This window comes from Sphingopyxis granuli NBRC 100800 (assembly GCF_001591045.1).
GTDB lineage: Bacteria > Pseudomonadota > Alphaproteobacteria > Sphingomonadales > Sphingomonadaceae > Sphingopyxis > Sphingopyxis granuli.
Genome location: NZ_BCUA01000017.1, coordinates 1 through 57,671, shown reverse-complemented (window position 1 = coordinate 57,671; position 57,671 = coordinate 1). Strand labels below are relative to the sequence as shown.

Here is a 57,671-nt window from a genome sequence, read left to right as displayed (position 1 = left end):
GCGCTCGCCTGGGGGATCGGTTCGACCGAAGCAGAGCATGCGCTGGCGACCAACACGCTGCGCGTCGGCAAGCCGAAGACGATGCGGGTCACCGTCACCGGCCGGCTGGGCGCGGGAGTCACTGCCAAGGACCTGGCGTTGCACCTGCTCGACCGGTTCGGCTCCTCCGGCGCGAAGGGTCATGTCGTCGAATATGCCGGTGAAGCCGTCCGCGCGCTCGATATCGAGGCGCGGCTGACCTTGTGCAACATGGCAACCGAATTCTCGGCATTCAGTGCCTTTATCGCCCCCGACGAGGTGACGTTCGACTATCTGAGGGGCCGCGCCTATGCCCCGGAGGGCGCGGAATGGGATCGCGCCGTCGAGAATTGGCGCGGGCTTGTCACCGATGCGGGCGCGATGTTCGACGCAGAGCTGACGGTCGATGCCGCCGATGTCGCTCCGATGGTGAGCTGGGGCACCAGCCCGCAACAGGCGGTGCCGCTGGGTCGGCCGGTGCCGGATCACGACGCGATCGCGGGGCGCGACACACGCGAGGCTTATGACCGCGCACTCGCCTATATGGGGCTGAAGGCTGGCCAGGCGATCGAGGGGCTGGCGATCGATGCGGCGTTTATCGGATCCTGCACCAACAGTCGCCTGTCCGACCTGCGCCGCGCCGCAGCGATCCTGAAGGGCCGCCGTGTCGCCGATGGCGTCAGAGCGATCTGCGTGCCAGGATCGACCATGGTCAAGGCCGCGGCCGAGGCGGAGGGGCTCGACCGCGTCTTCCGCAACGCGGGGTTCGAATGGCGCGAGTCGGGCTGTTCGATGTGTTTCTTCGCGGGCGGCGAGAGCTTTGGGGTGCAGGAGCGCGTGATCAGTTCGACCAACCGCAATTTCGAGAGCCGCCAGGGCCCCGGCACGCGCACCCATCTCGCCTCGCCCGAAACCGTCGCTGCTTCGGCCGTTGCAGGCCGTATCGCCGATCCGCGCCCGATCGGCGCATGACCCCGTTCACCATCCTCACCGCGATCGCCGCGCCGCTGATCCGCGATAATATCGATACCGACGCGATCATCCCCTCGCGCGAGATGAAGTCGATCGGAAAGACCGGACTCGCCGACGGGCTGTTCGCCGGATGGCGCTACACCGCGATCGGATCGCGCGAGCCCGACCCGTCGTTCATACTAAACGATCCACGCTATGCCGGGGCGCAGATTCTGCTCGCCGGGGCCAATGTCGGCTGCGGGTCGAGCCGCGAACATGCCGTCTGGGCGCTCGCCGAATATGGCTTTCGGGCGATCGTCGCGGCGTCATTCAATCCGATCTTTCGCGGCAATTGCGTACGCAACGGCATCGTCCCGGTGGAGATCGACGCGATGCTGATCGACGCCGACGGGCCGATCACGATCGACCTGCCGCGGCAGACGCTGACGAGCGCATCGGGGCGGGACATCGCCTTCGCGATCGACGCGGAGGCCAAGGCGATGCTGATCGGCGGACTCGACGCGATCGACATGACCCTAACCCGCGCCGCCGAGATCGCGCGCTTTCGGGAAGCCGACCGCAACCGGCGTCCCTGGGCCTATCTCTAAAAGAAGACGGGCCGCCGAAGCGACCCGAAGTTTCGCGGCAGGCGATGACGGCCCTTGCGAGCCTAGTCGTGCGGCTCGTATCGCGGCACGTCATAATCATATTGGCGCCACTCGCCGTTGATATATTCGATGCCGGTCTTGTAGCTGCAATCGGTGACATAGGTCGCCCAGAGCCGCGTGCCGGTACGCACCAGCGTCCAGCCCCAACTGGGTTCGCCATTGCCCTTTTTGAGGTTCCCGTCACCGTCCCGTTCGCCCGGAGGCGCCTGGGCGACGGTGCCGTGCGCCACGCCGGCGGCGCGCCAGAAATAGCCACGCGTCCCGCGTTTGTAGGTGGAAATGCCCTGCTCGACGCATTCCCCGCCATAGACGGCGCGGGTGGGACCGCGTTCGTCACTGGTGGCAACGCGGGTGCCCTCGGGGATGTAATATTCCTCGAAACTGGGGTGCACCTCGGCGCCGCCGCCGAAATTGCCGGGCTTCGAACTCGGCGGGGCGGGAATGCTGGACACGAAGGTCATCCAGGTCATCTCGCCGGTGTCCGGATCCTTGCGCATCAGATTGTGCAGATAGCCGGGGAAATTGCCGCCGGTGCGATAGGCCGGGAACGGCTCGTCGATATACCAGGTCTCCTTGTAACGGTTCCAGTCGCGGACACGCGCGTGGGTGCGCGCGCCGACCTTGCCCTTGGCCGCGGCGACAAACTTCGGCGGCCCCTTGAACCATTGCAGCAGCACCGCGCCCTGACGCGACTTGACCTGGCCGCGAAACACGCCGGCCGGGATATAGCTGTAGGAATATTTGGTCAGCTTCTCGTCGCCGATGCTCAGGTCGCCATCGAGGACGACGATCTCGTTATCGACCTCGTCATAGCCGGGGGGAAGGCTCCAGCCTGCGGGAACATAGGTGATCTGCGCCACCGCATCCATGCTGGGCGACTCGCTCAGCAGGCGACGATACAGGCCCGGGGAGAAGCCCGGCGCGTCGAAGGGTTTCCAATCCACGAACTCGATGTTGGGGATGTTGTGCATCAGCCCCGGACGCCCTTCGACTTCATAGCCCTTGTCGGGCACCGGAAAGGGCGGCGCCTGGCTGACCGTTGGCGGGCCATAGGACTGGGCGAGCGCGGGAGCCGCCACGGCGGCGAGACCGGCCGATAAAGCCAAGGTCAGATGCGTTTTGCGCGACATGGTATCCTCCCCCTCACTTCGCCTGGGCCGAAGGCTCGGCGCACGAATTGCCATAGGTTTTCCATGAGCCGGGCCCCCTGCGGTAGAGCCACACGGAATAGCTGTCGGAAAACTGGCTCAAGCCGCCATGCGCGATGCCGGCGGGGCGGAAGAAATAGCCGTTCGGGGCATAGGTCCCGGCCACCTGCCCCTCGGGCAGGCATTCGGCGATCGTCATGTCGCCGGCGAGCATATAGCCCTCTTCCCAACTCTTGCTGGTCGCCCAAAGCGGCAGGTCACCTTCGCCGCTCATGACCGGATAACCGCCGGGCGAGGTTGCGATCCAGGTCACCTCGCCGGTAGCCGGATCGGACCGGAGCAGTTTCACATGCACCGGCGAATTCTTCATGATCGGTTCGTCGCGGAACTTGGGCAGGACGCTCGGCGTGGCGGTGGGCACGTCGTGATAGGCAAGCCCGTCGATCGCACCCGGCTTGGCCCCGGGGCGCGACGTCGCGCTCGCGATGTAATCCGGCGCTCCGTTCCAGAAGAACAGGACGGTCGCGCCTTCCTTGGTGCCGAAGCTGTGCGCGGTGCCGGCCGGGTAATAGGCATAGGCATAGCGGCCCATCGGCTTGTCGCCGATGCTGATCCCGCCTTCGACCACGAACATCTCCAGATCGGCGCCATGATAGCCGGAGGGCTGTTTCCAGCCGGCCGGCAGCGTGACGAGCAGCGTCCGCGCGCCGGTCTTTTCATCGAAGCTCAGCTGTTTGAATTCGACCGGCGGCAGGCCCGCGAAAATCAGCGGGCGCAGGTGCAGGTTGCGCGGCGCGACGAAGCCGACAAATTCGCTCGATCGATCGCGCGACTGGGGAATGCGGATGTCCTGAGCCAGTGCTCCGGTCCCGAGCAGCAACGCGCCGCACAGTGACAGGCCCGTTCGCAGTCTTTTGCTTGTCGGCATTGTTAGCTCCCCTGGTTTCGATGTCGTCAGACGGTGGGCGTCATGGGCGCCGCGCTACGGCTTCGGCCGGTATCGCGGCACATTGTAATCGTATTTTTTCCAGCCTTTTCGGGTGTATTCGAGCCCGGTTTCATAGGTGCAGTCGGTGACATAGGTGGCCCAGAGCGACGTCCCCGTCCGCACCAACGATACCGTGTAGCCGGGCGTGCCGGGCGACGTGCCATGCGAACCGCCATGCGCGACGCCGCCGGGGCGCCACCAATAGGTGCCGTTGCCATAGGTGACCGGTGTTTCGCCCTGTTCGAGGCACTCGCCGATGACGGTGTCGTGAGTCTTTTCGAGGAAATAATATTCCTCGAAGCTGGGATGCACTTCGTAGCCCCCGCCGAAATTGCCCGGCTTTCCGCTGGGCGCCGCCGGGATGCTCGCGCCGAAGGTCATCCATGTCATCTCGCCGGAATCGGGATCCTGACGCAGCAGCTTATGGAGCGCGCCGGGAAAGTTTCCGCCGGTGCGATAATCCGGAAAGGGCTTGTCGATATACCAGGCGGCCGAGAAATGATTCCAGTCGCGAACACGGGCATTTTCGCGGGCGCCCTTCCTGCTCCTGGTCGCGGCGACGAATTTGGGCGCCCCCTTGAACCATTGCAGCAGCACCGCGCCCTGCCGTGACCGCACCGGCCCGCGCACCACGCCCGCGGGGACGTAGCTGTAGGAATATTTGCCCAGCTTTTCGTCGCCGATGGACAGATCGCCGTCGAGCACCAGGATTTCGTTGTCGACCTCGTCATATCCGATCGGCTGGCTCCAGCCCGCGGGCACATAGGTGATCTGCGCCACGGCGCCCATGCTGGGCGACTCGCTCAACGGACGGCGCTGCAGCCCCTCGGGAATGCCCGGTGCGACAAAGGGCTGCCACGCCACCTTGGTCGTGTCGTAATGAAGGACGAACCCGGAGCCCGGCGGCCCCGGGCGGCCCTCGACCGCATAGCCGTCGTCGGGCACCGCGAAGGGCGGCGCCTGATCGGTGGAAGGCGGCCCCTCCGTCCGGGCCGCGGCGGGCAACAAGGCCATAGCGGCGCAACAGGCCGGCAGGATCGTCCGCAGCGCGACACCACGCGATGCCGCGCCGCGGGTCGCTCCCGCTCGGCCCGCCGCCCGCATCAGAAGGAGAATCCGACGCGAAACAAGACCTGGCGCGGCTCTCCGGGATAGCCGGTCACCGCAGGCCGCGTCGCATTGGCGCTCAGCAACCCCGCCACCAGATAGCGCTTATTGGCGAGGTTGCGCCCCTCAATCGAAAAACTCCAGGTGCGATCGTCGCTGCGCCATCCGATCGAGCCGTTGAACAGATCCAGCGGTGCGGTCTGAACCAGGTCGGTCTGGTTGGAAATAGTATTGTACACCTTGGACGTGTGGTCCCAGTTGCCGCCGATCGTCAGCGAGCCCCAGCCATCGGCCAGCGTCGGTGAGTAGCGGAAGCCAAGGCCGATCTTCGCCTTGGGCAGCCCCTTGATCTCGTTGGCGGTACAATCGACCCAGACGCCGAACTGGTTCGCGCAGGAGAAGCTCTTGGTATATTTGCCGTCGTTGAACGCCATGTTGCCATAGAGTTCGAGATCGTCGGTCACCTTCCAGTTCGGTTCCAGTTCGAGACCCCAGACGCGCGCCGCGCCGGCGTTGAGCGTCACGATGAACGCGGCACCGGGAATGATCGTGCTCAGCTGCAGATCGCTGTAATCCGCCACATATCCGGTCGCGTTGAGCCTGAACCCGATGCTCGGGAAGTTCATCTTGGCGCCCAGCTCATAGCTGTCGACGAACTCCGCACCGAACGGAGTCGGCACGAGCTGCGCGGTGATCGGATCGCGCGAGTTGAAGCCGCCGCTGCGCGTCCCCTTCGTCCACGAGATATAGGTGAACAGATTCTCGTTGACCTCCCAGTTCAGGCCCAGCTTGGGCGTAAGCGAGGAGAAGGTGGAGTGGCCCACCTGCGAGCCGGCCGCCGACCCGATCGTCAGCGCATAATAGTCCGTCGTCTCGCGGGTGTAGCGCAGGCCGCCCAGCACGCTGACCCCGCCGCCGATCGTGTAGGTCGCCTGGGCGAAGATTGCGGGCGCCTCGACCTTGTTGGAGGCATCGTCGGTCTGCGCGGTTCCCGCTGCGCCCTGCTGGGTACCCTTTTCGGTGAAATAATAGACGCCGGCGACAGCCTTCAACCTGTCGCTCGTGTAGATGAGGTTGACTTCCTGGGTCCACCATTCGCTGTCGAACTGCACGCGGTTGGGGTTGGCGACGACCAGTCGCCCGCCATTGGCGGCGATACGCGCCGGCGACAGAAAGCTGTCATTGCCGAGGCTCTCCTGGTTCAGCCGGCCATAGCCGGTGATCGAGCCGATCTCGAGATTGTCCGTGATCGCATAGGTCGCGTTGAGGCTGAAGCCGCGCTGATAGATCCGCTGATAGAGGTTGGCGTACACTTCGTTGACCGACAGGTCGCGGTCCGGAACCGCATAAGGATCGGTCACGCCGAGCGGCGCGATCAGCGGAATGGGGATGTTGGAGTCCGAACGGTCCTGCATCGCATAGCCCGAAAGCTCGAAGGTCAGGTCGGGGGTCGGCTCGAACAGGAGCTTGATGCGCTGGGCGGAACGGTCGAGATCGCCGATCCGCTCGCCATGCTCGATGCCATAGACGAAGCCGTCACGCTTGCGGTAGATGCCGCTCACCGCGAACGACAGCACGTCGTCGATGATCGGCCCGCTGAGATAGCCCTTGGCTTCGAACGCCTCATAGTTGCCGATCCCCAGCTGCCCCGCGCCGGTCCAGTCATAGGAGGGCCGCTTGGTCACCAGCTTGATCGCACCGCCCGAGGTGTTGCGCCCATAGAGCGTTCCTTGCGGACCGCGCAGGAATTCGACGCGCTCGACATCGAAGAAATCGAAGAAGGCGCCGTTGGGCCGGGGCTGGATGACGTTGTCGATATAGACGCCGACGGTGCCGTTCGCGCGGATACCGCCCGTCTCCGTACCGGCGCCGCGCACGACGATCTTCATCTGGGACGAACCCGCCGTCGCCTGCGACAGCGTGATGCCGGGGACCTGGTTGGCGATGTCGCGAACGTCGCGAACCTGCCGCTCTTCCAGCGCGCCCTCGCCCAGTGCCGTCACCGAGATGGGAGTGGTCCGCACCGTGCCGCCATAGCGCTCGGCGGTGACGACGATCTCTCCGCTACCGGCATTTCGCGATTCGTCGGCGGTCGTGGCTTCGGTCGCCTGACCGTCCGATGCTTCCTGAGCCCAGGCGGGCCCGGCCATCGCGGCGGAACCCAGAAGTGCAGCAAGCAGGATTGCGCGTGCTGTAGGCTTGGACAGATGCGTCATGGTGACCCCCCCTCATTATCCCTGTGGCCCAATCGGCCAATTGTTCCCCGACGCTGCGCGCGGAGCGTCTTTTATGCTTCGAGGTCAGGCCGCGACTCGCGGGTGCTGCCCGATCTCATTTGTTATGCATTCATATCAAATCATGAGTTGGCCGGATCGGCAAGTGATTTGTTATAGATTTATGATGATTGAGTGGTTGAAAGCGTCATTTCGGTGACTTGGGTGGCAAGATTCGAACGCGACGGGGCGCGAAATCAGGCCAAATCGGCCCGCCCACGAACAAGCGCGGCAAGCATGCCCGACAGTGCGAGCGGGATGGCGAAGCACAGGAAGACGATCCACAGCGGCAAGTGCTGTCCGAGCAGGAAACCGCCGAGCAGCGGCCCGATCACCGATCCGCCGCGACCGATGCCGATCGCCCAGCCAATGCCCGAACTGCGGACTTCGGTCGGGTAGATCTGCGCCGCCAGCGAATAGAAGCCGCTGAAGCCGCCCTGCACCGCGAGCCCCATGCCGACCGCGACCCCCAGCACCGCCACCAGCGGCATCGGCTGGCTGAACACCACCAGCAGCACCGCGCCGACCAGCATATAGCCGCGGATCAGCCAGCCGATGTCGCGTTTGGTCGCCAGCCAGCCGATGCTGGTCGTGCCGATAATCCCGCCGACATTGAAGACCGAGCCGGCCCAGAGCGAATTGGCGGCACTCAATCCCGCTTCCGACGCCAGGCGCGGAATCCAGCTCGTCACGAAATAGAGCACCAGATAACCAAGGAAGATCGACAGCCACAGAATGAGCGTCGATTTCCACAGTCCGCCTGCGAACAGGTGCCCCAGCTTGGGAACGGCACCGCGGCTGCGCGGCGGCGGCAGGTTGTCGAGCTGCGGCAGGTCGAGGCGGAGGCGCAGCGCATTGATCTTCGCCAGCGCGCCAGCGGGCTGGCGGTTCTGGAGGAAATCCAGCGACTCGGGCAGGAGCACGAAGGCGAACGGCAGCACCACCGCGCTGACCACCGCGGTGCCCAGCAACGTCGCTTGCCAGCCAAATTGCGGGATCGACCAGATCGATACCAGGCCGGTCAGCACCGCGCCGATCGGATAGCCTGCCTGGAACCAACCGATCGCGATGCTGCGCTTGCCCGGCGGTGCGTATTCGCTCGCCAACGCGGCAACGCTGGCGAGCAAGGTGCCGATGCCGAGGCCGGTCAGAAAGCGGAACCCCACAAAGGCGGGAATCGTCTGGGCCAGACCGGTACCGAACGCGCCGGCCGTTATCACCACCAGCGCGCCGAGCACGACCGGACGCCTCCCGATTCCGTCGGCCAGCGGCGCGATTACGATCGAACCGAGCATCATGCCGACCAGTCCCGCGCTGAAGATCACCCCCAGCACCTCGAAACTGACTCCCCAGTCCTTGGCCATTGCCGGAGCGATGTAGGAGATTATGAGCACGTCCATGCCATCGAGCATGTTGATCACCGCGCAGATTGCGACCACTGTGACCTGAATCGGGGTCCAACCGGCGGTGCCGGGCGCCGCTGCGTGAAGATCGCCTGTCGTGCCGCCCGTCGCCATCTTCGTCTCCCCTCGTGCCGGATGGGATATACGCCGGGATGACGGGGCGGCAAGTTATTTGTTATAGACTTATAACTTTATAGCAAATTTCACATTCGGCCCGGTAAACGGCTTTCCACGCGCCGAACTGCCAAGTTATAGGAATAGCCGCGATGCCCGACGGGCACCCGGCCATATATGCGCCTTCAGTCGCGCGGAGAGGGATTGGATGATTAGCGGCAAGCAGGAACTATCCAGCGTCGATCGCAAGACCGCCGTTCCGCTGTATCATCAGATTTTCGTGCAGTTGCGCGACGAAATAGTTTCAGGCAGCCGACCGCACGGCTCGCTCGTGCCGACGGAACAGGAGTTATCGGACACCTTCGGGGTATCGCGGATCACCGCGCGCCGCGCGCTGGACGAGTTGGCGCTGCAGCATTTCGTCGAGCGCAAGCGCCGCGTCGGTACCCGCGTCATTTATGACCTGCCGGTGCGGCCCATCGAGGCCGATATCGGCAAAGCCGTCGATTCGCTGGTGACCTTCGGCCGCAAGACCAAGGTGACCGTGCTCGAACTGACGCGCGAGGAGGCACAGGATCCGGTCGCGTCGCTGCTGGGGGTCCCGCCGGGAACGCGTGTCATGCGCGCGGTACGCCTGCGCTGGCTCGACGGCGAGCCGCTGGGGGTGACGATTGCCCATGTGCCGGAACCGCTCAGTTTCATGATCACCGAAAAGAGCCTGAGGCGGACCCCGATCCTCAACCTCGTCCAGCAATCGGGCCGCGAGTTTGGCGGCGCGGCGCAGACGATCGCGGCGGTTTCGGCGGATCCGGCGATGGCGGCCGCGCTCAAGATCGACTCGATGGCGCCGTTGCTGCGGATCACCCGCGCGTTTCGCGACAAGGGGGGCGAGCCGATGCTGCTGACCCAGGCCTATTATCGCGCTGACCGGTATCAGATGCGCTTCGACCTCCAGTCGCACACGCTCCACGCCGAAATCTGAGCAGCGCGCAAAAAATTGAACGGACACCCTTGCCATTCCATGCGCTTCGGCTATTTGTTATAAGTGTAGTACAAATATAGGGCGTCAGCCGTGGCCGATCCGATGGGCGATATCGACATATTGGTAAGCGAGGTCGGTCCGCGCGACGGGCTTCAGAGCATCGCCACCGTCATGTCGCTGGAGGCCAAGAAAGCGTGGATCGACGCCGAGGCCGCCGCCGGCGTCCGCGAGATCGAGGTGGGCAGCTTCGTCCCCGCCAAGCTGCTCCCGCAGCTCGCCGACACAGCCGAGCTGGTCGAACATGCCCGCACCATTCCGGGCCTCAGCGTCGCGGTATTGGTGCCCAACGCCAAAGGCGCGGAGGCGGCGATTCGCGCCGGCGCGCACAAGATCACCCTGCCGCTTTCCGTCTCCGAAACGCACAGCCTCGCCAACCTGCGCCGCTCGCACGAACAGGTGATCGACGAGGCGATCGCCATCGCCACTCTGATCCGTGCACTGCCCGCAGCTGATCGGCCGCATTTCGAGGGCAGCCTGTCGACCGCGTTCGGCTGCACGCTGGAGGGCGCGATCCCCGACGCCCAGATCGCCCGGCTCGCCGCCGCGCTGATGGATGCGGGCTGCGACGAGGTCGGGCTGTCGGATACGACGGGCTATGCCGATCCGCGCGCGGTGAAGCATCTGATCGGACTGGTGCGCGGCGTGGTCGGCGACGGTGCGCTGACCGGTATCCATCTGCACAACACGCGCGGCCTTGGCCTCGCCAACGCGCTCGCCGCGCTCGAATGCGGGCTGACCACGCTTGATGCGTCGCTGGGCGGCCTTGGCGGATGCCCGTTCGCTCCCGGCGCCAGCGGCAATATCGTGACCGAGGATCTGGTGTTCATGCTCGAGGCGATGGGCCTGCGCACCGGCATCGATATCGACCGGCTGCTGGCGGTGCGCGAGATCGTCACCGCGGCGCTGCCGGACGAAGAGATGTACGGCTTCCTGCCCGATGCGAAACTGCCGCTGGGCTTCAAGCCCGCCCATGCCCTGGAGATCGTATGATGAGTGAAATCGTCGGAACCCGGATGGTCAGCGACGGCAGGACCGCGCGTCAGATCTTCGAGGAGGTGATGGCCAATCCGGCCCGCGCCAAGTTCGGCTTCGGCAGCAAGCTCGCCATCGTCAATGTCGATCTCCAGAACGCCTATACGCGGATCGACCGGTACAGGACCGCCTACGAAACCGACCCGCGCCAGATCGAGCATGTCAACACCATCTCGGCGCTCGCCCGCGCCAGGGGCATGCCGGTGATCTGGACCCGTGTCGCCTATGCCGAGGATGCCAGCGACGCGGGCGTATGGGGCACGCGGACCGATACGCCGGACAGCCTGCAGAATATCAAGTACGACAGCGACCGCCACGCCTTTGACGAGCGCTGCGCGATCGCTCCGGGCGACACGATCTACACCAAGCGCATGCCATCGCCCTTCTTCGAGACCCCGCTCCAGAGCCTGCTGGTCTGGCACAAGGTGGACACGGTGGTGATCACCGGCGGCTCCACATCGGGATGCGTCCGCGCCGCCGCGGTGGACAGCCTCAGCCGCGGCTATCGCACGATCGTGCCGGTCGAGACCTGCGCGGACAAGCATGAGAGCTATCACTTCGCCAATTTGACCGACCTTCAGCTGAAATATGCGGACGTCGAACCGGTGCGGACCGTGATCGACTGGCTGGAGGCCCAGGCCGATGCGTGAGGGCGAGAAGGACCCCGGTCTCTATGACTTCCGCCCCTATCGCGGCCGTCCGAAGCTGGAATGGCCCGGGGGCAAGCAGGTCGCGGTCTGGGTGTCGCCCAATATCGAATTCTACGAACTCGATCCGCCCGCCAATCCCCACCGCAAGAGCTGGCCCAGGCCGCATCCGGACGTGGTCGGCTATGGTCACCGCGATTATGGAAACCGCGTCGGTCACTGGCGGCTGGCAGAGGCGATGTCGCGGCACGGCTTCCCGGGATCGGTCAGCCTGTCGGTGGCGATGTGCCAGCATCTGCCCGAAGTGGTGGCCGACGCCGCCGCGCGCGGCTGGGAGTTCTTCAGCCACGGCATCTACAACACGCGCTACAGCTATGGCATGGACGAGGCGCAGGAGCGCGCGCTGATCGAGGATTCGATCCGCACCGTGCGCGAGGCGACCGGCCAGACGATCAAGGGCTGGCTCGCCCCCGCGCTGACCCATACGCCGCGTACGCTCGACCTGATCGCCGACTATGGCCTGTCCTATACCTGCGACCTCTACCACGACGACCAGCCGGGCGAGGTTCATGTGAAGTCGGGCCGGTTGATCTCGATGCCCTACAGCCTGGAGGTCAACGATCATTACGGCTTCTTCGTCTACAACATGTCGCCGCGCGCCTATGCCGACACACTGATCCGCCAATATCAACGGCTGGCGGACGAAGGCGGCACGGTGATGTGCATTCCGCTGCACGCCTATCTGATCGGCCAGCCGCATCGTATCGGCCCGTTCGAAGAGGTGCTGAAGCACATCGCCGCCGACGGCCGCGCCTGGATCACCCGAAGCGGCGACATTGCCGATCATTACATGCAGCAGGTGGCGGCATGAGCCTCGACCCGGCCTATCTCGACTATCCCCTGCGCAAGCGGGGCATGGATCACGAATATTACCCCTATTCCAACCTGTTCGAACGGCCGCCGATCGCCTGGCCTTCGGGCAAGGCCGTCGCGGTGGCGATCGTCGTCGATCTCGAATGGTTTCCGATCCTGCCCGCCGACAAGCCGTTCCGCGCGCCGGGACATATGGTCACGCCTTATCCCGATTACCGGCACTATACCGCGCGCGAATATGGCACGCGGATCGGCTTCTACCGGATGCTCGATGCGTTCGCGAAGGTGGATGCGCGGGTATCGGTCGCGATCAATAGCGCGATCGCCGAACGCTATCCGCGGATTATCGCCGATATCCTGTCCGCGGGGCACGAGATCGTCGCGCATTCGACCGACATGAACGACACCATCGCATCGGGCCTGCCCGAGGACGAGGAACGCGCGCTGATCGCGGCCGCGCTCGACGCGTTGGAACAGGCCGCGGGCACGCGCCCGCGCGGCTGGATGTCGATCGCGCGTTCGCAATCGTTCAACACGCCGCGCCTGCTCGCCGAGGCGGGATTGGCCTATATGGCGGATTGGGTGAATGACGAATTGCCCTATCGGTTCGAGACCGGCGCAGGCGCCATCGTCAACGTGCCGGTCAACCACGAGCTTTCCGACCGACAGATCGTGACCGTCCAGCAGCAATCGGCCGATTCCTATGTCGAGCAGATCATGGACGCCTATGCGCTGCTGCACGGCGAAGCCTCGACGCTCGGCACCAGCCGCATGTTGCCGCTGAACCTCACGCCCTATATCATGGGCTTGCCTTACAGGATCGATGTGCTCGAGCGGCTGCTAGGTTGGCTGGCCGATCAGGACGACGCGGCCTTCCACGGCCTGGGCGAGATCGCGGACGCGCTGCGTTAAAACGGAGCAGAAGTAGCCCGAAAGCGTCGCGGAGCGGCGCTCAGCACCTCCCAAGCTCGCTGTCGATGACCTCGCGAGCCCGGTTCTAGCAGCACGTGGCTCACGGCAAATGCCCGCCCCCGGCTGAACCTGTATGATGTTAGCGGGTCCTGACCCTCAGGATGGCTGCCAGTCATCCATTCCCCGCTTGCGGGGAGCGCCACACAGGACGCAAGAGACTCACAATCCGCTCGCCCGTTATCCTCGGCTCAATGCGCAGGCGCCGGCGCGGCTGATCGACATATTCCCCGCCCTGCCGCCGATCGACAAGGCGGAGATCGCCGCTGCCGAACGATTGTCAGGCAAGCTGGCCGCCTTATCGCGATCACAGCGACAAGCTGTATCCGTCGCCCGCCGCGCTGTACCCTGCTTTCTCCCCCCCAATAGCTGCGGCGGCCGCTGCGCTGTGTTGGCTATTCTGCAGCCGCGCATGATCTACTGACCGAGCGCGCCCGCAGAGCCGTGCGGACATCGCTTCCTCGCCTCAGCGATCATATCTCTGTCAAGGTATCGCTATTGGCCGATTTCAAGACCGAGCGCCTTCGCCACCCGCTCCCACGGTACCAGTTTGAAATTCTGATTCTCGGGAGGCGAAACATTTCGGCCATCCTGCGCGACCATCAGGCCGTGGGGAAAGGCCGGCCCCGCGGCCATGCTGGTGACGTCGAGGCCGTCGGTTTCGGATACACCGTCGATCCCCGCCGCCATGTCGGCGCCGATGCGGAATGAGCCGACATAGGCATTGTCGCCTTCACGACGGAACACCGCATAGCTGTCGTTGCCCTGGCTCGATACGACGAGATAGCCCCGACCGCCGGCCATGGCATAGAGTCCGATCCCCTCCATATCGTCCTTGAGCGCCGGGTTGTCGGCGACTTTCGCCAGCGTCGTGCGTGCGGGACCACCGCGCGGTTCAGCGCCCTCGCGCCAAATGCCGACATCCTCTTCACCGGTATAAAGCATGCCGGTCTCGTCATCGGCGACACAGCCCTCGACCTGCGTTTCGAAAGGCAGGTCGCGCACTAGTTTCGCCCGCACCTTGCCGGCGGGCGTCGCGACCAACTCCCACTGGCGCATCTTGCCGTCGCTCTGATTGACGAAAACATAGGTCTTTTTCGTCTTCGCGCTGCGATACATGCAGAGGCCATAGGGATCCTTGAAACCGGTGTCCTGCAACCCGTCCGCAACGTCGGTCAGCTTGCGCGTCGCGGGATCGAGGACATAGATCGAGATGCCTTTGGTCGTGCGATTGCTGGCCGTCACGAGCGTCACGTCGCGGCCGCCGAGGCGGAAGCCGCTTCGCAAATCGACGTTGTTCATGCGCCCGTCGGGAAGGAACTGAATGACTTTCCCTTCCAGATCATACACATAGAGTCCGGATTGCTTTTGCGTCCCGATCACGACGCTTTGCGCGGGGTCGGCGGGATTGATCCAGATCGCCGGATCGTCTGCGGCGTCGCCGCCGGTCTCCACCGGCACTGTCTCGACTGTCGGGCGCGCGAGCGGCATCGTCTCGGGCGCCGGCACCGCCGGCCGTTCGGGAAGCCCCGCCGCAGCGAGGATCGCCTGCCAGCCCGCAATCTTGAAATTCGGTTCCTCAGGCGAATTATCGTCGTCTGCGACCAGCACGACCGGCCCTGCCACCGTGACGCTGCCGCCATCCTCGACCTGGTCGGTACCCGCCGCGAGCGCCACCGAGCCAAGATAGGCATAGCCATCGAGGGGATCGTAAATGTTCAGCCGATTGACCGACGCGTCCGAAACAAGCAGGCGGCCGTCGGCGGCGATGCCGACACCCTTCGCTTCTTCGGTGATGTGGCCGAGGCGGACGATATCGACGATCTCGGGTGCGATCTCGGCCTCGGGTTCGGCGGCGAAGCGCCATACCCCCACGGCTTCCTGCGAGAAATAGACCGAGCCGCGGTCGTCGGCGGCGCAATAGCCGATTTCCGACCCGAGCGACCAGCGCCGCGCAATCCGCCCGTTCATGGCGCCCGACGCTTCGGACGACAATCCCCACTGCTCGATCTCTCCCTTGTCACCGACGAGAAACAGATAAAGGGTATCGTCGCGATGGCTGCGCGAGAAGCAGAGCCCCGCGACCGTCATCCCAGGCTCTATTCCGGTCAGCGCGAGCGGCGCCGGGGCACCACCGGCCATCACACGAAAGAGTTTGGGCGCATTATCCTTGCCATCGAGCCCGGCCAGCAACGGTCCCCCGCCCGGCGCGGCATCGGCGCGCAGATCGAGCGCGCGAATATTGCCAACCTTGTGCGTCCCCAGGCGCTTCCCGGCCAGATCGAAGACATCGATTCCGGCGGATTCGGCGCCCGCGAGAATCAACGAACGCGATGCATCGGCGGGGTCGGCGACGACCACGGCGCCATCGGCACCGGATCCGTCGGTCGCCTGCGTTTCGGCGGAGGCGGCGACGACCGGAATCGAAGCAGCCTGCTGTGCCATGACGCCTGCCGGAACAGCCGCCAGCCCGGCGGCGATTGCAAATAGACTCGTTTTCACGCACCCCTCCCTTTTCTCTTCCAGATCGCAATCGAGCCAATACCCGATCGTCCGACAACGGCCGCAAAAGCAGCCCGCAACATCATTTCAGAATAATTTTTCTATCTTTTCTATAAAACAGAACGTATATTCATTCCATGCCAATGTCACCCCTTATTTCCGCCATGATCGCCGCCGCCCACGCCGCCGGCGAAGGTTTGATCGCCGATCGCGAGCGCATCGCCACGCTCACGATCCATAGCAAGGCCGGCGCCGCCGACATGTTCACCGAGGCCGACCTGAAGGCTGAGGCGACCGTCCGTGAGCGGCTGATGGCCCATGCCCCCGACTATGGCTTCCTCGGTGAGGAAGGCGGGCTGACGCCCGGCAGCGACACCGACCATGTGTGGGTGGTCGATCCGCTCGACGGTACGACCAACTTCCTGACAGGATCCCCACTCTTCGCGGTCAACATCGCGCTGGCGAAGCAAGGCGAGGTCGTCGCGGGGGTCACCTATGTCCCCGCGATGGACGAGCTGTTCTGCGCGGAAACCGGCGGCGGCGCATGGCTCGGCGAACGTCGCATCCATATCTCGACGCGCACGACGATCGAGGAATCGGTGCTGGGCGTCGGCATTCCCTTTGCGACCAAGCCGAACCACGAACAATTCTATGCCGAGATGGAGCGGCTGACCCCGCGTGTCACGGGCATCCGCCGCCTTGGGGCGGGAGCGATCGACATGGCCTGGGTCGCCTGCGGCCGCCACGACGCCTATTGGGAGCAGAGCGTCAGCGCCTGGGACATGGCGGCCGGGGTCGTGATCGTCCGCGAGGCGGGCGGCGTCGTGACCGACACGCGCGGCAACGCGCTCGACCTGATGAACGGAACCGTGCTGGCATCGACGCCCGCAATTCATGAGGAAATGCTGGCGGCGCTGGCGCCGGCCTACGCCGTCTGAAGTCCGATCCAGCATCCTTCGCGATGCGACCGGCGGATTGCGTCGGCGACCCGCTCGACCGCCAGCGCGTCGGCGAAGCTCTTCGCGGCCGACGGCAAGCCTGCGGCCGCCTCCACGACGGCCTTGACCTCGATCGTCTTCAGGTCGTTGTAGCCGATCTGATGCCCCGGCGCCGGACAGAAGGCGCCATAGTCGCCATGCTCCGGCCCCGCGCAGATCGTCGTGAAGCCATTGGTGCGCCCCGGTCCGGAGCGATAGAGCCTGAGTTCGTTGAACCGCTCCTGCGTGAAGGCGATCGATCCGCGTGTCCCGCTGACCTCGAATGCCAGCCCCATCTTGTGCCCGCTCGCGATCCAGCTCGCCGCGAGCGTCCCCGTCGCACCGCTGGCGAATTCGATCACGGCATCCATCTGATCGTCGACCGTCACCGCGCGGTCGGTGCCCTGCGCATCGCGGCGCGTCGGATAGGCGGTATGAAGGCGGCCCGACACGACGGCGATATCGCCCACCAGATGGCGCGCCATCGCAATGATATGGCTGCCGATGTCGGCGAGCGCGCCGCCCGCCTGATCGGGCTCGCAGCGCCAGTTGAACGGCGCGTCGGCCGAAGCCATGAAATCCTCCGCGTGAATGCCGCGAAAGGCGGTTACCTCCCCAATCTCTCCGCCCGCGATCAACTCGCGCGCAAGGACGATCATCGGATTGTAGAGATAGGTGAAGCCGACCGCGGTGGGCAGCCCCGATGCCGCGGCGGCCGCGGTCATCGCCTCGGACTCGGCGATCGTCGTCGCCAGCGGCTTTTCGCAATAGACCGCCTTGCCCGCCTCGAGAGCGGCGATGGCGATCGGGGCGTGAAGCCTGTTCGGGGTCGCGATGGCGACGAGGTCGATGCCCGCATCGTCGATAGCCTCGCGCCAGTCGCCACTCGCCCGCGCTATTCCGAGCGATGCCGCGGCCGCGGTCGCTTTCGGCAGGTCACGGTCGGCAAGGAGCGCGACGTGCGGCGCGCGCGGCAAGTCGAAGGTGCGGTCGGCCGCCGCAAAGGCGAGGGCATGCGCGCGGCCCATGAAGCCGCTGCCGATCAGCGCGATATTGAGCGCGGGCCGCGTCACGCCCCGACAGCCTGTCGACAGCGTTCGCGTCGCCGTTCGATCGCCTGGCGCTTGACCGGTTGGCCGCCGCGCAGCTTGCGCCCGTCGTTCTGGTCGATCCGGTGGGTCCCGACCGCCTCCTCCGGCATTGCAAGCGGCAGTCGCGCCTTCACCGCCACGAACCCGTCGCGCGCGATCGGCGCCATCCCGAAGCGCATCCTATTCACTCCCCATAATAGCTGCCGCCGCGCTCGACACGCTCGCGCCGTTCGAGTTCATCCGGATCGATCACGGCGCGCCAGCTCTGCTTGCCGTTGACGAGGTCGGCGGCGCGAAGGCAGACGGGCTCGCCCGACGCCGATGCCCCGATCACGTCGCGAACGCTGAGTTCGACGCGCGGTTCGGGATCAAAGCTGAATTCGAGCAGCCCGAAATTGGTGCTGCGCACCCACGGCGCGCGCAATCGCACCTCGGGATGCTGGTCGACGAATTTGGGGGCCAGATATTGCGCCAGCCCCGAACTCACCAGATCATAGAAATCATAGCCGCCCCGTTCGGACCAGGGCACGCAGTTGACTTCGCCCTGATGGACGTCGCCCGAAATGCCGAGGCAACCGCCGATTCCTTCGTCCCGGATGAAATCAAGGATCTCGTTGCGCTCGTGGAGATAGGCGGCCCAGCTGTCGCCGCCCTTTTCGGCAAGCGACCAGCCGGTGCCCGAGGCAAGGATCTTGAACGCCGCTTTCGATGCCTTGAGCTCGCGCTTCAGCCACGCCTTCTGCCCGGCACCGAGCATCGTCTTTTCGGGGCCGTCGGGGGCCGATGGCGGATCGCGGTGGTAGCGCCCGTCGAGCATGAAGATGTCGACGGGACCAAAGCTGTGACGGAAGAAAATTCCAGGCGTGTCGGGCAGGCCGGAAGCGGGATTCGCCCACCAGCGGTCGAACAGGCGGCGGGTCATCGCCTTCACGCCGTTGTGACGATCCGAGTCATTATAGCCGAAATCATGATCGTCCCAGATCGCGAGTTGCGGCACCGAGCGGAGCAGCGGAACAAGCGCCGACACGCCCCGCTGGCGCGAATAGAGCGCCGAATAGGCGGTCTCGCTGTCACTGTCGGCATAGATATTGTCGCCGAGCCAGAGGAAGAGATCGGGCTCCATCGCGGCGACCGCGTCGAACACCGGCTGCTCGGGATAGAGCTGGACCCGCGCGCACGAGCCGAAGGCGATCCGGATCGGGCGCGGCCGGTCGGGCGCGGTGCGGGTACGAAAGGCAAGCGGCTGGTGGCGGTCGTCGATTCCATCGGTCTCGATGCGATAATAATAGTCGGTGTCGGGCTTTAGGCCGGTAACCTCGACCACCGTGCACAGGTCGTTGTCCTGCGTCGCGGCGACCGGCGCGGTTGTTTTCGCATCGGCGAAGTCGCGGCGCGTCGCATATTCGACCGCGACCCCGAACGTCCCGCTCGCGCGCGACCAGACGGTGAAGCTATCCGGCGTCGTCGCGCCGATCATCGGTCCGTCGAGCAAGCGTGGATAGCCGACCGCGGCGGCATAGAGCCGGCGCGGCAGCGCGGCGAGAAAAGCAAGGGCAGCGCCCCCGCGCAGAAGATTGCGGCGATGCATCGTCTTTTCCATCAGTCGCGGAGCTTCGTGTTCCATAGCGTCGTCGCCAGCAACGTCGCCAGCACCGAACTACCGATCCAGAACCAGATCACCGGCCCGAAATCATAGACGTTCGTACCATTTATCATATGCATGTTGGCGTCGATCAGCGCCCCCGATACCTGTTCCTGCACCGCCGCGCCGATATAGCTGAACACGCCGACCAGGCCGAGTGCGGCGCCGGCGACGCGCTTCGGGCAGATATCGATCGCGAACAGCCCGCCAAGCGAAGTGACGAGGCCGGTCATGCCGAGTCCGAACAGGATCACCGCTATGAAGACGATGACCGGATTGTTGGGACCGAAGAACAGCAGAAAAAGCCCGACGAGTTCGATGACCCCGAAGAGCAGATTGGCGGGCGGACGGCGCGCGCCGAAGAATTTGTCCGAGACGAAGCCGAAGGCGACCGCGCCCGCAACCCCCGCCAGCGTGCTGGCGGTGAGCATCGCACCCGCTTCCGCCAGCGAATAGGCACGCGCCTCCTGCAAATAGAGGATTCCCCAGCTGTTGATCGCGTAGCGCGTCACATAGTTGGCCGCGCTCGCCAGCGCGAGAATCCAGACCGCCGGTATTTTCAGGATCGATAGCTGGGTGGCGAACACCCCGCGCTCAGGCACATCCTCCGCGGGCGGGGCATAATGATCGTTCCGCCAGTCGGCGACGGTCGGCAAGCCGAGCGCGCGGGGCCGATCGGCCATCGCGTAATAGGCCGCGACGCCCGCGAGCACCGCCGCGACACCCGGACCCCAGAAACCCCACCGCCAGCCGCCGATCGCGACGACCGCCGAGACGACCGCAAAGGTCAGCCCCTCGCCGATCGAATGCGCGGTCGACCAGATGCCATAATAGCGCCCGCGCTCCCGGTTCGAGAACCAGCTGGCCAGCGCGACGACGCACGCCGGCGCGCCATAGCTCTGGAACCAGCCGTTGAGCCCCCAGATCAGCAGCGTCGCCCAGAACAGCGTCGAGAAACCCATCGCGATGTTGCAAAGCGCCGACAGGATCATCCCGGCCGCGAACAGACGCTTCACGTTGCTGTGGTCGGCGACGAAGCCGTTGATCAGCTTGCCGGCGGCGTAAGTATAAAACAGCGCCGAGCCGATCATGCCGAGTTCGAGCGGGGTGAAGATACCCTGATCGATCAGCGGCTTCTTGACGATATTGATCGCGAGCCGGCACGTATAACTGACGGCATAGGCAAGCGTGATCGCCATGATGATCCGCATCCGATAGCGCCGGAACGCGCCGTCGACGCCGTCGTCGGTTCTGACCGGCAGGTCCGGACCCGTCGCGAAATATCTGAGCATCGCCTCTCTCCCGCATCCGGCGCCCCTGTTGTTTCGGGTGTCCGGACATGATGCTATTTCATTTTATATAAGAATGGAAGATTTGTTTCGTTTTTGCTCAGGAGGTGGGAATGAGAAAGGCGTTGTCCCCTTCGCCGCCATCGGGCCAGCGCTGGGTTACCGTCTTGACCTTCGTCCAGAAGCGCACGCCCTCCATCCCATATTGATTGGTGTCGCCGAAACCCGAGCGCTTCCAGCCGCCGAAGCTATGATAGGCGACCGGCACCGGGATCGGCACGTTGATGCCGACCATGCCGACATTGACGCGCTGCGCGAATTCGCGCGCGGCGTGACCATTGCGCGTGAAGATCGACACGCCATTGCCATATTGGTGTGCGCTCGGCAGGCGCAAAGCGGTCTCGAAATCGGGGGCGCGGACGATCTGCAGCACCGGGCCGAAGATTTCCTCGCGATAGGCGCGCATGGCAGTCGTGACGCGGTCGAACAGCGTTGGGCCGACGAAGAATCCGTGCTCATGTCCCTGCAGGACCAGACCGCGGCCATCGACGACCAGTTCGGCGCCTTCATCGACCCCGGTCTGGATCCAGTCCTCGATACGCGCCTTGTGCGCGGCGTTGACGACCGGGCCATAATGCGCATCGGGATCGGTCGACACGCCGACCTTGAGCGCGGCCATCGCCGGGATCAGTCGCTCGCGAAGCGCGTCGGCGGTCGCGTCGCCGACCGGCACCACGACGGGCAGCGCCATGCAGCGCTCGCCTGCCGAACCGAAGGCGGCGCCGCACAGATCGTGCACCACCTGGTCGAGGTCGGCGTCGGGCATGACGATGCCGTGATTCTTGGCGCCGCCCATCGCCTGCACACGCTTGCCGGCAGCGGCACCGCGCCCATAGACATAGTGCGCGATGTCGGAGGATCCCACGAAGCTGACCGCCGAAATCGCCGGATGATCCAGGATTGCGTCGACCATTTCCTTGTCGCCGTGGACGACCTGGAGGATGCCTTCGGGCAGCCCGGCCTCAAGCATCAGTTCGGCGAGGCGCACCGGCACCGACGGGTCGCGTTCGCTGGGCTTGAGGATGAAGGCGTTGCCTGCCGCGATCGCGGGGCCGAACATCCACATCGGGATCATCGCGGGAAAGTTGAATGGCGTGATACCCGCGACCACGCCGAGGGGCTGACGCATGGCATAGACGTCGATTCCCGGTCCGGCACCCTGCGTATATTCGCCCTTCATCGCATGCGGGATGCCGCACGAAAATTCGATCACTTCCAGCCCGCGCAGAACGTCGCCCCGCGCGTCGGCGACGACCTTGCCATGCTCGCTCGCCAGCAGTTCCGCGAGATCCTGCATGTTCGCCTCGAGCAGTTCGCGGAAACGGAACAGGACGCGCGCGCGGCGCTGCGGATTGGTCGCCGCCCAACCGGGCTGCGCCGCGGCGGCCGCGACGACCGCGCGGTCGAGATCGGCGGCGGTGGAGAAAGCGACGCGTGCCTGGACCTGTCCGGTGCTCGGGTTGAACACATCGCCGGCGCGTCCGTTTTCCGGGCGCACGGAACCGCCGCCGGCGGCATCGCCGGCGATGAAGGGGTCAATCTGTCTCATCGCTCTTCCTTACTGGCGCACGATCCACTCGTGCGCGGGGTCGTTGCGGAACACCCAGTTGCGCCGGGGTCCCGCCATCACGTTCAGATAATAAAGATCATAGCCATGCGGCGCGCCGACCGGATGATAGCCGCGCGGCACCATCACGACATCGCCATCCTCGACCGCCATCGTCTCGTCGATGTCGCGCTCGTCGGTATAGACCCGCTGGAAGGCAAAACCCTGCGATGGTGAGAGGCGGTGGTAATAGGTCTCCTCGAGGAAAGTCTCCTCGGGGTAGGCGTCGCGGTCGTGCTTGTGCGGCGGGTAGCTCGACCAGTGCCCCCCGGGCGTGATCACCTCGACGACAAGCAGGCTTTCGGCGGCATCGGCATCGGACAGGATGTTCCGGACATGCCGCTTGTTCGTGCCCTGGCCGCGTACCTCGACCGCATCGGAGCGAATCAGGCGCACCGCGCCCGCCCCGGTTCCCGGCGCCGTGCAGATCGCGATTTCCGCATCGGACACGGCCTCGATCCTGTAGCGATGGCCCGCGGGCACGTAGACCGAGGTCGCCGCGCCGTCGAACACCGTCTGGCGACCGCCGATATTCTCGAAGCTCTCGCCTCCCGCCATGATCGAAACGGTCCCCGTAAGCACGACCACACACGCCTCGCGGCCGTCTTCGACGCGATTATAGCTTGCCCCCGCCGCAAGGCGGACCACGCGAAAGCCGACATATTTCCAACCCGCGCTTTCGGGCGTGATGTCGAGCACCGTGCCGTCGCCCGCGGGCGGATGGGGATGGACGAGAAGCGACATCAGACCAGCGCCTCCTCACGCGCCAGCCGCTTCAGCGTGTCGAGGCCGAGCTGGCTATAGTCGCGGGGGTTGGCGATCGCCGGATCCTGTTCGGCCTCGATCACGATCCAGCCCGAATAGTGCATGTCGGCAAGCGCACGCATGAACGGCGCATAGTCGTAATCGCCGTCGCCGGGTGCGGTGAACATGCCGCCGACGACACCGTTAAGGAAGCTGGTGCCGTTCGCGCGGAATTCGTCATACTTGGCGGTGCGGACGTCCTTGCAATGGACGTGCGCGACGCGCTCCGGGCGCGCCTTGATCACGTCGACGGGCTCGATCCCGCCGAACAGCGCATGCCCCGTGTCGAGCACCAGACCGACATGGTCGCCGGTCGCGTCGAAGAAGCGTTCGAGTTCATCCTTCGTCTCGACGACCGTGCCGAGATGATGGTGATAGGCGAAGCGCAGCCCGCGATCGTTGATGAAGCGCGCGACGGTATCCAGCCGCTCGCCGAACCGCTTCCAGTCGGCGGCGGGAAGCACCGGATGCGTATCGAGCCGGCTGCCGTAGCGGTCGCAATGCACCGCGTTCGACGTTTCCGCGAGGATGAAGACGCTCGAATCCATATATTCGAGCAAGGCAAGATGCTTCGACAGCGCCTCGATTTCAGCATCGGCATCGCGCACGAGCAGGTTCGACGAATACCAGCCGCCGACAATGTCGAGGCCATAGTTCGCCATGATCGGCGCAAGCAACTCCGGATCGCGCGGGAACTTGTTCCCGAGTTCGACCCCGTCGAAGCCGATGTCGCGGACATCGGCGAGCAGTTCGTCGAGCGTCGTGTCGCCGCCCAGTTCGCGCATGTCGTCGTTGCACCAGGCGATCGGGCTCACGCCCCAGCGGATCGTCATGTCCTGCCTCCGTCGATTCGATTTTCATAGTCGCGGCGCGCGGCCTGCACTTCGGCGCGCGCCGACACTTCGGGGACCGCGACGTCCCACCAATGGCCGCCCGCCTCGGTGGTGATCGCGGGATCGGTGTCGATGACGATCACATAGCTTTTCGGCGATTGCTTCGCACGAACGAGCGCGGCTTCGAGTTCGGCGATGCCGCCGACCTTCTCCGCCGCGGCGCCGAGACTGCGGGCGTGGGCCGCAAAGTCTATGTCAGGCAGGATTTCGTGCGCCGCATCGGCGAGCAGATTGTTGAACGGGCGCCCGCCCGTCCCCTGCTGCAGTCGGTTGATGCAGCCATAGCCACGATTGTCGAGCAGGATGACGGTGATCTTGCGCCCGAGCATCACCGAGGTCGCCAGCTCCGAATTGAGCATCAGATAGCTGCCGTCGCCGACCATCACATAAACGTCACGCGCCGGATCGGCCATCTTGACCCCTAGTCCGCCCGCGACCTCATAGCCCATGCACGAGAAGCCATATTCGACATGATAGCCGCCGGGGCGGTGGGTCCGCCAAAGCTTGTGGAGTTCGCCGGGCAGGCCGCCCGCGGCGCAGACGACGGTCGCGTCGTCCCCCGCCTGCCGCCACACCGCGCCGATCACTTGCGCGTCGGAGGGAAGCGCATTGACTGGCGCTGTCGCGGCGTCCCAGGCGGCGTTCCATTCAGCGACCGCGTCGCGGTTCGCGGCGCGCCACCTATCATCGACCTGCCAGTCAGCCAGCGCCTCCGCCAAGGCTTCGAGTGTCTCACGCGCATCGCCGACGACCGTTTCGGCGCCCTGCTTGATCGCGTCGGGCGCCGCAATGTTGATCTGCACCAACCGCTTGCCCGCGAAAAGCGTGCGCGACCCGGTAGTGAAATCCTGCAGCCGGGTTCCGACCCCGACGATCAGGTCGGCGGCTTCGGCAGCGGCGTTCGCGGCGCTCGTCCCGGTCACGCCGATACTGCCAAGCGCCTGCGGATGATCCCAGACGAGCGCGCCCTTCCCCGCCTGCGTCTCGGCGACCGGGATGCCGGTCCGTGCGGCGAGGTCGGCGAGGACTCCTTCGGCCTCCGAATAGAGGACACCGCCGCCCGCGATGATCAGCGGCGTTTTCGCGGTGCGGATCGCTTCGACGAGATTATTCAGTTCTGCACGGTCGGGACGCGGCCGGCGTGAACGCCATATTCGCGGGGCGAAGAAGCTCTCGGGATAATCATAGGCCTCGGCCTGCACATCCTGACAGAGCGCGAGGGTCACTGGCCCGCAGAGCGCCGGGTCGGTCAGCACCGCCATCGCGCGCGGCAGCGCATCGATGATCTGTTCGGGCCGCGTGATGCGGTCGAAATAGCGCGACACCGGACGGAAACAGTCGTTGGCGCTCACCGCCCCGTCGGCGAAATCCTCGATCTGCTGAAGCACCGGGTCGGGACGGCGGCTTGCGTAGACGTCGCCCGGCAGGAAAAGCACCGGCAACCGGTTGACGTGCGCGAGCGCCGCCGCGGTCACCATGTTCGTCGCGCCGGGACCGATCGAGGTCGTGCACGCCATCGCGCGGCGGCGGCGGCTCGCCTTGGCAAAGGCGATCGCGGCATGCGCCATGCCCTGCTCGTTATGCGCACGATACGTCGGAAGCGCGTCTTCCATCCCGGCGAGCGCTTCGCCCATCCCCGCAACATTGCCATGGCCGAAGATCGCCCACATGCCGGCGAAATAGGGCAATTCGACGCCGTCCACCTCGACCCGCTGCATCGCAAGCCAGCGCGTCAGCGCCTGCGCCATCGTCAATCGTACATGCCCGCTCATGCCGCCACCCTAGCACGGCGCGCCGCGCGCCAGCCATCGGCGAGAACGCGCAGATTTTCACCGAGCGCGGTCATGGCGGCCTCGTCGTCGATCGCTCCCGTCAGCCATTGCTGCGCGACATCGTGAAAGATGGTGCGCCCCACCGCGAAGCCCTTGACCAGCGAAAAAGGCGCCGCCGCGACGATGCCCGCGAGCACTTCGTCCCGCGGCGCCGACAGGCCGAGCAGGACGATGCCGCGGCAGAGCGGATCGTGGCGCAATATCGCCGCCTCGCTCGCGGCCCAAGCGGCGGCATCGGTCGTCGGTTCGAGCTTCCACCAATCGGGATAGATGCCGAGCGAATAGACATGATCGATCACCGAGGCGATCGTGCCGCTGTCGACCGGACCGTGCTTCGACGCGATGATTTCAAGCAGAAATTCGTGGCGTGTGCGACGGCAGGCATCGAAGAGGCGCAGCAACTGCCGATCCTGCCGTGCGCGCATTTCGGCATCATCGTCCGGATGATAGAAAACGAGGCATTTGACGACGTGGTTCGTCGGCCAGTCGCGCAGCGTCATGCCGACGTCAGGCGATCCTTCGAAGAGCAGCGGGCGCGATCCGGGCACCTCGATCGGCCGCCCGATCCAATAGGGATGATCGGCCGCCGCCTCCAGCGCGCGTGCGCCGAAGCGGCCGTCGAGCAGAACGCCGTAATTGGGGTCGCCAGCCCCCATCCGATGAAGCGCCTCGAGCGCGAGATTCTTGAAATGATGGATCCGCGCCTCGTCGCTTTCGCCGAGCTCGGCGAGCAGGTCGTCGAACTGGCTGCGGTGATCGATCGCGAGCACGGTCAGTTCGTCGCGCTCGCCGTGGCGATTGGTCGACCAGTGCAGTTGTTCGAGCTCTGCACTCTCGCGCAGGCGGTGCGGCCATTGCCCGCCGAGAAAATGCCGAAGCTCGTCCCAGGACGCCATCGCCGGGGCGCAGCCGTGCCGCGACACGACGAGCGCACCGCACGCATTGGCGATTTCACAGCATTTTTCGAGCGGCATGTCTTTGAGCCAGCCGCGCAGGAAACCCGCCATAAAGGCATCCCCCGCGCCGAGCACGTTGAACACCTCGATCGGAAAGCCGCGACCGACGATTCCGGCATCGAGCGACGCGGGAACGGCATCGGGAAAGGCGACGCATCCCTGTGCGCCGCGCTTGCAGACCAGCAGCGCGGAACTGTTCGCGCGGATCGCACGGAGCGCCGCGAGCGTGTCGGTCGAGCCGCCAAGGATATGGATTTCCTCTTCGGTGCCGACGATCAGGTCACAGAGCGGCAGGACACGCTGCAACGCTTCGGTGACGCCCTGGTCGGCGACAAAGCGATCCTCGCCATTGTCCTTGCCGGCAAGCCCCCAGAGCACCGGGCGGTAATCGATGTCGAAGACGACGCGCCCCCCGGCGGCCTTCATCACCGTCGCGGCTTTGATGCTCGCATCGAACACGCCCGGCTGCGACAGATGGGTGCCGTTGATCAGCAGCGCACCCGCCGAAGCGACGAAGTCGGGATCGATGTCGCCGGCGCAAAGCGCCATGTCGGCACAATTTTCACGGTAGAAGATCAGCGGAAAGGTGTCGGGATCGCGAATGCCGAGGATCGCAAGCGCGGTCAGCCGGTCGGGGTCGGTGCGGACGCCGTCCGTCACCACGCCCTCGCGGTTCAACTCCTCGACGATGAAGCGGCCGAAATGATCCGCGCCGACGCGGGTGATCAGCCCGGCGCGAAGACCGAGGCGCGCCGCGCCGACCGCGGTATTGGTGGGACTGCCGCCGATATATTTGGCGAAGCTCGCCATATCTTCGAGCCGCCCACCGATCTGCTCGCCGTAAAGGTCGATCCCCGCGCGCCCCAGCGTGACGACGTCAAGCCGGTCCTCTTCGCCCCGTTCCTGCCCTTGTTGCGCCATCGTTTTCGAGACCATCCTTCCTTGGCCTGAAACGCTTATTCCACTTTTAGAATGTTTGCAACATATGTTTCACACGGCGCCAGAAATGAAATGGCTATGCCGAGCCGTCCTCGCGTGCCTCACCGTCGGCGCGTGTCGCCTCGAAGGCAAAATTGATGACGAGCGCCTGCGCGAGACACATCGACGCGGACAGAGAACGGAATTTCCGCACCTCTGCCTCACGAATCTGAAGAACCTGCTCTGCGGGCTTGGCGACCGGGCTTACCAGGCTGTCGCTGATCGCGAGAACGCGGCCGCCGCTCGCCCGGGCGGCATTGACGACGGCGATCGTCTCTTCCGAATAGGGGTGAAAGCTGATCGCGATCAGCAGGTCGTCGGGGCCCATCGCATGCACCTGCTGAAGCCCGAGACCTCCGACTCCGTCGATGAACACCGCGCGCTTGCCCGCCTGGAGCAGCGAATAGGCGATATAGGAGGCGACGGGGAAGGAGCGGCGAAAGCCCGCGACATGCACGGTATCGGCCGCCATCAGCAAATCGACCGCCGCGCGCATGTCGGCGCCGCTGACCGTCTGCAACAGATTCTGGATCGCGAGACTGTTGCCCTCGACAAATTCGGAGAGAAGGTTCGCGGGCTCGATATCGCTGGCGCTGGTTGCCTGATCGAGCTGGCGGACGCGCTCCGAATAACCGAGCGCGGCGTTGTTGCTGAGCAGACCGTCGCGGAACAGTCGTTGCATCTGGCTCGCACCCTCGAACCCGAAGCTCTTGGCAAAGCGCACGATCGCCGAGGGCTGGACGCCGCAACGGTCGGCGATCACCGCAAGCGTTTCGAGCGCAATGTCGTTGGGTTCGTCGAGGATATAGCGCGCGATCTGCTTGAGCCGCTTGCTCAGCGTCTCGTAGCGGCTCACGATCTCGGCGCGCAATTCCTCCGCCGAGGCGGGGGCAGTTGGGACGTCGGTCAAATATATTCTCCCCCATTCATCCGAAAAAACGGAATATCTGTTCAAAACTTGTAACGCAACTGTCGCCCTGCGGCCCATTCCACGCTATGGAATATATATTCCATACTATATAGACATGGAATATGGTTTCAACCGGAAGAGGATAGAATGCACGACATCGCACTGATCGGCGCCGGCAGGATCGGCAAAATCCATGCGGCGAACCTGGCCGCCAACCCGCGCCTGCGGCTGACGCGGGTCGTCGATCCCTTTCCAGAGGCGGCGACGACGATCGCGGCGCAATATGACGCGCGCGTCTCTACAATCGAGGAAGCGCTGGCCGATCCGGCGGTCGCGGGGGTCGTCGTCGCGAGTTCGACCGACACCCATCTTCCCTACAGCCTCGCCGCTGCCGAGGCCGGCAAGGCGATCTTCTGCGAAAAGCCGCTCGATCAGGATCTGGCCGCCGCGCGCGAATCGGCGGCGCGGTTCGCGGCGCTGGACGCGCGGTTGTTCCTGGCATTCAACCGCCGCTTCGATCCGAACTTCTCGGCATTGCAGGCGCGGCTTTCTGCCGGCGCGGTCGGTGCGCTCGAAACGCTGCACATCATCAGCCACGACTCCGCACCGCCGCCGGTCGACTATGTCAAAGTGTCGGGCGGCATCTTCAAGGATATGGTCATTCACGATTTCGACATGGCGCGCTGGCTGCTCGGCGAGGACGTGACGGAAGTTTTTGCCAGCGCGTCCGTGCTCGTCGATCCCGCGATCGGCGAGGCGGGCGATGCCGATACCGCGAAGACGATCCTGCGCACCGCATCTGGCCGGCTCTGCATGATCTCGTCGAGTCGCCGCAGCGGCTATGGCTATGACCAGCGGATCGAGGCCTTCGGATCGAAGGGCATGATCCGGGCGCAGAACCAGCTCGAAACGACGGTCGAGACGTGGGGCGAAGAGGGCGCCGCCGCCGACCGCTTCCAGAATTTCTTCCTCGATCGCTACGCGGTCGCCTACGCGCGCGAGACCGATCATTTCGCCGACATCCTCGACGGCGCTGTACCGCTCGTCGATTTCCGCGACGGCGTCGCGGCGCTGGCGCTGGCCGAAGCGGCGGCGCAGTCGGCGCGGACGGGGGAACGGGTACTGTTATAGTTCGCTGGCAGGCAACGATCGATCGACCGCTGCCCCGTCAAAGCGTTTCGAAGGGGATTCGCGCAGAGATCGCAAAGGTGAAGAGCTCGCCCCTTTGCGATCTCTGCGCCTCTGTGCGGATTTCCTGGAATGCCGGGCCTCGATCGGAAGGCGCCATCGTCTCCCATCCCGCCTGCGGGAACGGAGACCGGTGCATGGCTCAGACGACCGTTTCCCATCCCAAAGCCCGCGTCGCCGAAACATGCGAAGCCGCTCAAAAGAAAGGGGCCGGGTTTCCCCGGCCCCAGGTCCAGTGCTCCCTGCAGGGATCAGAATTTGAACTGGACGCCCGTCTTGACCGAATAGCCGTAGCGTTCGACTTCGTCGGTTCGCGACGAAATGCCCTGGAAGACGCGATAGGGTTCGTCGTTGAGGTTCGATCCTTCGAGGAAGATCGTCACATTCTTGACGATGTCGTATCCGATGCGCGCGTCCCACTGGTTGAACGAGCCGACATACAGATCGGTGTCGGTATCCTCGCCGGGTTCGAGCAGATAGGCCGAGCGGTGGGTATAGGCGATGCGCGCCGACAGCCCGCCCTTCTCATAGGAGAGGAAGGCCGATGCCACCCGGTTCGACTGGCTGGCGAGCGGCAGCCGCTCGTTGCCGCGGCCGGGGATACCCTTCGCGCGCGACTTCACGAAGGTGATGCTGCCGCCGATGCTGAAGCCGTCGAGCGGCGCGGGCAGGAAGCTGAGCTCGGTCTGGGCGTTGATCTCGACCCCCTTCACGAACGCGCTGTCGGCGTTGACCGGCATCGTCACCTGCGCATCGACGAGCGCCTGTCCGGCAAAGGTGCCGCTCTGCTCGGTGGTCGCCGAATAGATCGGATTCTGGATCGTCTTATAGAAGCCGGCGATGCTGACGATGCCCTTGCGCCCGATATAATATTCGCCCGCGAGGTCGTAGTTGGTCGAGGTAAGCGGCTTCAGGTTCGGATTACCCATCGAGACTTCATTGTCGCTGGTGTTGACGACCGTCGTCGGCGCGAGCTGTTCATAGTTCGCCCGCCCGATCGCGCGCGTCACCGCGGCACGCAGGACGAGCGACGGCGTCGCATTCCAGCGCAGGTTGAGACCCGGGAAGAAATCGGTGTAACTCTGCGACCCGAAGCTGTCGTAATCCTTGCCGAGGTCAGCGACGGTCGTCGTGTCGAGAATGTCCTTCGCCGCATAATTGCTCTTCGTCTTTTCCATGCGGACGCCGGGGATCGCGGTGAAGGTGCCGAACTTCAGCGTCGCCATCGCATAGGCGGCGAAAATCTTTTCGCGGATCAGATAGTCGCCGGCAAGGCTGTCGCCGACGGTGCCTTCCTCATCCAGCTCGAACCCGGCGAGGTTCGACTGGAAGAAGCTGTCGGCGTTCGGACGGCTGATCGTTGCGCCGAACGGATAGCGACCCTTGAAGATGCTGTCGATCGGCGCGCCCTCAACCTGGTCGAGCGTGAAGTCGTCGTCATAGCCGCCATAAATGACTGATTCTTCGTCGTTGGTCTTGCGCCGCTGCGTATATTTGGTGCCGATCTGAATCGTGCTGTCGTCGCCGATGCCGATCGGGGTGCGGAAATCGGCGCGCGCCTGATAAAGATCCTCGCGCGCGCGGCGATGTTCATAGCTTGTTTCGTCGAATTTATACTGGGTCGGGTCGAACGCCGGCGGATCGGATTGATAGAGCGGGATCGATCCCGACAGGTCGTACGACCCGGTCATCTTCTTGGCCGCGAAGATGATCTCGTCGCGATGCGGGTCGCGCTTGTTGGCCTGGGTATAGCTGCCCTCGACGCGCAGCCAACTCGGGCCGAGATCGAATTCACCGCCGAACGACGAGGTGAATGTGTCCGAATTTTCCTCGCGCGAGCGCAGCGCACGCTTGGCCTTGGCGGCGGCGAAATCGCCGCTGGTCGCGGTCTGGTTGGTGATCTCGTCCTCGTCGAGGTCGACCTGGAAGCCCGGACGCGATTCCTTGTCCTTATATTTGGAATAGAGGAAGCGAGCGAATACCTTCACCTCGTCGGTCGGGCGCCAGTCGAAATTGGCGACCGCGCCATAGCGCTGACGGCGGGTGTGATAGTCGCGCAGAGTCTGGCGCAGCGGCACGAATTCACCGCCCACCTCTTCCCACTTGCCGCCTGACTGGATGTTCTGCGCCTCGAACTCGCGGTTCGAATAGTTGAGCGCGAAGACGAAGCCGAACTGGCGATCGGGGCCGAAGCGCGACCCGATCGATGCGTCGAACTCATAGGGATGCTTGCCGTTCAGATCATATTTGCCATAGGCGGCGCGCAGGCTGCCGAAGGTGCCCGGCCGGTCGAAAGCGGTCACGGTTTCGATATTGGCGGCGCCCGCGATCGCATTGGCGTCCATGTCGGGGGTCAGCGTCTTCGACACCGTCACTGCGCCGATCAGCGCCGACGGGATGTCGTCGAGCTTCACCTGACGCGAGTCGGGCTCGGGCGCGGCGGCGGTTTGGCCGTTCAAGGTCACGTTGAGCAGGTCGGGCGACACGCCGCGGACGGTCAGATAGCGTCCTTCGCCCATGTCGTTGGCGACGCTGAGGCCCGGCAGGCGGCGCAGCGTTTCGGCGACGTTCTGGTCGGGCAGTCGCCCGACGTCGTCGGCGCGGACTTCGTCGACCTGCGTGTCGGTGTTTCGCTTCGTTTCTAGCGCCGCGCGGTCGGCGGCGCGGCGGCCGGTGACGACGATCGCATCGCCCTGCTCCGCCGCATCCGACGCATCCTGGGCCCAGGCACTCGCCATCGGAACCACCAGACATGTCGTGATCAAAAGCGCCCGTCCGAACCGCCGTGTCATTATGGACTCTCCTCCCCCGGCACGGCTCCCTGCCGCGCTCGTTCGGGCAGCATAATGGCACAATTATTCTATATTGCAAGACAAATAGAATATATCTTGCACAATAGCTTGCGGAGACGCGCGGCAACGGGCGGCGCGGCGCGCGATCTGACACCGGGCTGACGGAAGGATCAGGCGGATAGCGCCCAGCCGACGCGGACTTCAAGCCCGCCGAGCGGCGAGCGCGCGAGAGACAGGTCGCCGCCCGACGCCTCGGCCAGTTCGCGCGCGATGGCGAGGCCGAGCCCATGACCCTCGTCGCCCGAATCGAGGCGCGCGCCGCGCAGGATCGCTTCCTCGCGCTGCGCATCATCAAGACCGGGTCCGTCGTCGCCGACAACCAGCATCCGCCGCTCGCCGGTAGCTTCGACCGCGACACGGACGAGGCGGCGCGCATGGCGCGCGGCATTCTCAAGCAGGGGGCCGAGCAGTTCGGCGGCATCGTCGCTCGCGAGCGGCAACGTCGCGCTTTCGTCACAGGCCAGCGAAAACGCCACGCGCTCGCCTGCCTCGGTCTGCTCGATCACCGCGACGAGCCGCTCGATCAGCGACAGCGCGATCGTGCTGCGCCCTTCGGGAACGAGGCTGATCCGCGTCCGCGCCAGTTCGCCGCCGATCGCCGCGCGCATCGCCGCGATCGACGAATCGAGACCGTCGGCCATCGCCGTCGCCCCGCTCTCGCGCACCCTGGCGCTTTGCGCGGCAAGCGCGGCAAGCGGCGTCTTGAGTCCGTGCGCAAGGTCGGCGGCGCGGCGGCGGGCGCGCACCAGATCGGCTTCGCGCGCGTCGGCCAGTGCATCGATCGATTCGGTGAGCGGCGCCAGCTCACGGGGATAGGCGCCGCCCAGACGCGCCCCGGCATCGCGACGCAGCCGCTCGACCTCCTGTCCGACGCGCCGCAGCGGGCGGAGGCCCAGCCCAACCTGCGCCCAGGCCGCAAGCGCGAGGACGGTCCACAGCAATGCGAGGAACAGCGCCATCTCGCGCCCGAACTCGCGCTGCGCCGGAGCCAGCTTGGCGAGGTCGTAGCCGAGTTGAACGATCACCGGCGATTCCCGCGGTTGCAGGCGAATCGCGCGTTCCATCAACAGCAGCTGCTGGCCAAAGGGGCCGTCAGCGCGGCGAGTCCGCCACCGGTCGGCGGGCGCCGACACGGTGGTCGGCAGATGGCTGTCCCAAAGCGAAATCGAGCGGATCGCGCCGGCAGCGGTCGACGCCTGCCAGTAGAGACCACCGGCCGGAACCGCGAAGCGCGGATCGGCGGGCTCGGACCCCGCAACCGGCACACCATGGGCCAGTTGCAGATCGGCGAGGAGCGGCCGCACCTGAACCAGCAGTTCGTCCTCGACGCGCCGCTCGACATGGCCGTTGAACAGCCAGGTCATTGCGAACCAGGCGACGATCAGCGCCAGGGCGATCGCCACACCGGCCCCCGTGATCAACCGAAGCCGGAGCGAGCGTCGCGTCACGCGGCGGCGGCCGGCAGGACGTAACCGAAGCCGCGCCGGGTCTGGATGGTGTCGGCGCCGAGCTTGCGCCGCAGTCGCGCGATCAGGGCCTCGATCGCGTTGGCGTTTTCGGTATCGGCGTCGCCATAGAGATGATCGGAAAGTTCGGTCGCGGGCACAGCGCGGCCGGCATGATGGGCGAGATAGTCGAGCAGCCGATACTCAAGCGGCGAGAGCTTGACGAGCGCGCCGTCGAGCGTCGCGGTCATCCGGTGGGTATCGATCCGCAGCGGCCCCGCCTCGATCATCGGGCTCGACCGCCCGGCGGCACGGCGGATCAGCCCGCGAACGCGCGCCACCAGTTCCTCCATCGCCCACGGCTTTGCCATATAATCGTCGGCGCCCGCCTCGATCCCGGCAACCTTGTCGGTCCATTCGCCCCGCGCCGACAGGATCAGGACGGGGAAATTCCGTCCCGCCTCGCGCCAGCGCCGGACCACCGACAGCCCGTCGAGCCGCGGCAGGCCGAGGTCGACGATCGCGACGTCATAATCCTCGACATCGCCGTTGAACCACGCCTGCTGGCCGTCACCCGCAAGGTCGACGACGAAGCCCGCCGCGGTCATGCCGCGGACAAGTTCGGAAGCGACGACCGGGTCGTCCTCGACCACCAATGCGCGCATCAATCATCCTCGATCTTGATCACCCGGCCGGTCCTAGCGTCGATTTCGACCTCGCGCACCCTGCCGCCGCCGGTCAGGATTTTCACCTCATATTTGAACCCGAAGGATTCGCGTTCCAGCTTGACCTTGAGCACGTCGCCCGGGACGCGCTCGGTCGCGATCGCCAGGACGCGGGTGATCGGCAGGATTTCGCCGCGCGCCAGCGCGGCGCTCGCCGCGCGTTGGTCGGCCTTGTCATCCTTGTCCTTTGCGGAGATCGCGACGGGGACGGTGAGAGCGGTCACAGCGACCGCAAGGAGGAGTGTCTTTTTCATACGCCCTCCCTGCCACAAGGCCGCTGATAGGAAGCTGACGTCACCGACCGCACGGGCGGATCGGCAAATGGCATTGATGAAATAAATTTTCCTATTTATATAGTGTCGATAAATTTATTCCACAATGGAGAGGCCCGTGAAGCGCATCCTGCTGTTATCCACCGCACTGCTGGCGGCCTGCGCCGCGCCCGGGCCGGGCGCCGACACGCCCCCCGCCAGCCAGCCATCGCTGAAGCTGGAGAAGGTCGTAATGCTGATGCGGCACGGCATCCGTCCGCCGACGAAGCCCGCCGTCGTCCCGCCGGGCTATTCGTCCGAGACATGGTCCGGCTGGCCCGTCGATTTCGGCCTGTTGACGCCGCGCGGCGCGGCGGGCGTCAAGCTTCTCGGCGAAAGCGACCGCGCCTATTTCGGCGCCCGCGGTCTGTTTCCCGGCGGATGCCCCGCGCCCGGCACGATCGTCCTGAAGGCGAGTTACAAGGAGCGCACGATCGAAACGGCGCGAAGCTGGGCGGCGGGCTTCATGCCCGGCTGCGCAGCGGCGATATCCCACCCCGCCGGTTCCGACGACGACGCGATCTTTCATGGTCTCGACAGCGGCCCGGCGTCGTTCGACGGCAATCGCGCCTATGACGCGGCGCTGGCGCAAGCGCCCGAAGGCGGACTCGCCGCCGAGACCGAACGCCATCGCGGCGAACTGACGCTGCTCGCGAAAGTGCTGAATTGCGCCGTGCCGGCCTGTCCGCTCGTCGCCGAACCCAGCCGGCTGGTCGCGCAGCCGCACGATCGTCCCGATCTCGAAGGCCCGCTCGCCGTCGCATCGACGGCCAGCCAGACGCTGCTGCTCGAATATCTGGAAGGCAAGCCGATGGCCGAAGTCGGCTGGGGCCGCGTGAGCCGCGCCGAGATCGAGCAATTGCTGCGCTTCCACCCGCTCAAGTTCCGTTATTCGAACCGTCCCGGCTATATCGCTGCTGCCGCTGCCGCGCCCATCGTGCACGAGATCGTCACGGCGCTCGGTGACCGGAATCCGGCGCGGCTGACGTTACTTGCCGGACACGACACCAACGTCGCCGACCTCGGCGGTTTCTTCGACCTGCACTGGCAGGTGCCGAGCTATCCCGCCGACGAAGTTCCGCCCGGCAGCGCGCTGGGGTTCGAGCTGGTCAGCAATGCCAGGGGCGACCGCTATGTCCGCGCTTTCTATCGCGCGCAGACGATGGACCAGTTGAGGAACCTCGAAGCGCTGGGATCGGACGATGCCCTGTTCCGCCGCTATCTCCCCATTCCGGGGTGCGGCGATTCGGTCGCGGCGACCGCGTGCAGCTGGAGCGATTTCGCCCGGATCGCCGCGCCGCGCGGATAAGACGGCCTATCCGCCGAAGCTGCGCTGGACGGTCAACCCGATAGAGCGGCCGCTGCGCAGCACCCGCAGTTCGCGATAGCGCAGCGCGGCGTCGCCGCGGACGCCGGCATAGATGTCGCGCGTCCGCGTCGCGGCGCTGTCGGTCAGATTCCGGCCGAACAGGCGAAGCGTCCAGCGCGCATCGGGGCGATATTCGATGAACAGATCGAGCCGCCCGGCCAGACGATCGGCCTCGACCTCCTCGACCTTGAACGCGGTCTCGGTGCGCGCGAAGGCATAGCCGCCGCCCCAGCGCAGCTTCCACGCCGGAATGTCATGGGTCAACGCCACCCGCGCCTCGACCGGAAGGTCGCCCGAGATGGGCCGCCGCTCGCCGGTCGCGGGATCGGTCGCCCGGCCGCGCCGCGCGACGAGATCGGCAGTCACCACGACCCCCCTGGCGCCAAACGCGTCCAGCGGCCATTTGAGCGACGCTTCGACGGTATCGCGGCGTGCCGCGCCGATATTGCCGACCGCGTCGTACAGGGTCCCATCGACGACGACGGGAAGCTGGTCGACCAGATCGGATATCCATTCGCGGCGCGCGGCAACGGTGACGGATCCGGCGCCGAAGCGGCGTTCGTAGCTCAGCTCGATGCGCCAGAGGCTGTCGGGCTCCAGATCGGCATTGCCGGCGCTGATCGTTCCGCTGGTCAAGGACGCGGCGCCGACGAAATCGTCGAAATCGAGCTGGCCGACCGCGCGCTCGGCCAGCAGGCGAAACGTCCGGTTCGGCGTCGGCGTCCAGACAAGCCGCGCGCGCGGTTTCCAGAAGGCGAAGGATTTGACGAGGTCGATGTCGCCCGCCTGCGACAGGCGGGACATTTCGTATCTGATGCCGAACTCCGCGACGGTCCGCGCGCCGAGCGGACGGCTGGCGGTCACGAACAATTCGGCGCGGCGTTCGGCAACCCGGACGTTGGCCTGGGGCAGCGGAACCGGCTCGCCGTCCTCTATCAACGCATTCCGGCCATCGAGACTGTTAACCGCGCCCTCGGCGCCGATCTCGATCGTCGCGCCGCCCCGGTGGTGGCGGAGCGCGGCGCGCAGGATCGCTTCGCTGGCGTTCGAACGCTCGTCCGAGACGCTGCTTTCCGACGCGGTCGATTCGCGATCGAGGCCGACCGTCGCCACCGACCGATAGCTTCCGACCAGCTCGAGATCGTCCGCGGGACCGAGCGCGCGTTCGTAGCGCACGCCCGCTTCATAGGTGCGCGCATGCTTGCGCTCGCTGCCGACGATGGCATCGGGCGCGGGGAAAGTGACGGCATGGGCGATATCGGCGAATTTGCGTTTGTCCTGGATCAGCCCGTTGAGACGAAGCGTCCCGCCGAGCAGCGGCTGGCGATAGGCGAGCGTCGCCTGCGCGATGTCGGCGCCCTCGGGCTGCGCATAATCGACGAGGCGCAGCGGCGTGCCGTCGCTCGCAAAGCGGTTGCGGACGCCGAAACCATGCTCGTCGTCGATCTCGCGATAGACGGTGGCGAAGAGGTCGGTCACCCGCCCGCGCCCGTCGAACGTCGCCTGCGCCGAAACGCGCGGCGCGCGCAGGCCGTGCCGGTAGAGCGCCTGCTCTGCCTCGATCCGGCCGCCGATCGTGCCCGTCTTCACCAGGATGATGTTGGCGAGCAGCGCATAGCCCTGCATGTCGTAGCCCGCCGTCCCGGCGCGTATCAGTTCGATGCGGGCGACGCGCGCCGCGGGAAGCCGCTTCAGGATCGCTTCGAGCGTGTCGGTCTTTCCGGCGGGGCGCTGCCCGTCGATCAGGACATTGCCCGCAACGCCCGAATAGCCGCGCACGTCCGCATTGCCTTCGGCGATCGTGAAGGCCGGAAGCAGCGCCACCATCTCGTAAGCGTTCGAGGGTTGCGTCCGGTCGAAGAAGCGCTGGTCGTAAACCGGGTTGCCAGCGTCCCCGCCGTCCTGCCCCGCCGCCGGCGCGATGGCGCCGGACCCGGCCCACAGAAGCAGCGCGATGCGAATGCCATGACCCATGCGGCGCCGATCCTCCGACAGGCGGCCACCTCGCCCGCCCTCGTAAGGTCCATTGCACCCGTCCCACTGACATCTGCTCGTCGGTCCATGTCAGTTCGGCGTCAGTTTCAGAAATCCTGGGCCTCAGTAACCTGGCCAGCCCAGGTCCGTAGCCGTGGCCCGTCGGTGATCCGCGTTCAGCCCGCGGGCTGCGACGCGCGGGCGTCGAAATAGCGGCGGACCTCTTTCCGGAATTCCTCGGTCAGGCGCGACGGGCGCGATACGTTCGACACGGCGAAGGCATATTCGTGCGTGATCGGCGGATCGAAGGGGCGCGTTACCAGCGCCGGGTCCAGATAGGGCTTCACGAGCAGTGCATTCAGGATCGCCATGCCGTTGCCGCGCGCCGCGAGCGCGCACGCCGATCCGTGGGTGTGCGTTTCGATGGCGACCACCGGGCGCAGGCCGAAAGCCGCGAAGGCGGCATCGACCTGCGTGCGCCAATAACGGCCGGCGCCGAGCAGGATCAGCGGATGCTGGCCGATGTCGGCGGGCGTGACGGCGGCGAGCGCCGCCAGCGGATGATCGCGGCGCATCACGCACACCGAACCGTTCGCCACGATCCGCTCGACCGCCAGGTCGCTCTCGTCGATCGGCAGCTTCACGAAGCCACAGTCGACGTAGCGCATCGCGATCATCGTCCGCGCGGTTTCGACGCTGCGCGAATCGATGTTGAATTCGACCCCCGGAAAGCGCTCGCGAAAGCGCGAGACGATGTCGGGCAGCACCCCTTCGGCAAAGCTCGGCGGCGCGACGATGCGGACGGTTCCGGCCGAATAGCCGGCGATGTCGCGCACCAGGCTGTTGAAGCGGTCGAGGCTGGCGAGCGTCAGTTCGACCTCCTGCAGCAGCTTGACCCCGTCGGCGGTGGGAACCAGCTTGCCGCGGTCGCGATAGAAGAGGTCGAAGCCCACCTGCGCCTCAAGCTGCGCGATCAGGCGGCTGACCGCGGGCTGCGACAGCGAAAGCCGCTTGCCGGCGGCGGTCGCGGAGCCGGTTCGCATGATCTCGGCAAAGACGCGCAGCGCGCGGAAGCTGACATCCTTGTCGGGCTCGACGCCCGCGGGTGCCAGCGGCTTGCGCATCCTCAGCCCGCCCTTGCAGGGACGACGGGCAGCAGGAGGCGCGACCCCGCGCGCGGTCCCAGATGCACGCTGTTTTCAGCCGCGACCGGCGACAGGCCGGGCACGCGCCAGTCGACATTGGGGTTGATGTCGAAATGCGGGAAATTGCTGCCCGCGATCTCGACGCGGATGCGATGCCCCTTCGCGAACAGGTTACTCATCGGGAAAGAGGCGATCCGCACGCGATAGACCTTTCCGGGCTCCATCGGTTCGGGCGCCTCGAACGAATCCCGGAACCGCATCCGCAAGATGCCGTGCGCGATATTGAGCGCATAGCCGTCCGGATAGTCGGCGTTCGGCGGATAAACATCAACGATTTTGATCGTGATGTCGGTGTCGGCGGCGGTCGAGCTCACGAACAGATCGGCGACCGCCTGTCCCGTCAGTTCGACGTCGGTATCGAGCGCCGGGGTTTCGAAGACGAGCAGATCGGACCGCTCGGCGAGCGGCCGCCATGGTTCGCGGGCGCCGAAGAAGGCCGCAGCCTCGCGTTGATCGTAGCCGCCCGCCTCCATCACCGGCGCGCCCGACGCGATGGCGCCGCCGATCGTCGGCACCGGATGACGCGGATTGTGGACGAAGCTGCGGCGGCCCGGCGCGGCCGGAGGCTGTGCGCGGAGGCCGCCGTCGGGATGCAGGTGGAAGGGGGTCATCGCCATGTCGGGCGGCGGCCATGCCGGCGCGGTGCGCCAGCGCCCGCCGTGGTCGAGACGCCCGCTCGGCAGCCGCCGTCCCGACCCGCCGCCCATGGTGAAGAGATAGACGGGCTCGGGCAGCGGATCGGCGCCCTCGCGCTTCAGGTGGCGGTCGAACCAGCGCCGGCGCAGCGCGACATAGTCGCCGAACAGATGATCGAGCGTCGATTGCGGGCCGAAATCGGCATCGCCCGACCAGGTGAGCGAGCGCTTGCCGTGGGTCCACGGCCCCATGATCAGCTTCACCGGGCCGCGCTTGCGCTGCGACAGCCCGACGAAATTCTCGACCGCGGTCAGCGCATAGGGATCGTACCAGCTCGACATATGCACCATCGGCACGTCGGCGAAGGCGTCGTACCAGCCGCGGGCATAGATGCCGCGCTGTTTCCAGAAGTCGGAGAATCCCTCCTCATTCCATTGTTCGAGGATGAAATCCTCATATTCGGGGGCGGCGCTGATCGGCGAATGGCCGGGCCGCCATTTCTCGACCCCGATCCACCGGCGGATGTCGACGGCCTCGAGCGCCGCGCGGCGCGCGGGATCGGCCATCGTCTCGGGCGCGAGCTGCGCGTGTTTCAGCGCCCAGGTGAGCTGCTTGAGCTCATAGGCGCCGCCCTGACGGATGCCGCTGTGATAAGCGCTCGAAAAACCGCCCGAATCGAGGAACATCGCGGCGAGACCGGGCGGGTCGAGCGTCGCAAGCGCCGCCTGGACATGCGCGCTGTAGGACAGGCCGAGCGTGCCGATCCGGCCGTTGCACCACGGTTGGCGCATGATCCAGGCGAGCGTGTCGGCGCCGTCCTCCGCCTCCGACAGATATTTGCGGAACATGCCTTCGGAGGCATAGCGGCCGCGGCAGTCCTGAAGCACGAAGGCATAGCCGTTCGCCGCGAAGATCCGCGCGATCTCCGGCTTCGAAAGCGGCACTTCGTCGGCGACGGAGAAGTCGGCATGGTTGGTGCCGCGCTTGTCATAGGGGGTGCGTTCGAGCAGCACCGGCAGCGGGGCGTCGATCGCGCCATCGGGAAGATAGACATCGGTGGCGAGACGGACGCCGTCGCGCATCGGCACCATGACGTTCGGGATGAGGACGCCGGTCACGGAAGCGGCATCGCATAAGTGGCCGGAGCGCCCGGCCCGACCGGCAGTTCGAGGCCGGTCCACAGGCCGACGAGACACAGGCCCGTCAGCCCGATGGCGATCGAGAAGGGCAGCATCAGCGCGATCAGCGACCCGACGCCGAAATCGGCGCGCCAGCGCTGGGCGAGGACCAGCACCAGCACGAAGTTCGACGCGACGGGGGTGACGATGTTGAAGATCGAATCGCCCATCCGATAGGCCGCGGTCGTCATCTCGGGCGAGACGCCGAGCAGCATCAGCATCGGCACGACGATCGGTGCCATCGCGCTCCACTTCGCCGACGCCGACCCGATGACGAGGTCGAACACCGACGACATCAGCAGCAGCAGGATCAGCATCACCGGCGTCGCGAGCTGCTGCGCGCGCAGCCAGTCGGCGCCGTTAATCGCCATCACCGGGCCGAGGTTCGACCAGGCGAACATCGCGATGAAATGGGCGGCGAAGAAGGCGATGACGAGGAACGGGGTCATCGTCGCCAGTCCGCCGGTCATCATCTTCACGACGTCGCGGTGCGAGCGGACCGTGCCGACCGCGGCGCCATAGATCCAGCCGCAGACGAGAAAGAGCAGCATGAAGCCCGCGACGAGCGAGGAATAGAAGGGTTCGAGGCGCGCCGGCCCCGTCGCGCCCGCATCGATCAGTGGGCTATAGCCAGGCCACAGCGCCAGCGCCGCGAAGGCAAGGGCGATGACGAGCGCCGCGATCCCGGCGCGGCGCAGGCCCTTTCGCTGGCTCGCTGGGTCGGCCGCATCCTCCATGTCGCCTTCGGGCGGCGGATCGGTCCAGACGCCGAGCCGCGGTTCGACGATGCGGTCGTTCACCAGCCAGGTGATCGGGATCAGGATCAGGCCGAGCGCCGCGGTGAAATACCAGTTGCCGAGCGGATTGAGCATCGGGGCCGGGCCCAGCAGCGCCGCCGCCGATTTGGTGATCCCCAGCATCAGCACGTCGAACTGTCCCGGCAGCAGATTGGCGGCGAAGGCGCCCGAAATGCCGGCATAGGCGATCGCGATGCCCGCGAACGGATGCCGCCCCGCCGCCGCGAAGATGATCGCCGCGAGCGGGATCAGCACGACATAGGCCGCGTCGGCCGCCTGATGCGACAACAGGCCGATCAGGAAGATGGCGGGGCTGAGGAAGCGGTTCGACACGCCCCGCATCGCGCGCGTCATCAGCGCGGTGAACAGCCCCGACCGCTCGGCGACCGCCGCGCCGAGCATGACGACCAGGATCAGCCCCAGCGGCGGGAAATCCGCCATCGTCTCGGGCATCAGGGTCAGCAGCTTGCGGACATTTTCGGCCGACAGCAGGCTGCTAGCGGTCAGGGTCGCGCCCGTGACCGGGTGGACCGCACTCCAGCCCAGCTGTGCCGCCGCGACCGACACCGCGACGAGCAGCGCGATCAGGCCGAGGAAGATGAAGACCGGGTCGGGAAGGGCATTGCCCCAGCGCTCGACCCGGTCGAGCCATTTCTGCGTCTTGCTGTTCGCTGGCATCGCCGACCCGCCCCGCAATCCCGATTCGGTGGCCGCGCCAGGGTTCCGGCGCGGCCGTCCGATCACATCTTCACCGAGAAGCTGGCGTAGAGGAAGCGGCCACGCGCGTCATAGGTATAGATGTCGTAGTTGATCGGTGCATTGGCGTAGGAAGCCGGCGGCGCCTTGTCGAACAGGTTGTTGACCCCCAGGCTGAACCGCGCCGCGTCGTCGGCGATGGCGAAGCCGATTTCGAGGTCGGTGTAGACGATCGACCGCGTCCGCGCATCCTTGACCGCGTTCACGACGTCGGTGGTCGGGCCGATGTAGCGCGCGCGCAGCGTCGCGTCGGCAGTGTCGCCGGTCCAGCCGAGCGAGGCCTGTCCCTTCCAGTGCGGATAGGTCGCGCGCGGCGAATCGCCACGCCCCGCGCGTTCGTCGACGATCGGGGCGCCGCCCGCCGGATTGGGCGCGGTCGTCTTGAACGAATGGAGCCAGGAGGCGTCGACCACCGCCGAGATGCGCCCGATGCCCGTGCTGAAATCGTAGCGCAGCGTCGCGTCGACCCCGTCGGTGGTGATCGAGTTGAGGTTCTGCGCGCCCTGCAGCAGTTCGAGGATCGCGCCGGTTCCCGCATCGCGGCTGACGAGGTCGCAGAAGACGCCGCCGCGCACCGCGCAAAGCTGCATGATCTGGGTCGGCGTCTGCGACGCGATCGCGTCCTTGATCTTGATCTTGTAGTAATCGACCGTCAGCGACAGCCCGCGCACGCCGCGCGGCGAGATGGCGACCCCGGCGCTGAACGTATCGGCGGTTTCGGGCTTCAGGCTGGTGTTGCCGCTGATCACGCCGGGAATCAGACCGTTGAGATTATAGTTGATCTGGTTGTAGCCCGCCGGCACGCCCGCGCAGCCGGGCAGCCCCGGATTGGCCGCCGCGCCGCCGTTGCAGGGATCGTTGCCCTGGAAGCTCGTCTGGCGCGCGCCCTGATAGAGTTCGAGGATCGACGGCGCGCGGAAGCCCTGCGAATAGGTGCCGCGGAACAGGATATCCTCGATCGGGCGATAGCCGACGCCGGCCTTCAGCGTCACCTTGTTGCCGACGGTCGAATAGTCCGAATAGCGGCCGGCCAGGCTCAGTTCGAGGCTTTCGGCGAAGGGCTGGTCGCGGAAGATCGGCACGTTGAGCTCGGCATAGGCCTCGTGCAGGTCATAGCTGCCGACCGTCGCGGTGCGCGTCTGCGAGGTTGTCGTCGCATATTGCGACGCCAGGAAACGCGACGCGGCGTTGACGTAGGCGTCGGGGGCGTCGAAGCCGCGGTTCTGGCGATATTCGTAGCCGACCGCGAGCGCGACGGGCCCCGCGGGCAGGTCGAACAGGTTGCCGGTGACGTTGAAGGCGGCGTTGTAGAGTTCGGTGCGGTTATACTCGCGCGTCGTGTAGCGGATATAGGCCGCCTGCGCCTCGGTCATCGGGGCGAACAGGTTGATCGGCACGCAGCCCGCCGTCGCGGCGCAGATCGCGGGCGAGCCGAGGCCGAGGAACAGATTGTCGTAGTTGATGCCGTTTTCCGCCATCGTGTGGATGCTGTTCTTCGCATAGGAACCGAAGACGTCCCAGCGCCATTCGCCGCCGCCGATCGCGACGCTGCCGTCGACGCCGACCGACAGGCGGATCGTCTCGACATCCTGCACATTGTTGCGGTTGCCGACGTCGGTCATCACCTTGCGGATGCGCCACGCGCTGTTGGCGCCGAAGGCGAGCGCATTGGCGGCCGGAACGCCGTTGGCGGTGCCGAAGGGATTATACGCCTGATTGTTCGGGATCGCGAAGCCGCGCACCGTTCCCGCGGTGCCGCCGACGTCGAGCAGCACGGGCGAGAAAAGCTGGTTCGACTTGCGCCGGTTGTAGACGCCGTCGATCCGGATCGTGACGTCGTCGGCCAGTTCATAGTCGAAGCGGCCGTAGACGCCGTAGCGTTCCGACGGCCCCGCCGAATAGATGCCCTGCGCCTGCGTGTTGTAGGCGTCGCCCCGGCAGCGCGCCGACGTGAAAGGCATTGTCGGCCAGATTGCCCGCGCCGATCGCCGCGCCCGGATTGAGCACGATCGGATTGGCGGAGCTGGCGAATCCCGCCGCGGTGCCGAAATAGCCGTTGTTCGCGAGGCCGGGCAGGATGAACAGGCCGTTGGGATTGTTGCCGACCGCGGTCTGCGGCACCAGCGTCTGCGTCGTCAGCTTGCGCGCGTCGGTGCGGATCGAGCGCGTTCGCGAATAGCTGCCCGACAGGATGATCGAGGCGCGGTCCCAGGTCTTGCCGACCGTCAGCTTGCCCCCCAGTTCGGCGCCGTCGCCATGGCTGGTGATCCCGGCGCGAACCGACCCGCGCAGCCCGTCGAACGGCTGCACCGTCTTGATGTTGACGACGCCCGCGATCGCGTCGGCGCCGTAGATCGCCGAGGCGCCGTCCTTCAATATCTCGATGCCGTCGATCATCCCCTGCGGCATGGTGTTGAGATCGACGAAGTCGCGGAAACCGCGCTGGCCGACGCCGTCGACCCAGCGATGGCCGTCGACGAGCACGAGGACGCGATTGCCGCTGCCCTCCGCGCCGCCCAGATAGCGCAGGTTGATCGAGCTTGCGCCGTAGGAGGTGCCCTGCGTGCCGTTCGAATTGAGGCTGACCCCCGCCGACGGCAGCTTCTGGAGCAGGTCGCCGATCGACGAGGTGCCCGACTTGATGATGTCCTCCGACGTCAGCGTCAGGATCGGCCCGACCGAATCGGCATCCTTGCGCCCGATGCGCGACCCGGTGACGATGATGTCGCCGCTGCCCGACGCCGTGGCCGCTTCATCGCCCGATGCCTGCGCCTGCGCGAGCGTCGGCCAGGCCAGGGCGCCGAGGCTGATTCCAGCGGCGGCAGCCAGTTTGGCCAGATGACGGCGCCGAGCGAAGCGAGCGGATGCGATGATCATGATGTCCCCCAGGTTTGTGATTCGTGCATCGGCTTAGGAGGAAGCGCGGCGGCGAAAAATATTATGACGCTCGCGGATGCGATCATAACGAAAGTGCATGAGATTGCCCCGATCCAAACAATCTTTGTATGGCTGATATCAAAGGGGGACGAGTCATGGGGCCGACCGGTTTCGATGCGCCAACACGGCGATGCCTGCTGAAGGCCGGTTTTCCCCTGATATTCCTGCCGGTTGTTGCGGGAGCCGGGCATCGCCCGCTGCGAATCAGCCTGCTCGGCCAATCGCTGATCAAGACCGATCTGCGCCGGATCGGCTGGCGGGGCCTGGGCGAATTCCGGCGGGTATTGGCGGGACGCGATTTGGTCTTCACCGACCTCGAAACGGTGATCGGCGGACCGCTGGCCGGCCGGTCGACCCGCCCGGCGGACAGCGAGGTGCTCCATGTCGCCGAACCGGAGGTGATCGACTGCCTGCAGGCGATCGGCGTCAATATCGTGGCGACGTCGAACAACCATGCCTGGGACCTCGACACCGGCGGCATCGTGTCGACGATCGAGGCGTTGCGGGCGCGCGGGCTGGCCTTTGCCGGGACGGGCCGCGACCTGGCGCAGGCCAGCGCGCCGGGCGTCGCGGGGCGGGTCGCACTGGTCGCGGCGGCGGCGGGCGCGATCCGCGACGGCGCCGCCGCGACCGCGACGCAGCCGGGCGTCAACGAGTTGCGGCGCGAACCAGGCGGGGCGCTGGTCGCGGCCGACGTCGAACGCTATCTCGGCGCCATCCGTTTCGCCGCGACCGGCGGCGCGGCGGTGATCGCCTATCTCCACAATCATTATTGGGAGCCGCGCAAGTCGGACACGCCGGCGTGGCAGCGCGATCTGGCGCGGCGCGCCGTCGACGCGGGCGCCGCGACCTTCGTCGCGCACGGCGTTCCCGAACTGCAGGGCATGGAATTTCACCGCGGCGCGCCGCTGTTCCACGGGCTGTCGTCCTTCATATTCCAGTCCGAAAAGCCCGATGGTGCCTATGGTCCCGAGGCTTGGCAATCGGCGATCGCCGAACTCGACCTGATCGACGGCCGGGTCGCGGCGACGCGGCTGGTCCCGGTCCAGCTCGACGCCCAGGGGCTCGTCCACGAGGGGCGGCGCGTGCGCGGCAGCCCGCGGCTGGCATCCGCCGCGTCGGCGCGGTCGATCGCCGAGCGGCTGGAGGCGCTCAGCGACCGGCTCGGCGCATCGGCACGCTTCGGGCCGCCCCAGCGGTCGCGCCGCGGCGGCTGGACTATCGAGGTCGCACCGGCCTAGCGCGCGCCGCGCTCAGGCGGCGGGGGGCGGAAAGGCGGGCGCCTTGCTGACCATCGCGGGCAGCGGCCGGCCCATCACGCCGGTGAACCAGCCCGCCGCCTCGACCGCTCCCGGCAGCGCGAGCCCGGTCGCGACGCCGCTGCGTTCGAGCATATAGGCGACATCCTCGGTCGCGACATTGCCCGCCGCGCCCGGCGCGAAGGGGCAGCCGCCGAGGCCGCCGAGCGCCGCGTCGACGCTCGCCGCGCCCTCGCCGACCGCCGCCCAGACATTGGCGAGCCCCGATCCCCGCGTATTGTGGAAATGCACGCGCACCGGCAGCGGCGCGATCGCCTCGCGCACCCGGCCCACCAGTTCGGCGACCTGCGCCGGGACGCCGACGCCGATCGTGTCGGCGAGCGCGACCTCGCGCGGCGCCGCGTCGGCGGCGCGCTTCGCCATCTCGACGACGCGCGCCGCGGCGATCTCGCCCTCGAACGGGCAGCCGAAGGCGGTCGCGATGGTGATCTGGCCGCCGCGCCCCGCCGCTTTCGCCAGCCCGACGATCTCGGCCGCCGCCGCCAGCGATTCGGCCGAACTCTGTCCCTGGTTGCGGATTCCGAACGTATCGCTCGTCACGCACACCGCGCCCAGCTCGTCGATCCGCCCGGTCGCCAGCGCGCGCTCGGCGCCGCGCCGGTTGAGCACCAACCCGATGTAGGTGACGTCGTCGCGGTCGGGGAGCAGCGCCACCAGTTCCTCGGCGTCGGCGAGCTGCGGCACCTTCTTCGGGTTGACGAAGCTCGTCACCTCGATGCGCCGCACCCCATAGGCCAGTGCGCGGCGGACGAGTTCGGCCTTGTCGGCGGTCGCGACCACCGCCGCCTCGTTCTGCAGCCCGTCGCGCGGCCCGACCTCGACCATCTCGACCTTGCGAAACCCCGTCATCGTCTGCCCTTTCCGCATTCGCCATCCCATTGGCGGTTGAAAAATACATAGCACTCTAAGTATATCGAGGCCAAGGGGGGACGACGGATCGCGTCCGGCGTCCTATCATGAAGCGACATCGATGCCGAAAGGAAGATCATGACTGCAACGGGGAAGAGCAAGGGGCCGCTCGACGGCATTCGCGTCGTCGAGATGGGACAGCTGATCGCGGGTCCCTTCTGCGGCCAGCTGCTCGGCGACATGGGGGCCGAGATCGTCAAGCTCGAACCCCCCGGGACCGGCGACCCGATGCGCCACTGGGGCCAGGGCGACAAGCCGAGCTGGTGGCGGGTGATCGCGCGCAACAAATATTCGGTCGCCTGCGACCTGCGGTCGGACGAGGGGCAGCAGCTGGCGCGCGACCTGACCGCCCGCGCCGACATATTGATCGAGAATTTCAAGCCCGGCACGCTCGAGAAATGGAATCTCGACCCCGCCGACCTGCGCGCCGCCAACCCGCGGCTGATCGTCGTGCGCGTGTCGGGTTACGGCCAGACCGGCCCTTATGCGGCGCGCGCCGGCTTCGGCGGCATCGGCGAGGCGATGGGCGGGTGGCGCGCCATCGTCGGCTATCCCGACCGGCCGCCCGCGCGCATGGGCGTCTCGATCGGCGACACCCTCGCCGCGACCTACGGCTGCATGGGGGCGCTCGCCGCGCTCCACCACCGCGAGCGGACGGGCGAGGGACAGATTGTCGATTCGGCGCTCTACGAAGCCGTGCTGCAGGTGATGGAATCGACCGTGTCCGATTATTCGGTCAGCGGCACCCGGCGCCGGCGCACCGGATCGACCCTGCCGGGGATCGCGCCGTCGAACGTCTATCCGTGCCGCGACGGCGAATATCTGATCGGCGCCAACGGCGACGCCATCTTCGCGCGCCTCGCCGCGGCGATGGGGCGGCCCGAACTTGCGGCCGACCCGCGCTACGCGACCCATCTCGCGCGCGGCGCGCATCAGGAGGAACTCGACGCGCTGATCACCGAATGGACCGCGACGCTGACCGTCGCCGAACTCGAAGCGAAGATGATCGAGTCGAGCGTCCCCGCCGGGCGCATCTATGACGCCGAGGAGATGATGGCCGACCCGCATTTCGCCGCGCGCGAGGCGCTGGTCACGGTGCCCGACGCCGAGTTCGGAACCGTCACCATGCAGGGCGTCTTTCCGAAGCTGTCGGCGACGCCGGGCAGCATCCGCCGCCCCGCCCCGGTCGCGGTCGGACAGGACACCGACGCAGTGCTCGAACGCTGGCTGGGGCGCGAGGGGTAGGACGCTGGCGCATCGTCATCGCGAATTGAGCGAGGGATAAGGCGCCCCCAAACGACCCGTCATTGCGAGCGGCGGAGCCGCGCGGCAATCCAGAGTGGACTTATGCCGCCCTGGATTGCTTCGCTCCGCTCGCAATGACGCAAGCGGGTCCATTCAAAATCCTCACGCGCCGGAACGGCGGAACCGTCACCCGATCTCGTAGAAGACGTGTCGCACGCCGAAGCCGGTGACCTCGCCCACCCCGACCGCGAGGGTGCCGTTGAGCCAGCCGTAGGTCTCGCTCGCGGTCTCGAACACCGCGGCGATGCGCAGATAATAGCGCGACGGATCGACCGGCGGCTTCGCGGGGTCAGCGAACAGCGCCCGGACGTCGTCGGGGATCAGGCTGCGTCCCGTATAGGTCAGGTAGATGAGGTCGCCCTCGTCCGTCTTCCACACCGCGCGCGCGTCGAAGGTGCCCACCGCCGCATCGCCGATCCGGCCCGAGCGCGGCCAGTTGCCGCCGCCCGGCAGCACTTCGCCGGTGATTCGCGGCCCCAGGATGCGCCCGCCGGTGACATAGCCGACGCGCTGCTCGCCAAAGGGCGACGCCCCGATCGCGATGATGCCGCCGCCGACATCGAACTCCACCGTGCACAGGTGGCGGCTTTCGAGTCCCGCCGGAACCGGCGCCTTATCCTGCTGCGTCATGCTGAATCCTCCTGCCAAAGCTATGGACAGTATAAAACCATTAGTATACTAAGGGTCAATCAGATTGACGGACCCCGAAGGCTATCGGGATGCCGGAACAACGAAAAGGGAGGGTGCATATGAAGTTTCTTCATCCGATTCTGCTATCCGGCGTGGCCCTGGCCGCGATGACCGCGGGCGCGGCACCGGCGATGGCGCAGGCCGCGGATGCCGCCGACACCGCCGCGACCGGTAGCGAGATCATCGTCACCGCGCAGAAGCGCGCGCAGAATCTGCAGGATGTGCCGATCTCGATGGAAGTGGTCAGCGGCGAACGCATCGCCGACTTTGCCGCCGTCGATTTCAAGGCGGTACAGAATTACGTCCCCAACGTCTTCGTGCAGCAGACCAACGGCAACGACACCATCTATATCCGCGGCTTCGGCTCGCCGCCGCAGAACTTCTCGTTCGACCAGGCGGTCAGCGTCTATATGGACGGCGTCTATGCCGGCAAGATGCGCCAGGCGCTCAACCCCTTCTTCGACGTCGCGCGCGTCGAGGTGATGCGCGGGCCGCAGGGCGCGCTCTATGGCAAGAACACGCCGGCGGGCGCGGTCAGCGTCGTCAGCGCCGGCCCGACCTCGTCGTTCGAGGGCGGCGTCACCGGCACCTATAATTTCGACCTCGAAGGCTATGACCTGACCGGCTATGTCTCCGGCCCGGTCAGCGACACGCTGAGCCTGCGCGTCGCGACGCGGCTCCAGAATCAGGAAGGCTATATCAAGAATCTCGCCACGGGCCGCGACGACCCGCGCAACAAGCTGCAGCTGTTCCGCGTCAGCGCGCTGTGGGAACCCAGCGACAGCTTCGACATGTCGGCGAAGCTCGAAATATCGAACTACGACCGCATCGGCGGGCTCGGCGTGTCGAGTCCCGTCAACACCAGGCAGCGCCCAAAGCTCGAGCGCTACACCGAGGAATATCCGCTCGGCCGGGAAGGTTACAGCAACCGCTCGGTGCTCGGTTCGGTCATCGCCAATCTCAAGGTCGGCGACCACACGCTGACCTCGATCACCGGCTATTCGTGGTTCAACGGCGACGTCACCAACTATTTCGACCAGCAGACGCCCGCTGGTCCGGTCGTCGAAAATTCGGTCGCCAACAAATATCCCGAGAATTTCCACCAGTTCTCGCAGGAACTCCGCCTGCTGTCGCCGACCGGCGGCGCGCTCGAATATGTCGTGGGCGCCTATTACGACACCGCGCGCTACAATGTGGACCCCTTTCTCTACTACGACCTGCGTGCCTATAATCTGGTCTCGCTGAACCAGCTCTATTTCCACCAGAAATCGCGCACCCTGTCAGTGTTCGGCCAGGCGACCGTGCGCCCGGTCGAAGGCGTGCGAATCATCGGCAGCCTGCGCTACACCAACACGCACAAGGACGGGACGTTCAGCGGCAAGCTGCTCGACGGCCAGATGTTCCGGCCGCTGACCACGGCCAGCGGTTCGATCAGCGAAGGCCTGACCGATCCGTCGATCACGGTCCAGTACGACCTTTCGCGCGACCTGATGGTCTATGCGGTCTATGGCCGCGGGTCGAAGTCGGGCGGCTTCGTGTCGAACACCTTCGGCACCACCGACGCGACCTTCGTCTACAAGCCCGAACGCTCGCGCAACTGGGAGGCGGGCATCAAGTCGACGCTGTGGGACGGCCGCGCGACGCTGAACCTGTCGGTCTACGACACCAAGTTCACCAACCTCCAGACCTCAGGCTACGACCCCGATTCCTCGTCCTACATCACCAAGAACGCGGCATCGGCGACGGCGAAGGGCGTCGAGGCCTCGCTGCGCATCGCGCCGAGCCGCTATTTCGACATCACGGCGTCGGCCGCCTATCAGGACATCAAATATGATCGCTATCCGGACGCCCCCTGCCTGGCCGGCATGACGGGCCCGATCTGCGATCTCAGCGGGCGCCGCCTGCCCTATACGTCGAAGTTCACCGGCAACGTCGCGGTCCACGGCCGCGTCGACGTCAGCGACTACAAGCTCGACGGCACGGCGGTGCTCGGCGGCCGCTCGGGCTTCTTCGACTCCGACGACCAGAGCCCGCTCTATGGCTATCAGGGCGGCTATGCGAAGCTCGACCTGCGCCTGCAATTCGCGCCGCAGGACGACAGCTGGCACATCGCGCTGGTCGGCAAGAACCTGACCGACAAGCTGACCACCGGCAGCGCCTTCCGCCTGCCGGTCCCGATCACCACCTCGGAACGTTCGATCCTGTTCGTCGAACCGCCGCGCAACATCGCGATCGAGGCCGGGGTGAAATTCTAAAACAGGGGGCAGTCCCTGGGGTGAAGGCGGCCCCCTCCGCGTCGACGGAGGGGGCCGTTTTCTATAGAGTGTTCGGTTTTGATTGGATCAAAACCGGCGCTCCGGATTGTCGTCTTGCCGTATTTTCGGAGTCGGCGGGCGGTGAAGACACTCTATGCCGCCGGCGTGTCGTGTCCCCACTGCCGCGTGACGACGCCCTGCTCGCGCCGCACCGCGACCCAGTCGCCGCCGGCAAGACCGTCGTCCTCGATCAGGTCGATCACCGCCGCGGCGATGTCTTCGGGCTGGCAGCGTTCGTTGTTGGCGAGGATCGGGGCCATCCAGTCGGCGGCGCGGTCGCCGCCGGTCGTGTGGAGGATCGGCGTGTCGGTGAGACCGGGGAGCACCCCCATGACGCGGACGTTCCAGTCGGCCTTCAGCGCCGCGCAGCAGCGCGTGAACATCATCGCCCCCGCCTTGGTCGTCGCATACATCGCATCGCGAAAGCCGGGGCCGAGCGCGACGGTCGACACGGTGTTGACGATCACGCCGCCGCCGCGCGCCCGCATCGCCCGCGCCGCGATCTGCGTCGCGACGACCAGCGAGGTCAGGTTGACGTCGACGATCCAGCCGATCCGGTCGACGGGCATTTCGGGAAAGGCGTCGGGGCCCGACACAACCCCGGCATTGTTGTGCAGGATGTCGGCATCGCCCTGCGCGCCGAACCACGCCGCGACCGCCGCGAGGTCGGCAAGGTCGAGACGATGCGGAATCGCGTGCGCGCCCAGCGCCGCGACCTGCCGCGCGCTGTCCTCCAGCCCCGCGCCGTCGATATCGACGAGCGCGATCTCCGCCGCGCCGCGCCCGGCGAGCATCAGCGCGGTCGCGCGGCCGATGCCCGACGCCGCCCCGGTGACAATCGCGCGTTTTCCCTTGATGTCCATGCTATCTCTCCCGCTGCCGCGCCCGGTCGACCGTAAAGCGCGTTGACAGATAAACTTAAATACCTAAGCATTCCGGCGAAGCAAGAATCACGTTTCGGGGAGAGCCATGACGCAAGCCACCGCGCTGGAAGCAGGCGCCGCACCGCCCGATCGCGGCCTCGGCCTTCGCCGGACCGTCGCGCTCGCGATGCTGTTCCTCGTCGGGACGATCAACTTCCTCGACCGCCAGCTCCTCTCTGTGCTCGTCGAGCCGATCCGTGCCGAGATGCAGTTCAGCGACACCCAGTTCGGGCTGCTCACCGGCCTTGCCTTCGCGCTCTTCTATGCCGCGATGGGCGTGCCGGTGGCGATGATCGCCGACCGCTGGAACCGCGTGAAGCTGGTCGGCATCGCCTGCGTGATATGGAGCGTCTTCACCGCCGCGTGCGGCATGGTGTCGAATTTCTGGCAACTCGCGGTGATGCGCTTCGGCGTCGGCACCGGAGAGGCGGGCGGGACCGCGCCGTCGCTGTCGGTGCTCGCCGACTATTATCCGCCGGCGCAGCGGCCGTTCGTGTCGGGCCTCTTCACCCTCAACGGGCCGTTCGGGGTCTTTCTCGGCACGGCCTTCGGCGCGTGGGCGGCCGCGCACATCGGCTGGCGCCAGGCCTTTTTCGCGGTCGGGCTCGTCGGGCTCGTCGTCGCCCCGCTGCTCGTCTGGCTGGTGCGCGAGCCGCCGCGCGGGCAGATGGACGCGCCGGCGCGCGTGCCGGCGGACGCCGGGACGGCCGTCGACGCCAGCCCGACCTTCGCCCAATGCTTCGCCGCCTTCGTCCGCCGCCCCTCGCTGCGGATGGTGCTGGTCGGCAGCGGGCTCGCGGCCTTCGTCAGCTATGGCATGCTCAACTGGATTCCCGCCTTCCTGATGCGGACGCAGAAGATGCCGCTCGAGGCGATGGCGACCTGGTATGCGAGCGCCGCGGGACTCACCTTCGGCATCGGCATCCTCGGCGGCGGCTGGCTGGTCAGCCGCTTCGCGCGCCGCTCGACGCGGGCCTATGGCACGATTCCGGCGCTCGCGACGCTGATCCTCGTTCCCACGCTGGCGGCGGCGCTGCTGGTCGACGACTGGCGGCTGTCGCTGGCGCTGATGCTGCTGCCGATGGCGGCCTGCACCGTCTATGTGGCGCCCGCACTGGCGCTGGTCCAGAACCTGACCCCGCCGGGATCGCGCGCGACGTCGGTGGCCCTGCTGCTGCTGATGTTCAACATTGTCGGGCTGGGGCTCGGGCCGCTGTTCGTGGGCATGGTCAGCGACGCGCTGAAGGCGGTGCATGGCGACGAGAGCCTGCGCTGGGCGCTGCTGAGCATCCTGCCCTTCGCCGCCGCGGCCGGGGTCGCGCAATATGCGATGGCCCGCCACCTCGAGGGCGATTTCGCCGAGTGACCCTATTTTCAGGAAACGATCGGGAGACGATGATGGCAGAACAGGACGATATCCGGGCGATGGCCCAGCGCTTCTTCGACGCGATCGAGGCCGGCGACATAGAGACGATGAAGGCCAGCTTCACTCCCGACGCCGAGATCTGGCACAACAGCGACGAGGCGATCGTCTCCCCCGAGCAGACCGCCGCGACGCTGACCGGCATGGTCGCGCGGATCAAGGACCGCGCCTATGCCGAGCGCCAGCTCCACGTCTTTCCCGGCGGCTTCGTCCAGCAGCATGTGCTGAAGGGCCGGCGGGTGCACGACGACGTCGCGGTGCGGCTGCCTTGCGCGATCGTCTGCCGCGTCGAGGACGGCAAGATCGCGCGGCTCGACGAATATTTCGATTCGGCGCATGTTGCCGCATTCCGCAAATATGCCGACGCCTGAGGAGGACGCCATGCCCGTGCTGCGCCAGGTCCCCCGGTCCGAAGTGACCGACGAGACCGTCATCGCCTATTACAACCGCCTGTTCGGCGATCGCGACCCGGTCGCCGAGCCAGGCACCGCGACCGGCACGCCCGGCGACTGGTGGACCGTCTATGCGCTCGCGCCCGACATCTTCAAGCATGCGGTCGACGGCTTCGCGGTCTATCGCCATCCGGCGCGCAAGATCGACCCGGTGCTGCGCGAGCTCGGCCAGACGCGCGCGGGCTGGGTGAAGGGCAGCCAGTTCGTCTTTTCGCAGCATTGCAAGTCGCTGCGCGGGCTCGGCGTGTCCGACGAGAAGATCGCCGCCATCCCGCATTGGGCGGTCGCCGACTGCTTCGACGAGCAGGAACGCGCCGTGCTCGCCTATGCCGACTGCCTCAGCCAGGCGGGCGGCCGCGTCCCGCTCGCGGTGTTCGACAAGCTCAAGAGCTTCTGGGACGACGAGCAGATCTTCGAATTCACCTACATCACCTGCCTTTACGACATGCACGCGGTGATCACCCGCGCGCTGCGCATGGAATATGACGCGCGCGAGGAGCCGATCGTCGAGATCGCGGCGCCCGAGGGCTTCAACGCCGCCGACTTCCTGAGCGCCCCGGCGCGCAAGCCCGAATGACCGGGCGAAAGGGTCGTGCGAAGGGACGCGGAGCCAACCGTCAAGTTAATTGACGGTTGGCTCTGAACATGCTAGGAATCGTGCCGAGAGGATGGCGATGCAATTCTATCATTCGGTCGGCCCCAACCCCCGCGTCGTGACCCTGTTCATGGCGGAAAAGGGGATCGACATCCCCACGGTCGAGGTCGACCTGCGCGGCGGCGAGAACCGGCGCGCGCCCTATAACAGCGCGGTGAACCCCGCCGGGCAGACCCCCGCGCTCGCGCTCGACGACGGCTCGGTGCTGACCGAGATCACCGCGATCTGCGAATATCTGGAGGAGCGCTTTCCCGCGCCGCCGCTGATCGGCACCACGGCCGAGGAACGCGCACGCACGCGCATGTGGGTGCGCCGCGTCGACCTCAAGATCTGCGAGCCGCTCGCCAACGGCTTCCGCTTCGCCGAAGGGTTGCCGCTGTTCGAATCGCGGACGCGCTGCGTGCCGGAGGCGGCGCCGGGGCTGAAGGCGATCGCGCAGGACGGGCTGCGCTGGCTCGATCCGCTGATCGCCGGGCGCGACTTCATCGCCGGCGACCGGCTGAGCCTCGCCGACCTGCTGCTTTTCGCCTTTCTCGATTTCGGTGCCACGGTGGGCCAGCCGCTCGACCCCGCCTGCACCAACATCGCGCGCTGGTTCGCGGGGATGAAGGCCCGCCCCGGCGCCAACCCGAACTGACTACAGCCGATTGCACGAAGGAGACGGATCATGGCTGCAACCAATAAGGAATTCGAATTTCGCGGCGTCAACCACCTGGCGCTGGTATGCAAGGACATGGCGAAGACGGTCGAATTCTATCGCGACGTCCTCGGCATGCCGCTCGTCAAGACGCTCGACCTGCCGGGCGGGCGCGGACAGCATTTCTTCTTCGACCTCGGCAACGGCGACAGCCTCGCCTTCTTCTGGTTCCCCGAAGCGCCCGAGGCGGCGCCCGGCATCGCGGCGCCAGAGGCGCTGCCGACCCGCGGCAACTTCATGTCGGCGCACGGTTCGATGAACCACATCGCCTTCAACGTGCCCGCCGAGAAGTTCGAGGAATATCACCAGCGGCTGATCGACAAGGGCATCGACGTCACGCCGATCCTCAACCACGACAATTCGGAAACGCAGGTCGCCGACAGCTTCGACGACAGCGTCTATGTCCGCTCGATCTATTTCTTCGACCCCGACGGCGTCTGCCTCGAATTCGCGGCGTGGACGATGGCGAACGGCGAGTTCACCGACGCCGACGTCGCGCACGACCCGCGCCAGGCCGACGGCACCCGGCGCGAGGGATTCGTCCTGCGCAACAAGGCACTGGCGGCGAACGACGCGGCGCTGGCCGGCGAGATGACGCCCGCCGAATAGTCCCGGGTCCACTGGGAACCCCCTGTGGCCCGGCCGCGCGCCGGGCCCTTTTTTTGGCGATTATATCGTTTGCAAATATGAGGCAGGCGTCCCGTCCTCCCCAGCCTTCGTCATGCTGAACTCGTTTTCAGCATCCATGGCCGGATATCTCCTTGTACGCCGCGCTCGCTTCGGGGGCAGGCCATGGCCCCCCGGATCGGGTCCGGGGCAGGCTCTGAAACAAGTTCG

Annotated in this window: 47 protein-coding genes (1 of these 47 running past the window's edge); 18 read left to right on the top strand and 29 right to left on the bottom strand. The window is 66.2% G+C overall.

Annotated elements, in window-relative coordinates; all coding sequences use genetic code 11:
• A protein-coding gene (locus SGR02S_RS06410; protein ID WP_067106891.1) for a 3-isopropylmalate dehydratase large subunit crosses the window boundary here: on the top strand, nucleotides 1–990 show its 3' portion. The gene continues 420 nt to the left of window position 1, outside the view; the window shows 990 of its 1,410 coding nt (coding positions 421–1,410); its start codon lies beyond the left edge, outside the window; the stop codon is at nucleotides 988–990.
• Nucleotides 987–1,577 (top strand): 3-isopropylmalate dehydratase small subunit, encoded by a 591-nt coding sequence (gene leuD / locus SGR02S_RS06405; protein WP_067106888.1) that lies wholly within the window; start codon nucleotides 987–989, stop codon nucleotides 1,575–1,577. The genes SGR02S_RS06410 and leuD overlap by 4 nt, the downstream gene beginning before the upstream one ends.
• A 62-nt stretch (nucleotides 1,578–1,639) precedes the next feature.
• Here the strand turns inward: leuD and SGR02S_RS06400 are convergent, their stop codons facing one another.
• The 5 genes from SGR02S_RS06400 to SGR02S_RS06380 form a co-directional block, all read right to left on the bottom strand.
• Complete coding sequence (locus SGR02S_RS06400) at nucleotides 1,640–2,767, bottom strand: DUF4437 domain-containing protein (RefSeq protein WP_067106885.1); 1,128 nt, start codon at nucleotides 2,765–2,767, stop codon at nucleotides 1,640–1,642.
• A gap of 13 nt (nucleotides 2,768–2,780) precedes the next feature.
• Entirely contained in the window at nucleotides 2,781–3,713 is a 933-nt protein-coding gene (locus SGR02S_RS06395; RefSeq protein WP_082796991.1) for a DUF4437 domain-containing protein, read from the bottom strand.
• A 54-nt stretch (nucleotides 3,714–3,767) separates the two neighbouring features.
• Nucleotides 3,768–4,787: a DUF4437 domain-containing protein gene (locus SGR02S_RS06390; RefSeq protein ID WP_067106882.1), complete on the bottom strand. Its 1,020-nt coding sequence runs from the start codon at nucleotides 4,785–4,787 to the stop codon at nucleotides 3,768–3,770.
• A gap of 89 nt (nucleotides 4,788–4,876) precedes the next feature.
• Nucleotides 4,877–7,030, bottom strand: coding sequence for a TonB-dependent receptor (locus SGR02S_RS06385; RefSeq protein ID WP_067106880.1), 2,154 nt, complete (start codon nucleotides 7,028–7,030; stop codon nucleotides 4,877–4,879).
• 320 nt (nucleotides 7,031–7,350) lie between these two features.
• Nucleotides 7,351–8,670: an MFS transporter gene (locus SGR02S_RS06380; RefSeq protein ID WP_067106878.1), complete on the bottom strand. Its 1,320-nt coding sequence runs from the start codon at nucleotides 8,668–8,670 to the stop codon at nucleotides 7,351–7,353.
• A gap of 208 nt (nucleotides 8,671–8,878) precedes the next feature.
• Between SGR02S_RS06380 and SGR02S_RS06375 the strand changes: the two genes are divergently transcribed.
• The 5 genes from SGR02S_RS06375 to SGR02S_RS06355 all read left to right on the top strand — a co-directional run bounded on the left by SGR02S_RS06375 (nucleotide 8,879) and on the right by SGR02S_RS06355 (nucleotide 13,176).
• Nucleotides 8,879–9,652 (top strand): GntR family transcriptional regulator, encoded by a 774-nt coding sequence (locus tag SGR02S_RS06375; protein ID WP_067106875.1) that lies wholly within the window; start codon nucleotides 8,879–8,881, stop codon nucleotides 9,650–9,652.
• A gap of 90 nt (nucleotides 9,653–9,742) precedes the next feature.
• Entirely contained in the window at nucleotides 9,743–10,702 is a 960-nt protein-coding gene (locus tag SGR02S_RS06370) for a hydroxymethylglutaryl-CoA lyase (RefSeq protein WP_337180472.1), read from the top strand.
• Nucleotides 10,702–11,394 carry an isochorismatase family protein gene (locus SGR02S_RS06365; RefSeq protein ID WP_218000115.1) on the top strand — a complete coding sequence of 231 codons (693 nt, stop codon included), beginning with the start codon at nucleotides 10,702–10,704 and terminating at the stop codon, nucleotides 11,392–11,394. The genes SGR02S_RS06370 and SGR02S_RS06365 overlap by 1 nt, the downstream gene beginning before the upstream one ends.
• A complete protein-coding gene (locus SGR02S_RS06360; protein ID WP_067106873.1) occupies nucleotides 11,387–12,262 on the top strand; it encodes a polysaccharide deacetylase family protein in 876 nt (291 codons plus the stop codon). The genes SGR02S_RS06365 and SGR02S_RS06360 overlap by 8 nt, the downstream gene beginning before the upstream one ends.
• Entirely contained in the window at nucleotides 12,259–13,176 is a 918-nt protein-coding gene (locus tag SGR02S_RS06355; RefSeq protein ID WP_067106870.1) for a polysaccharide deacetylase family protein, read from the top strand. The genes SGR02S_RS06360 and SGR02S_RS06355 overlap by 4 nt, the downstream gene beginning before the upstream one ends.
• Nucleotides 13,177–13,728: 552 nt before the next feature.
• Here the strand turns inward: SGR02S_RS06355 and SGR02S_RS06350 are convergent.
• Complete coding sequence (locus tag SGR02S_RS06350; RefSeq protein ID WP_218000114.1) at nucleotides 13,729–15,735, bottom strand: phytase; 2,007 nt, start codon at nucleotides 15,733–15,735, stop codon at nucleotides 13,729–13,731.
• A 137-nt stretch (nucleotides 15,736–15,872) separates the two neighbouring features.
• On the opposite strand from SGR02S_RS06350, the gene SGR02S_RS06345 reads away from it, so the two are divergent.
• On the top strand, nucleotides 15,873–16,673 hold the full coding sequence (locus tag SGR02S_RS06345) for an inositol monophosphatase family protein (RefSeq protein ID WP_067106864.1): 801 nt from the start codon (nucleotides 15,873–15,875) through the stop codon (nucleotides 16,671–16,673).
• On the opposite strand, the gene SGR02S_RS06340 is transcribed toward SGR02S_RS06345, so the two are convergent.
• The 10 genes from SGR02S_RS06340 to SGR02S_RS06295 form a co-directional block, all read right to left on the bottom strand.
• On the bottom strand, nucleotides 16,661–17,785 hold the full coding sequence (locus tag SGR02S_RS06340; RefSeq protein WP_218000112.1) for a Gfo/Idh/MocA family protein: 1,125 nt from the start codon (nucleotides 17,783–17,785) through the stop codon (nucleotides 16,661–16,663). The two genes, SGR02S_RS06345 and SGR02S_RS06340, sit on opposite strands and share 13 nt — an antisense overlap.
• The gene (locus SGR02S_RS06335; protein WP_158682369.1) at nucleotides 17,782–17,970 is read right to left on the bottom strand and encodes a hypothetical protein; all 189 of its coding nucleotides are present in this window, start codon (nucleotides 17,968–17,970) and stop codon (nucleotides 17,782–17,784) included. The genes SGR02S_RS06340 and SGR02S_RS06335 overlap by 4 nt, the downstream gene beginning before the upstream one ends.
• 17 nt (nucleotides 17,971–17,987) lie before the next feature.
• Nucleotides 17,988–19,391 carry an alkaline phosphatase D family protein gene (locus SGR02S_RS06330; protein ID WP_169799651.1) on the bottom strand — a complete coding sequence of 468 codons (1,404 nt, stop codon included), beginning with the start codon at nucleotides 19,389–19,391 and terminating at the stop codon, nucleotides 17,988–17,990.
• Between the two features lie 11 nt (nucleotides 19,392–19,402).
• Nucleotides 19,403–20,737, bottom strand: coding sequence for an MFS transporter (locus SGR02S_RS06325; protein ID WP_067106855.1), 1,335 nt, complete (start codon nucleotides 20,735–20,737; stop codon nucleotides 19,403–19,405).
• Nucleotides 20,738–20,834: 97 nt separating this feature from the next.
• Entirely contained in the window at nucleotides 20,835–22,343 is a 1,509-nt protein-coding gene (locus SGR02S_RS06320) for a CoA-acylating methylmalonate-semialdehyde dehydrogenase (protein ID WP_067106852.1), read from the bottom strand.
• Nucleotides 22,344–22,352: 9 nt separating this feature from the next.
• Nucleotides 22,353–23,144, bottom strand: a complete 792-nt coding sequence (gene iolB, locus SGR02S_RS06315; RefSeq protein WP_067106849.1) for a 5-deoxy-glucuronate isomerase — start codon at nucleotides 23,142–23,144, stop codon at nucleotides 22,353–22,355.
• Nucleotides 23,144–24,037, bottom strand: coding sequence for a myo-inosose-2 dehydratase (iolE, locus tag SGR02S_RS06310; RefSeq protein WP_067106844.1), 894 nt, complete (start codon nucleotides 24,035–24,037; stop codon nucleotides 23,144–23,146). Before iolE ends, iolB begins: the two co-directional genes overlap by 1 nt.
• Nucleotides 24,034–25,869: a 3D-(3,5/4)-trihydroxycyclohexane-1,2-dione acylhydrolase (decyclizing) gene (gene iolD / locus SGR02S_RS06305; RefSeq protein WP_067106842.1), complete on the bottom strand. Its 1,836-nt coding sequence runs from the start codon at nucleotides 25,867–25,869 to the stop codon at nucleotides 24,034–24,036. The genes iolE and iolD overlap by 4 nt, the downstream gene beginning before the upstream one ends.
• Nucleotides 25,866–27,821: a bifunctional 5-dehydro-2-deoxygluconokinase/5-dehydro-2-deoxyphosphogluconate aldolase gene (locus SGR02S_RS06300; protein WP_255211404.1), complete on the bottom strand. Its 1,956-nt coding sequence runs from the start codon at nucleotides 27,819–27,821 to the stop codon at nucleotides 25,866–25,868. The genes iolD and SGR02S_RS06300 overlap by 4 nt, the downstream gene beginning before the upstream one ends.
• A gap of 79 nt (nucleotides 27,822–27,900) precedes the next feature.
• Nucleotides 27,901–28,773: a MurR/RpiR family transcriptional regulator gene (locus SGR02S_RS06295; protein WP_212598182.1), complete on the bottom strand. Its 873-nt coding sequence runs from the start codon at nucleotides 28,771–28,773 to the stop codon at nucleotides 27,901–27,903.
• Nucleotides 28,774–28,920: 147 nt separating this feature from the next.
• Between SGR02S_RS06295 and iolG the strand changes: the two genes are divergently transcribed.
• Nucleotides 28,921–29,904 (top strand): inositol 2-dehydrogenase, encoded by a 984-nt coding sequence (gene iolG, locus SGR02S_RS06290; RefSeq protein ID WP_067106836.1) that lies wholly within the window; start codon nucleotides 28,921–28,923, stop codon nucleotides 29,902–29,904.
• Between the two features lie 308 nt (nucleotides 29,905–30,212).
• On the opposite strand, the gene SGR02S_RS06285 is transcribed toward iolG, so the two are convergent.
• The 4 genes from SGR02S_RS06285 to SGR02S_RS06270 form a co-directional block, all read right to left on the bottom strand.
• The gene (locus SGR02S_RS06285) at nucleotides 30,213–32,699 is read right to left on the bottom strand and encodes a TonB-dependent receptor (RefSeq protein ID WP_067106833.1); all 2,487 of its coding nucleotides are present in this window, start codon (nucleotides 32,697–32,699) and stop codon (nucleotides 30,213–30,215) included.
• Nucleotides 32,700–32,923: 224 nt separating this feature from the next.
• A complete protein-coding gene (locus SGR02S_RS06280) occupies nucleotides 32,924–34,216 on the bottom strand; it encodes a sensor histidine kinase (RefSeq protein ID WP_067106831.1) in 1,293 nt (430 codons plus the stop codon).
• Nucleotides 34,217–34,257: 41 nt separating this feature from the next.
• Nucleotides 34,258–34,923, bottom strand: coding sequence for a response regulator transcription factor (locus SGR02S_RS06275; RefSeq protein ID WP_067106828.1), 666 nt, complete (start codon nucleotides 34,921–34,923; stop codon nucleotides 34,258–34,260).
• A complete protein-coding gene (locus SGR02S_RS06270) occupies nucleotides 34,923–35,237 on the bottom strand; it encodes a PepSY domain-containing protein (protein WP_067106825.1) in 315 nt (104 codons plus the stop codon). The genes SGR02S_RS06275 and SGR02S_RS06270 overlap by 1 nt, the downstream gene beginning before the upstream one ends.
• A gap of 136 nt (nucleotides 35,238–35,373) precedes the next feature.
• Between SGR02S_RS06270 and SGR02S_RS06265 the strand changes: the two genes are divergently transcribed.
• Complete coding sequence (locus tag SGR02S_RS06265; protein WP_169799649.1) at nucleotides 35,374–36,603, top strand: histidine-type phosphatase; 1,230 nt, start codon at nucleotides 35,374–35,376, stop codon at nucleotides 36,601–36,603.
• 6 nt (nucleotides 36,604–36,609) lie between these two features.
• Here the strand turns inward: SGR02S_RS06265 and SGR02S_RS06260 are convergent, their stop codons facing one another.
• The 6 genes from SGR02S_RS06260 to SGR02S_RS20395 all read right to left on the bottom strand — a co-directional run bounded on the left by SGR02S_RS06260 (nucleotide 36,610) and on the right by SGR02S_RS20395 (nucleotide 46,086).
• A complete protein-coding gene (locus tag SGR02S_RS06260; RefSeq protein WP_067106819.1) occupies nucleotides 36,610–38,637 on the bottom strand; it encodes a TonB-dependent receptor plug domain-containing protein in 2,028 nt (675 codons plus the stop codon).
• Between the two features lie 176 nt (nucleotides 38,638–38,813).
• The gene (locus SGR02S_RS06255) at nucleotides 38,814–39,761 is read right to left on the bottom strand and encodes a LysR family transcriptional regulator (RefSeq protein ID WP_067106816.1); all 948 of its coding nucleotides are present in this window, start codon (nucleotides 39,759–39,761) and stop codon (nucleotides 38,814–38,816) included.
• A 2-nt stretch (nucleotides 39,762–39,763) separates the two neighbouring features.
• Complete coding sequence (locus SGR02S_RS06250; RefSeq protein WP_218000111.1) at nucleotides 39,764–41,596, bottom strand: CocE/NonD family hydrolase; 1,833 nt, start codon at nucleotides 41,594–41,596, stop codon at nucleotides 39,764–39,766.
• Nucleotides 41,593–43,131: an AbgT family transporter gene (locus tag SGR02S_RS06245; protein WP_067106813.1), complete on the bottom strand. Its 1,539-nt coding sequence runs from the start codon at nucleotides 43,129–43,131 to the stop codon at nucleotides 41,593–41,595. The genes SGR02S_RS06250 and SGR02S_RS06245 overlap by 4 nt, the downstream gene beginning before the upstream one ends.
• A gap of 62 nt (nucleotides 43,132–43,193) precedes the next feature.
• Complete coding sequence (locus tag SGR02S_RS06240; RefSeq protein WP_218000110.1) at nucleotides 43,194–45,170, bottom strand: TonB-dependent receptor domain-containing protein; 1,977 nt, start codon at nucleotides 45,168–45,170, stop codon at nucleotides 43,194–43,196.
• Entirely contained in the window at nucleotides 45,058–46,086 is a 1,029-nt protein-coding gene (locus SGR02S_RS20395; RefSeq protein WP_218000109.1) for a TonB-dependent receptor plug domain-containing protein, read from the bottom strand. Before SGR02S_RS20395 ends, SGR02S_RS06240 begins: the two co-directional genes overlap by 113 nt.
• A 128-nt stretch (nucleotides 46,087–46,214) precedes the next feature.
• Between SGR02S_RS20395 and SGR02S_RS06235 the strand changes: the two genes are divergently transcribed.
• A complete protein-coding gene (locus tag SGR02S_RS06235) occupies nucleotides 46,215–47,387 on the top strand; it encodes a CapA family protein (RefSeq protein ID WP_082796986.1) in 1,173 nt (390 codons plus the stop codon).
• Nucleotides 47,388–47,399: 12 nt separating this feature from the next.
• Here the strand turns inward: SGR02S_RS06235 and SGR02S_RS06230 are convergent, their stop codons facing one another.
• Entirely contained in the window at nucleotides 47,400–48,314 is a 915-nt protein-coding gene (locus tag SGR02S_RS06230) for a hydroxymethylglutaryl-CoA lyase (RefSeq protein ID WP_082796985.1), read from the bottom strand.
• Between the two features lie 138 nt (nucleotides 48,315–48,452).
• On the opposite strand from SGR02S_RS06230, the gene SGR02S_RS06225 reads away from it, so the two are divergent.
• On the top strand, nucleotides 48,453–49,619 hold the full coding sequence (locus SGR02S_RS06225; protein ID WP_067106804.1) for a CaiB/BaiF CoA transferase family protein: 1,167 nt from the start codon (nucleotides 48,453–48,455) through the stop codon (nucleotides 49,617–49,619).
• 186 nt (nucleotides 49,620–49,805) lie between these two features.
• Here the strand turns inward: SGR02S_RS06225 and SGR02S_RS06220 are convergent, their stop codons facing one another.
• Complete coding sequence (locus SGR02S_RS06220) at nucleotides 49,806–50,309, bottom strand: DUF3237 domain-containing protein (protein WP_067106800.1); 504 nt, start codon at nucleotides 50,307–50,309, stop codon at nucleotides 49,806–49,808.
• A 119-nt stretch (nucleotides 50,310–50,428) separates the two neighbouring features.
• On the opposite strand from SGR02S_RS06220, the gene SGR02S_RS06215 reads away from it, so the two are divergent.
• Nucleotides 50,429–52,624 carry a TonB-dependent receptor gene (locus tag SGR02S_RS06215; RefSeq protein WP_067106797.1) on the top strand — a complete coding sequence of 732 codons (2,196 nt, stop codon included), beginning with the start codon at nucleotides 50,429–50,431 and terminating at the stop codon, nucleotides 52,622–52,624.
• A 152-nt stretch (nucleotides 52,625–52,776) separates the two neighbouring features.
• Here the strand turns inward: SGR02S_RS06215 and SGR02S_RS06210 are convergent, their stop codons facing one another.
• Nucleotides 52,777–53,547 carry an SDR family NAD(P)-dependent oxidoreductase gene (locus SGR02S_RS06210; protein WP_067106794.1) on the bottom strand — a complete coding sequence of 257 codons (771 nt, stop codon included), beginning with the start codon at nucleotides 53,545–53,547 and terminating at the stop codon, nucleotides 52,777–52,779.
• Nucleotides 53,548–53,653: 106 nt separating this feature from the next.
• On the opposite strand from SGR02S_RS06210, the gene SGR02S_RS06205 reads away from it, so the two are divergent.
• From SGR02S_RS06205 to SGR02S_RS06185, 5 genes are all read left to right on the top strand, one after another.
• Nucleotides 53,654–54,973, top strand: coding sequence for a spinster family MFS transporter (locus tag SGR02S_RS06205; protein WP_067106791.1), 1,320 nt, complete (start codon nucleotides 53,654–53,656; stop codon nucleotides 54,971–54,973).
• A 32-nt stretch (nucleotides 54,974–55,005) separates the two neighbouring features.
• Nucleotides 55,006–55,401 carry a nuclear transport factor 2 family protein gene (locus SGR02S_RS06200; protein WP_169799648.1) on the top strand — a complete coding sequence of 132 codons (396 nt, stop codon included), beginning with the start codon at nucleotides 55,006–55,008 and terminating at the stop codon, nucleotides 55,399–55,401.
• Nucleotides 55,388–56,059 carry a carboxymuconolactone decarboxylase family protein gene (locus SGR02S_RS06195; protein WP_255211403.1) on the top strand — a complete coding sequence of 224 codons (672 nt, stop codon included), beginning with the start codon at nucleotides 55,388–55,390 and terminating at the stop codon, nucleotides 56,057–56,059. Before SGR02S_RS06200 ends, SGR02S_RS06195 begins: the two co-directional genes overlap by 14 nt.
• Before the next feature lie 97 nt (nucleotides 56,060–56,156).
• Complete coding sequence (locus tag SGR02S_RS06190; protein ID WP_067106896.1) at nucleotides 56,157–56,774, top strand: glutathione S-transferase family protein; 618 nt, start codon at nucleotides 56,157–56,159, stop codon at nucleotides 56,772–56,774.
• A 30-nt stretch (nucleotides 56,775–56,804) separates the two neighbouring features.
• Nucleotides 56,805–57,443 carry a VOC family protein gene (locus SGR02S_RS06185; RefSeq protein WP_082737042.1) on the top strand — a complete coding sequence of 213 codons (639 nt, stop codon included), beginning with the start codon at nucleotides 56,805–56,807 and terminating at the stop codon, nucleotides 57,441–57,443.
• Nucleotides 57,444–57,671: the final 228 nt, after the last annotated feature.

Bases quoted from the DNA above. Each gene is read 5' to 3' on its own strand.
- SGR02S_RS06360 (WP_067106873.1), top strand. From the start codon at position 11,387: ATGCGTGAGGGCGAGAAGGACCCCGGTCTCTATGACTTCCGCCCCTAT.
- iolB (WP_067106849.1), bottom strand. From the start codon at position 23,144: ATGTCGCTTCTCGTCCATCCCCATCCGCCCGCGGGCGACGGCACGGTG.
- SGR02S_RS06270 (WP_067106825.1), bottom strand. From the start codon at position 35,237: ATGAAAAAGACACTCCTCCTTGCGGTCGCTGTGACCGCTCTCACCGTC.
- SGR02S_RS06190 (WP_067106896.1), top strand. From the start codon at position 56,157: ATGCAATTCTATCATTCGGTCGGCCCCAACCCCCGCGTCGTGACCCTG.
- SGR02S_RS06380 (WP_067106878.1), bottom strand. From the start codon at position 8,670: ATGGCGACGGGCGGCACGACAGGCGATCTTCACGCAGCGGCGCCCGGC.
- SGR02S_RS06220 (WP_067106800.1), bottom strand. From the start codon at position 50,309: ATGACGCAGCAGGATAAGGCGCCGGTTCCGGCGGGACTCGAAAGCCGC.
- SGR02S_RS06255 (WP_067106816.1), bottom strand. From the start codon at position 39,761: ATGCGCAAGCCGCTGGCACCCGCGGGCGTCGAGCCCGACAAGGATGTC.
- iolD (WP_067106842.1), bottom strand. From the start codon at position 25,869: ATGAGCGGGCATGTACGATTGACGATGGCGCAGGCGCTGACGCGCTGG.
- SGR02S_RS06235 (WP_082796986.1), top strand. From the start codon at position 46,215: ATGGCTGATATCAAAGGGGGACGAGTCATGGGGCCGACCGGTTTCGAT.
- SGR02S_RS06390 (WP_067106882.1), bottom strand. From the start codon at position 4,787: ATGGCCTTGTTGCCCGCCGCGGCCCGGACGGAGGGGCCGCCTTCCACC.
- SGR02S_RS06215 (WP_067106797.1), top strand. From the start codon at position 50,429: ATGAAGTTTCTTCATCCGATTCTGCTATCCGGCGTGGCCCTGGCCGCG.
- SGR02S_RS06195 (WP_255211403.1), top strand. From the start codon at position 55,388: ATGCCGACGCCTGAGGAGGACGCCATGCCCGTGCTGCGCCAGGTCCCC.
- SGR02S_RS06345 (WP_067106864.1), top strand. From the start codon at position 15,873: ATGCCAATGTCACCCCTTATTTCCGCCATGATCGCCGCCGCCCACGCC.
- SGR02S_RS06335 (WP_158682369.1), bottom strand. From the start codon at position 17,970: ATGGCGCCGATCGCGCGCGACGGGTTCGTGGCGGTGAAGGCGCGACTG.
- SGR02S_RS06365 (WP_218000115.1), top strand. From the start codon at position 10,702: ATGAGTGAAATCGTCGGAACCCGGATGGTCAGCGACGGCAGGACCGCG.
- SGR02S_RS06200 (WP_169799648.1), top strand. From the start codon at position 55,006: ATGGCAGAACAGGACGATATCCGGGCGATGGCCCAGCGCTTCTTCGAC.
- SGR02S_RS06300 (WP_255211404.1), bottom strand. From the start codon at position 27,821: ATGGTCTCGAAAACGATGGCGCAACAAGGGCAGGAACGGGGCGAAGAG.
- iolG (WP_067106836.1), top strand. From the start codon at position 28,921: ATGCACGACATCGCACTGATCGGCGCCGGCAGGATCGGCAAAATCCAT.
- SGR02S_RS20395 (WP_218000109.1), bottom strand. From the start codon at position 46,086: ATGATCATCGCATCCGCTCGCTTCGCTCGGCGCCGTCATCTGGCCAAA.
- SGR02S_RS06320 (WP_067106852.1), bottom strand. From the start codon at position 22,343: ATGAGACAGATTGACCCCTTCATCGCCGGCGATGCCGCCGGCGGCGGT.
- iolE (WP_067106844.1), bottom strand. From the start codon at position 24,037: ATGACGATCCGCTGGGGCGTGAGCCCGATCGCCTGGTGCAACGACGAC.
- SGR02S_RS06285 (WP_067106833.1), bottom strand. From the start codon at position 32,699: ATGGCGAGTGCCTGGGCCCAGGATGCGTCGGATGCGGCGGAGCAGGGC.
- SGR02S_RS06275 (WP_067106828.1), bottom strand. From the start codon at position 34,923: ATGCGCGCATTGGTGGTCGAGGACGACCCGGTCGTCGCTTCCGAACTT.
- SGR02S_RS06225 (WP_067106804.1), top strand. From the start codon at position 48,453: ATGACTGCAACGGGGAAGAGCAAGGGGCCGCTCGACGGCATTCGCGTC.
- SGR02S_RS06395 (WP_082796991.1), bottom strand. From the start codon at position 3,713: ATGCCGACAAGCAAAAGACTGCGAACGGGCCTGTCACTGTGCGGCGCG.
- SGR02S_RS06210 (WP_067106794.1), bottom strand. From the start codon at position 53,547: ATGGACATCAAGGGAAAACGCGCGATTGTCACCGGGGCGGCGTCGGGC.
- SGR02S_RS06325 (WP_067106855.1), bottom strand. From the start codon at position 20,737: ATGCTCAGATATTTCGCGACGGGTCCGGACCTGCCGGTCAGAACCGAC.
- SGR02S_RS06245 (WP_067106813.1), bottom strand. From the start codon at position 43,131: ATGCCAGCGAACAGCAAGACGCAGAAATGGCTCGACCGGGTCGAGCGC.
- SGR02S_RS06240 (WP_218000110.1), bottom strand. From the start codon at position 45,170: ATGCCTTTCACGTCGGCGCGCTGCCGGGGCGACGCCTACAACACGCAG.
- SGR02S_RS06385 (WP_067106880.1), bottom strand. From the start codon at position 7,030: ATGGCCGGGCCCGCCTGGGCTCAGGAAGCATCGGACGGTCAGGCGACC.
- SGR02S_RS06205 (WP_067106791.1), top strand. From the start codon at position 53,654: ATGACGCAAGCCACCGCGCTGGAAGCAGGCGCCGCACCGCCCGATCGC.
- SGR02S_RS06185 (WP_082737042.1), top strand. From the start codon at position 56,805: ATGGCTGCAACCAATAAGGAATTCGAATTTCGCGGCGTCAACCACCTG.
- SGR02S_RS06355 (WP_067106870.1), top strand. From the start codon at position 12,259: ATGAGCCTCGACCCGGCCTATCTCGACTATCCCCTGCGCAAGCGGGGC.
- SGR02S_RS06330 (WP_169799651.1), bottom strand. From the start codon at position 19,391: ATGCATCGCCGCAATCTTCTGCGCGGGGGCGCTGCCCTTGCTTTTCTC.
- SGR02S_RS06230 (WP_082796985.1), bottom strand. From the start codon at position 48,314: ATGACGGGGTTTCGCAAGGTCGAGATGGTCGAGGTCGGGCCGCGCGAC.
- SGR02S_RS06400 (WP_067106885.1), bottom strand. From the start codon at position 2,767: ATGTCGCGCAAAACGCATCTGACCTTGGCTTTATCGGCCGGTCTCGCC.
- SGR02S_RS06375 (WP_067106875.1), top strand. From the start codon at position 8,879: ATGATTAGCGGCAAGCAGGAACTATCCAGCGTCGATCGCAAGACCGCC.
- SGR02S_RS06260 (WP_067106819.1), bottom strand. From the start codon at position 38,637: ATGGGTCATGGCATTCGCATCGCGCTGCTTCTGTGGGCCGGGTCCGGC.
- leuD (WP_067106888.1), top strand. From the start codon at position 987: ATGACCCCGTTCACCATCCTCACCGCGATCGCCGCGCCGCTGATCCGC.